We start from the raw sequence: 56,046 nt of genomic DNA on the forward strand, positions 1-56,046 counted from the left end.
GGGAGAGCGCTTCCCTGACACGGAAGAGGTCACTGGTTCAATCCCAGTATCGCGCACCAGCAAGAAGCCCCCGGCCGCAGCTCGCGGCCGGGGGCTTCTGCGCGTCCCGGTCAGGAGGAGAAGAGCATCCGCCCGAAGCCGCCCTTGCGGTAGTGGCCGCCGTGGTGACCACCGTGGTGGCCGCCGTGGTGCGGGGCACCCCAGGCGGGCGCGGCGGGGGCGGGCTGCGCCGGGTAGGCCGGCGGGGCGGGCGGGGCCTGCTGGACCCACTGGGACTCCAGGCGGGTCAGGGCCTCCAGCTCGCCGTAGTCCAGGAAAATGCCCCGACAACCGCTGCACTGCTCGATCTGGACGCCGTTGCGGTTGTACGTGTGCATGGCCGCATGGCACTTGGGACACTGCATGCTCGGCTCAACTCCCTGACATTGCCGTTCGAATGGTGGCTTCACCTTACGGGGACGCCGAAAGGGCCTACCCGGTTCGATGTCCGGCGATGCGGGCACAGGTGTCGATCATCACTTCCTCGACCTCGTCGAGCGGCCGGCGCCCGGTCGTGGACTTGGCCAGGGCCAGCGCGGCGGTCTGGACCGTCAGCGCCCGGGCGGGCACGTCGAGGCGGCCCCAGGGCTCCGCGTCCACGGCGGGGCCGCCCGCCTCCTGGTACGCGCCGAGGAAACGCGTCCAGACCTCGGGCGGCAGCAGGCCGGCGGCGAACCAGGCCGCGGGCCGGGCCAGGTCCCACGCCGGGTCGCCCAGGCCGAGGTCGTCGATGTCGATGAGCCGCCAGGGCGCGTCGCCGCCGGCGTCCCCCCGGGCCCCGGGGCGGGCGTCGCGGACCAGCTGACCGAGGTGGAAGTCGCCGTGGCACAGGAGCCGGTGCGCCGTCCGGGGACTCTCGGGAACAGTCCGCCAGGCGTCCAGGACCGTGGCCGCCGCCGGATGGTCCGGAGCCGTGCGCCGCATCCGCTCCACGGCGAGGGCCGCCTTCTCCGGGGCCCGCATGTCCGGGAGCCGGTCCGCCCAGCCGGGCGGGGGCGGGGTGCGGTGCAGCAGGGCGAGGAGTCGCGCCGCCTCCTCCCACGGTGCGGCGTCGGGCTCCTCCGGGTCGACGGGCGGACCGTACGGCCAGACCGTGACCGGACGGCCGCCCAGCGCCTCGGGGGCCGTCCGCGGCTGCGGGAGGGGCGGCAGGAGCACTCCGCCGACGTCCTGGTGCGCGGCCAGCGCGAGCCGTACGCGGTGGGCCTCGGGGTCGGTGCCGGGCGCGTGCGCCTTCGCGACGAGGCCCCCGTGCCGTACGACGGTCCCGTCGTCCCGGTCCGCCAGCACCCCGACGAGCCCTCCCTCGCAACGACAGGGCTCGCCGGACGGGTGGGCGGCGGCGTGCGCGAGGGCGGCCAGGCGGTGGAGCGGGCCTCGGCCGCCGGGCGCGGAGGACGGGGGCGACGCCGGGGGCGTCGGGGGTATCGGGGGTATCGGGGGTGCTGGGGCCACCCCCGGAGCGTACGGGGTGGCCGTTCGCTCCGGTGGCCGCTCGCGTCGGATGCCGCTCGGTGGACGGCCGGTCGTGTCGGGAACGCGCGAGGGTCCGGCCCCGCCGGGAACGCGCGAGGGCCGGTCAGCTCCCCAGCCGACCGGCCCCACGCTGCCGTCCGCCGCACCCCCGTCCCCACGGGGTTGATGGCCGGATGTCCCGACCCGGGCCGCTCTCCCGGGTCCGGGGCGCCGCTCAGCGCCCCAGCATCACGCCCACGGACGACGCCTGTGTGACCACCGCTTCCCAGCCGCCGAAGACGACCACGAGCAGGGCCGCGAGAGGGAGGACCATGGCCGTGGCCACCAGGGGGTGACGGCGGCCGGAGGGCCGGGTGGTCCGCGGTGCCGTGTACGCCATGGTTCCTCTCCTGTCGTGTCTGGTGCGGCGGGTACGTGACCTCGGGGGACGAGTGCTGCACCCGCCGCGTGACCTCCACACTAGGGAGCGGGAAACGCCGGGGCGTCATGCCCGCGTACCGACTTCCGGGCCTCCCGAAGGATGACGTCCGCCCGCGCGACGTACTCCCCTGGGTGGAGACGGCGGCCCGGAACCCGGGGTCCTCCCGGAGGGGACGGCCCGCGAGTGACATCGATCACTTCCCGGACGCCGGAGGTGCGGCCCGGTGCGGGGCCCCCGTCCGGCGGCCCCGGGAGGCGCTCGCCGGGGTGCCCGGCCGTGCTCGCGCCCGCACCTCAAGTGGGTTTTCGGGAAGGGGGGTTGGGGGCGGGCTCCGTTACCGCCGGTCCCCCGACCTCCCCCTCAGCACTGACAATCGATCCCGGTGCGAGGGCGCGGCCTATGAGCGCGTACGGGCACCACTACGTAAGCTGTGCCACGTCGAACGGACGAGGGGACGGACATGGCGATGATGCGGCTCCGGCGCGAGGATCCGCGGATCGTCGGGTCGTTCCGGCTCCACCGCAGGCTGGGGGCCGGCGGGATGGGCGTCGTGTACCTGGGGTCCGACCGGCGCGGCCAGCGGGTGGCGCTGAAGGTGATCCGGCCCGACCTCGCCGAGGACCAGGAGTTCCGCTCGCGGTTCGCCCGTGAGGTGTCGGCGGCCCGGCGGATCCGCGGCGGCTGCACCGCCCGGCTCGTCGCCGCCGACCTGGAGGCCGACCGCCCCTGGTTCGCCACCCAGTACGTGCCCGGCCCCTCCCTGCACGACCGGGTCGCCGAGGAGGGTCCGCTGCGGGCCGCCGACGTCGCCTCGATCGGGGCGGCGCTCTCGGAAGGGCTCGTCGCCGTCCACGAGGCCGGGGTCGTCCACCGCGACCTGAAGCCCTCGAACATCCTGCTCTCCCCCAAGGGCCCCCGCATCATCGACTTCGGCATCGCCTGGGCCACCGGGGCCAGCACCCTGACCCACGTGGGCACGGCCGTCGGCTCCCCCGGCTTCCTCGCCCCCGAGCAGGTGCGCGGCGCGGCCGTCACCCCCGCCACCGACGTCTTCTCGCTCGGCGCCACCCTGGCGTACGCGGCCATGGCCGACTCCCCGTTCGGGCACGGCAGTTCCGAGGTCATGCTCTACCGCGTCGTGCACGAGGAGCCCCAGCTGCACGGGGTGCCGGACGCGCTGGCGCCGCTCATCAGGGCCTGTCTCGCGAAGGACCCCGAGGACCGTCCCAGCACCCTGCAGCTGTCGATGCGGCTCAAGGAGATCGCGGCGCGCGAGGCCCAGGGACTGCCGGTCTCCCGGCCGCCGGTGCAGCGGGAGCGCTCCGAGGAGCGGAGCGCCGTCCGGCCCACCGAGCGGTACACCGACCGGGACGTGCCCGGTCGCGGGCCCGAGAGGGAGCGGGGCGGCGAGCGGGGACGGGGGACCGGCCCCTCGTCCCGGCCTTCGGCGGGGCCCCGGACCGGGGGTTCGCGCGGACCTCAGTCCCGGCCCGGGACCCGGCCCGGCGCCCGCTCCACCTCGACCGGGCGCCGGCCCGCCAACCCCCGGCTGCTGCGGCAGCGGCTCTTCGTCTTCGTGGTCGTGACCCTCGTCGTGGCCCTCGGGATCGCCGCCGCCCAGGCCCTGCAGGGGTGAGGGCGGGGCAGGACCAGGGGTCAGGACTCCGGGCGGCCCGTCGCCACCGCGTAGAACGCGACGGCCGCCGCCGCGCCCACGTTGAGCGAGTCCACGCCGTGGGCCATCGGGATGCGGACCCACTCGTCGGCGGCGCGCAGGGCCTGCGTGGACAGGCCGTCGCCCTCCGCCCCGAGCATCAGCGCCACCCGGTCCAGGCGGTGCGGGGCGGCCTCGTCGATCGAGGTCGCCTTCTCCGCCGGGGTGAGGGCGAGCAGCTTGAAGCCCGCCTCCCGCACCGCCTCCAGGCCCCGGGGCCACGCCTCCAGGCGGGCGTACGGGACCGAGAAGACCGCGCCCATCGAGACCTTCACCGAGCGCCGGTACAGGGGGTCCGCGCAGTCCGGGGACAGCAGGACCGCGTCCATGCCCAGGGCGGCGGCGCTGCGGAAGATGGCGCCGATGTTGGTGTGGTCGTTGACCGACTCCATGATCACCACCCTGCGGGCGCCCGCGAGCAGCTCGGCGGCCTCCGGGAGCGGCTTGCGCTGCATGGAGGCGAGGGCGCCGCGGTGCACGTGGTAGCCCGTGACGCGTTCCGCGAGGTCCGGCTGGATCGCGTACACCGGGGCGGGGACCTCGTCGATGACGTCGCGCATGACGTCGACCCACTTGGCCGAGAGCAGCATCGACCGCATCTCGTAGCCGGCCTGCCTGGCGCGGCGGATGACCTTCTCGCCCTCCGCGATGAAGAGGCCCTCCGCCGGCTCGCGCCTGCGGCGGAGTTCGACGTCCGTCAGGCCGGTGTAGTCGCGCAGGCGCGGGTCGTCGGGATCGTCGATCGTGATGAGTTCGGCCACGAGGTGATACTGCCTTGTCCGGGGTGTGGTGCCAATGCGTGGAGGCGGGGCCGCCCGTCGTCCGGGCGCCCCGCGAGCGCTCCCCCGCCGTCGCGTGCGGGGGGCGCCGGGTTACTTCGTCGGTTTGTCGGGGCCCTCGGCGACCACCTCGCCGACGACGATGACCGCCGGCGGGCGGACCTCCTCCGCCTTGACCGTCTCCGCCACCGTCGCCAGCGTCGCGTCCACCCGGCGCTGGGTCGCCGTCGTCCCCTCCTGGACCAGGGCCAGGGGGGTGTCCGGGGACTTGCCGTGGGCGATCAGCGCCTCGGCGATCTTGCCGATCTTGTCGACGCCCATGAGGATGACCAGCGTGCCCGTCAGCTTCGCCAGGGACGCCCAGTCCACCAGCGAACGCGGGTCGTCGGGGGCCACGTGGCCGCTGACCACCGTGAACTCGTGGGCCACCCCGCGGTGCGTCACCGGGATGCCGGCCGCTCCCGGGACCGAGATCGAGCTGGAGATGCCCGGGACCACCGTGCAGGCGATGCCCTCCGCGGCCAGCGCCTGGGCCTCTTCCATGCCCCGGCCGAAGACGAACGGGTCCCCGCCCTTGAGGCGGACCACCGACTTGCCCTGCTTGGCGTGCTCGATGAGCGCGTTGTTGATGGCTTCCTGGGCCATGAAGCGGCCGTACGGGATCTTCGCCGCGTCGATCACCTCGACGTGCGGCGGCAGCTCGTCCAGGAGGTCGCGGGGGCCGAGCCGGTCCGCGATGACCACGTCCGCCTCCGCGAGCAGCCTGCGGCCCCGGACGGTGATGAGGTCCGGGTCGCCGGGGCCGCCGCCCACCAGGGCGACGAAGGGGGTACGGGAGCGGTGCGCGGGTGCGGCGATCGAGCCGTCGCGGAGGCCCTCGACGATCGCGTCGCGCACGGCGGCGGAACGGCGGGGGTCGTGGCCGGTGAGCACCGCCACCGTGACGCCGGCGTCGCGGCCCGTGGCCGGGGTCCAGGCGGTGGCCGCCTCGGCGTCGTCCGCCCGTACGCACCAGGTCCTGGTCCGTTCGGCCTCGGCGGAGGCCGCGGCGTTCGCCGTCTCGTCCGTGGTGGCCACCAGGGCGTACCAGGCGTCGGCGAGGTCGCCTTCCTCGTACCGCCTCTTGATCCAGGTGATCTCGCCCGTTTCCGCCATCGCGTCGACGGAGGGGGTCGCGGAGGGCGAGATCAGGGTGATCTCGGCGCCCGCTGCGATCAGGGCCGGGAGTCGGCGCTGGGCCACCTGTCCGCCGCCGAGGACGACGACGCGGCGGCCGGCGAGGCGCAGGCCGACGGGGTAGGCGGGGTACTCGGCGTTCTCTGCCATGCGGGCGGCTCCTCGGAAGGAAGTGTGCGGGGCCGCTGCTGCGGTGAAGCGGCTGGTGGGGCGCGGTTTCCGCCCCACGATATCGGTGGCGGGGGCACGTCACGCTGTGACGGATCTCCCGGTGGGTCCGTGACGTGGGGGACGCTCCGGAACCGGGTCCGGGACCGCGTGAGGCACGGCGCCCGCGGGGGCGTCCGTGCTCGCGGCGCGCACGCGCCGCACCTCACGCTTCACGTCCGGACCCGGTTCCTGCGCGTCCCCCGCTTCCGCCGGTGGCTGGGGGACGCGCCGGCGGTGCTACTTCTCCGTGACTCCCGCCGAGTCGAACGTGGCCACCTCGTGCATCGCACGGGCCGCGCTCTGGACCAGGGGGAGGGCCAGAAGCGCGCCGGTGCCTTCGCCGAGGCGCAGGTCCAGGTCGACCAGGGGGCGCAGGCCCAGCTTGTTGAGGGCCGCCACGTGGCCCGGCTCGGCGCTGCGGTGGCCCGCGATGCACGCCGCGAGGGACTCGGGGGCGATGGCGCGGGCGACGAGGGCCGCCGCGCCCGTGGAGACGCCGTCCAGGATGACCGGGGTACGGAGCGAGGCCGCGCCCAGGATCAGGCCCACGAGGGCCGCGTGCTCCAGGCCGCCGACCGCCGACAGGACGCCGATCGGGTCCGCCGGGTCCGGCTTGTGCAGGTCGAGGGCGCGCCGGACCACGTCCACCTTGCGGGCGTGCGTCTCGTCGTTGATGCCGGTGCCCCGGCCCGTGACCTCGGCCGCGTCCACCCCGGTGTAGACCGAGATCAGTGCCGCGGACGCCGTGGTGTTCGCGATGCCCATCTCGCCCGTGAGCAGGGCCTTGTTGCCGGCCGCCACGAGGTCGCGGGCCGTTTCGATGCCCACCTCGATCGCCGCCAGGACCTCCTCGCGGGTCATGGCCGGGCCCGTGGTGAAGTCGCCCGTCCCGGGGCGGACCTTGCGCGGCAGGAGGCCCGGGGTGGCCGGGAGTTCCGCCGCCACGCCCACGTCGATGACGCAGACCTCGGCGCCCACCTGGTTCGCGAAGGCGTTGCAGACCGCTCCCCCGCCGAGGAAGTTGGCCACCATCTGGCCGGTGACCTCCTGCGGCCACGGGGTGACGCCCTGGGCGTGGACGCCGTGGTCGCCGGCGAAGATCGCCACGGCGGCCGGTTCCGGGATCGGGGGCGGGCAGACGCGGGAGAGGCCCGAGAGCTGTGCGGAGATGATCTCCAGCATGCCCAGCGCCCCGGCGGGCTTGGTCATGCGCTTCTGGCGCTCCCACGCCTCGCCGAGCGCCTTGGCGTCCAGCGGGCGGATGTTCGCGACGGTCTCCTGGAGCAGGTCGTGCGGCTCCTCGCCGGGCAGCGCGCGGCGGCCGTACGTCTCCTCGTGGACGACCCAGGCCAGCGGGCGGCGCTTGGACCAGCCCGCCTGCATCAGTTCGGGCTCCTCGGGGAACTCGTCGACGTAGCCCACGCAGAGGTACGCGACCACTTCGAGGTGCTCGGGAAGGCCGAGCGTACGGACCATCTCGCGCTCGTCGAAGAAGCTGACCCAGCCGACGCCGAGGCCTTCGGCGCGGGCCGCGAGCCAGAGGTTCTCCACGGCGAGCGCCGAGGAGTACGGGGCCATCTGCGGCTGTGTGTAGCGGCCCAGCGTGTGGCGGCCGCCCCGGGTGGGGTCGGCGGTCACGACGATGTTCACCGGGGTGTCGAGGATGGCCTCGATCTTCAGTTCCTTGAACTGCTTCGCCCGGGCCTTCGGCAGCGACTTGGCGTAGGCCTCGCGCTGACGCCGGGCCAGCTCGTGCATCGTCTGCCGGGTCTCGGCGGAGCGGATGACGACGAAGTCCCAGGGCTGCGAGTGGCCCACGCTGGGCGCCGTGTGGGCCGCTTCGAGGACCCGGAGGAGCACCTCGTGCGGGATCGGGTCGCTGCGGAAGCCGTTGCGGATGTCGCGGCGCTCGCGCATCACGCGGAGGACGGCCTCGCGCTCGGCGTCGTCGTAGGCCGGGGCCGGGGAGGCGGGGCGCGGTTCCGTCGCCTGCTCTTCGGCGGCGGGCGCGGAGTCGTCCTCCTCCGTCTGCGGCGCGGCCGGCGAGGACTCGGACGCGGTCCCGGCGTCGGATTCGGCCGGGGCCTGGGGGACGGCCTCCGCCTCGGGGACGACCTCCGCCTCGGGGGCCGGTTCGGCCTCCGGCGGGACCTGGGCCTCCACCGGCGCCTCGGAGGCGGGCTCGGCCACGACCGGGACCTCCTCCGCCGCCTCCACCGGCTCTTCGGCGGGGGCCGCGACCGGGGCGTCCGCCACCGGCTCGACGGTGGCGGGCTGCTCGGCGGCGGGCTCCACGAGGGCTTCCGCGACCGGCTCCGCCGCGGTCTCCACGACCTCGGGGGCGGCCTCGGCCCGGACCTCGGCGGGCACGGCCTCGGCGGGCGCGGCCTCGGCGGGCGCGGCCTCTGCGGGCGCGGCCTCTGCGGGCGCGGCCTCTGCGGCCTGGACGGGCTCCTCGGGGGCGGGCTGCGGGGCCTGCGCGGGCTCCTCCACGGGCTGCGGAGCCTCGGGGGCGGCCTCCGCCGGGGCCTCGGCCACCGGCACGGCGGCCTGGGGCACGGCGGCCTGGGGCTCGACGGCCTGCGCCACCTGTACGGGCGCTTCGGCCACCTGCGGCTCGGCGACCTGCACCGGTCCGGCGGGCTCGCCCTCGCGGGGCGCGGGCACCGTCGCCTGGACCTCCACGGCCTCCGCGACGGGCTCGGCGGCCTCCGCGACGGGCTCGACCACGTCGGCCGGGGCCTCCGCCACCGGCTCCACGGGCGTCTCCGCCACGGGCTCGGCCGGGAGCGACGGCTCCTCGGCCGGGGCCTGCTCCGCGATCGGCGCCGGCTCGGTGGCCTGGGGCGCCTCGGCGGGCATCGGGGCCAAGTGCGGGGTCGTCGGGACGGAGCCCTCGACCTGGACGAACCGGGCCGTCGGCGGGACGACCGTTTCTGCGGGCGCCTGCGGCGCGGCCGGCTCCTGCGGCTGTGCGACCCACGGCTCGGCGCCCTGCGGGGCGAGCTGCTGGTCCTGCGCGATCTCGAAGTACTCGGGGCCGGTGGTCGGCGGACCCGGGTTCCGCACCGGCATCGGGGCGGGGGCCGTGGCCACGGCCGGCTCGGGGGCCGGCGCGGGCTGCGGGGCCGGAGCGGGTGCGGTGGCCGGGCCCCGGTCGGCGAGGGAGAGCACCACGCCACCGCCGGCCTCGGGCACCGGCGGGCCCATGTGCAGCGGGCGGCGGGCCGGCGGCGGGGTCGGGGACGCGGTCGCGGGCGGGGGCATGCGGACGCCGCCGAGGTCGACGGAGCCGGAGTCGCGGCCGGCCGCCTCGTGGGCGCCGGTGTCGAGGATGCCGGGCTCGTAGCCGTGCTCGGTGGGCACGGGGACGCCGTGCGCCGGGGTGCCGAGCGGCACTCCCTGCGGCGGGGTCTGGCCCTGCGGGGCGGTCAGCACGTCGGCGAGCGCGACCCCGTCGGGGAGCGGGCCCGTGAGCGGGTCCGGCAGCGGGTCGGTGAGCGGGTCGCCCATCGGGATCTGCGCCTCCGGGACGGCGGCCGGCGGGGCCGGGACGGCGACCGGCGGCGCGGGCGCGACGCCCGGCGGGTGCTCGCTCCAGGCGCCCTGGGCGCCCGGCATCAGGAGGATGTCGTCGTCCTCGGCGGTGTGCCCGGAGGGGTCCAGGAAGGTGTACGCGTCCGGAGCGGGGATGCCCGGCTGCTCGACCATGCCTGCGTTCTCCGGCAGCCCCTCGCCCGGGACCTGGCCGGTGTCCGTCATGCGTACCCCTCGCCCATCGCTTGTGCTCCTTCAGACCTGCGCCCGTCGACAAGAACGAGCGCGCGCGCCGCGCGGCACGAAACACGCGCGGACACCCACACATTGTCGCGGCCTTCGGCCATCGTGACAGGGAGATCTGCCACGGTGCGCTGTGGACTGCGCCACGTCGCGCGGTCCCCCCGTTGTCAAGTACCACGTCAGTGGCACAAAGCGGCCACCCATTCGGGACATTGGCGAACAGAGTGCCGAACGTCCCGGTGCGGTACAACAATCGGCCAGCCTACCCTGCCCCGGTGGGGCGGCCTGGTCATGGGTGGGGGGTCCTCCGGCGGAGCTAGGAGGAGTTCGCCCTGCGTCCGGAGAGCAGGAAGACGACCGAGCGCTCGCGTTCCGACCAGTCGTCCGGGTCGAGTCCGACGGTCTGGAGGAGGACGCTCTCGACGGCGTAGCCGCCTTCGGCGAGGGCGGTGCCGATCGCCTCGGCCTCGTCGCGGGTGGAGGCGTGGGCCACGATGCGCTCCGGGCGCCGGTCGGTGCAGGCGGTGACGACGGGGACGCCACCGGCCGCGATCCGTACGACGTCGGGTTCGGGCAGGTTCTCCAGGACGTGCGGGGCGCGGCCCGGGACGGTCTGGAGGAGGACCCCGTGCCTGCGGGCGGCCCGTTCGGTGCGGGCGCAGGCGTCCGGGGCGACGTCCACGGCGATGACGGCGGCTCCGAAGCGGGCGGCTTCGACGGAGAAGGCGCCGCCCGCGCAGCCGATGTCCCAGACGAGGTCGCCGGTGCGGGGCCCGAGGCGGGCCAGTTGGGCGGCCCGGAGGGCGGGGGCCGTGCCGGCGCCGGTGTGGGCCGGTCCGGTTCCCGGGCCTTCGCCCTCGGAGTCGTACTCCTCGGTGGGAAGGCCCCAGCCGCGTACCGTGCGCGTGGCCGGGTCCCGGCCCATCAGCCAGGGGGCGGTGGGGGTGCCGCCGGGTGCGCCGCCGATGACGAGGACGACGTTCGGGTCGCGCCAGGTGTGGTCGGCGGCCCTGTCCGAGGTGAGGACCGAGACCTGTTCGCGGTCAGTGCCGAGCTCCTCGCAGACGACGAAGGTGCGGTGGACGCCGTCGAGGAGGAGGGCGAGCTCGGCCGGTCCCGCGCCGGGCGAGGTGAGGACGGCGACCTTGGGATGGGCGCGGCAGACGTTGACGGCGCGGCGGAGGGTGCGCTGGTGGGCGACGACGATCCGGGCGTCCTCCCAGGGCATGCCGGCGCGTGCGAAGGCGGCGGCGACGGACGAGACGGCAGGGACGACCTCGACCTCCAGGCCGTGCTGGGGGGCGCGCAGGGTGCGGACCACGCCGAAGAAGCCGGGGTCGCCGTCGGCGAGGACGACGGCGGTGCCGCGGTGGCCGGCGATGCGGCGGGCGGCGAGGTCGACGCTGCCGAGGCGGATGCGTTCGGCGCCCGGCGGCACCTCGGGCAGCGTCAGGTGGTGGCCGGCGCCGGCCACGAGGGTGGCGGCGGAGAGCGCGGACCGGGCCGCCGCGGTGAGGGGCGAGCCGTCCCAGCCGATCACCGTGACGCGGTCGGCCATCGTCGTCTGTCTCCCTGGTGTCGTCGCAGGTCGGGGGCGTGCCGAGCGTACCCCGGGATCGCCCCGGGGGCTCAGCTCCAGTCGGTGTACGAGGAGTAGCCGGCTTCGGCCATCTGGTCGGCGACGCCGTCGAGGTCCTCGGGGAGGAGGCCCCAGACGATGAAGTCGGTGCGCAGTTCGGTCCAGCCGCCGTCCTCGGTGCGGGTGCGGGCTATGCAGGCGTTGCGCAGGACGCCCTCGCTGATGCAGCCGATCTTCTGGGCGACCTGCTGGGAGGCGGTGTTGTCGGCGGCGGTGCGCAGTTCGAGGCGTTCGAACTTCTGGTCGCCGAAGAGCCACTGGGCGGTGGCGAGCGCGGCTTCGGAGGCGTAGCCCTCGCCCCGGGCCCAGGGGGCGACGATGTAGGACATCTCGGTGGAGCGGACCCGCCAGTCGGTGTGGGCCAGCTGGACGATGCCGACGAGACGCTGGGTCAGGAACTCGGTGACGGCGAGGTCGAGGCCCCGGCCGGCGGTGCGTTCGGCGGGGGCGTACTCGGTGATCCAGCGGCGTGCGGCGGTCTCGGTGAAGGGCTGGGGCACGGCCGTCCAGGCGGCGACCATCTCGTCGTTCATCATCTCGGTGAGGGCCGGGGCGTCCGTCTCCTCGAGCGCGCGCAGCACCAGCCGGTCCGTGTTGATGGAGATGTCCGGGAAGGTGGTAGTCATGCGCAGCTCCATGCCGTGGACCGTCCGAATCGACCGTGAACGCACAGCATGCAGCATGCGGCCGCCGGTGCGCATGGCCGGGTCGGGTGTGCCGGGGTGTGGGGGCGGGCGCGGCGAAGGCCCCGCGCACCGGACGGGGTGCGGGGGCCTTCTGCTCAAGGAATGTACGGGGGAGCCGGTCTGACGGTCCCTCGGACGTGGTTCCTGTCGGGCGTCCTCAGCCGGCGGCGCCGAAGGCCGGGACGACCGAGCCCTTGTAGGTGTCCTCGATGTACTTCTTCACCTCGGGCGAGTTGAGGAGCCCGGCGAGCTTCTGCACGCGGGCGTCCTTCTCGTTGCCCGCCTTGACGGCGAGGAAGTTGGCGTACGGGTTGCCCTCCGCCTTCTCCAGGGCGAGGGCGTCCTTCGCCGGGGAGAGCTCGGCCTCGATGGCGTAGTTGCCGTTGATGACGGCGGCGTCCACGTCGTTCAGGGCGCGGGGCACGGTGGCGGCCTCCAGCTCCTTGAACTCCAGGCCCTTCTTGTCGGTGATGTCGGAGAGCTTGGCGTCGGTGCCGACACCGGACTTGAGGGTGATGAGGCCGTTGTCGGCGAGGAGGTGGAGGGCGCGGCCCTCGTTGGTGGTGTCGTTGGGGACGGCGACGGTCTGGCCGGCCTTGATGTCCTTCACCGACTTGACCTTCTTGGAGTAGAGGCCGAGCGGCTCCAGGTGGACGTTCACCACCGGGACGATGTGGGTGCCGTTCTTCTTGTTGAAGTCGTCGAGGTACGGCTTGTGCTGGAAGAAGTTGGCGTCGACCTGGCCGGACTCGGTGGCGGTGTTCGGCAGGACGTAGTCCGTGAACTCCTTCACCTCCAGCTTCAGGCCGGCCTTCTCGGCCAGGTTGTCCTTGACGAAGTTCAGGATGTCGGCGTGCGGCGTCGGGGACGCGGCGACGACGAGGGGCTTGTCGGCGGCGCCGGCCGCGTCCTTGGCGGAGGACGGGTCCGAGGAGGTGCCGCAGGCGGTGAGGCCGAGGGCGAGGGCGGCGGTGGCGGCGATGCCGGCGGTGAGCTTGACGTTCTTGCGCACGAAGAGTGCCTCTTTCCGGTGGAGCGGGTTCTTTGCCTGGACAACAAGTCCGGGCTGTTCTTCGAGAATCGAAGTCTTGGGGGCCGGTGGCGTTACGCGGTGCGGCCCCGGCGGGCGAGGAGTCGGACGACCCCGTCGCCGATGAGCTGGACGACGGTCACGACGGCGACCAGGACCACGACGGTGACGAGCATGAACGTGGTGTCGAAGCGCTGGTACCCGTAGGTGACGGCCTTGGAGCCGAGGCCTTCGCCGCCGACCGCGCCGGCCATCGCGGAGTAGCCGATGAGCACGATCACGGTGGTGGTGACGGCGGAGACCAGCGAGGGCAGGGCCTGCGAGAGCAGCACCTTGCGGACGATGGTGGGGATGCCGCCGCCCATGGCCTGGACGGCCTCGACGAGCCCGTGGTCGACCTCGCGTATCGCCGTCTCGACGAGGCGCGCGAAGAAGGGGATGGCGCCGATGGCGAGCGGCACGATCATCGCGGTGGGGCCGATGAAGGTGCCGACGACGAAGGTCGTGAAGGGGATGAGGGCGATCAGCAGGATGATGAACGGCAGCGAACGCCCGATGTTCACGATCGCACCGACGACCTTGTTCACCGGCCGGTTCTGCAGCAGTCCGCCCTTGTCCGTGAGGACGAGGAGGATGCCGAGCGGGAGGCCGCCGACGATGGTGACGACGGTGGCCCACAGGACCATGTAGAGCGTGTCGACGGTGCCCTGCTCCAGGAGGGGCTGCATCTCCGACCAGGTCACTTGGCACCTTCCTTGACCAGTACGGGCGCGGTGCCCGGCTCCTGTGCGTCGTCTTCCACGAGTTCGACCTGGAGGCCCTGCTCCCGCAGGAAGCCGACCGGGACGACGTTCTCCTCGTACCGTCCGGGGAGTTCGATCCTCATCCGGCCGATCTGCTTCCCGCCGACGGTGTCCATCGCCGCCCCGAGGATCGAGATGTCGATGTTGTACGTGCGGGAGAGCTGCGAGATGACCGGCTGGGTCGCGGCCTCGCCGTGGAACGTGACGTCGACGACGGTGCGGTCGGGGCCCGTGGGGGCGCCGCTGACCGGGAACAGCTCGGCCGCCAGCTGGGAGCCGGGGGTGGCGAGCAGTTCGCCGACGGTGCCGGACTCGACGACGCGGCCCTTCTGCATGAGCGCGGCGGAGTCGCAGATCGTCTTGACGACGTCCATCTCGTGCGTGATGAGCAGGACGGTGAGGCCGAGCTGCCGGTTGAGGTCGCGCAGGAGCTGGAGGATGGAACGGGTGGTCTCCGGGTCGAGGGCGCTGGTGGCCTCGTCGGAGAGCAGGACCTTGGGGTTGCCGGCGAGGGCGCGGGCGATGCCGACGCGCTGCTTCTGGCCGCCGGAGAGCTGGCCGGGGTAGGACTTCGCCTTGTCGGCGAGGCCGACCAGGTCGAGGAGTTCCAGGGCCCGGCGGGAGCGCTCGGCGCCGGAGACGCCGAGGATCTCCAGGGGGAGCTCGACGTTGTCCTTGACCGTGCGGGAGGACAGCAGGTTGAAGTGCTGGAAGACCATGCCGATGCTGCTGCGCGCCCGGCGCAGGTCCTTGCCGGCGCGGCGGCTCTTTCCGGCCAGGGCGGTGAGGTCGACGCCGTCGACGGTCACGGTGCCGGCGGTGGGGCGCTCCAGGAGGTTGACGCAGCGGATGAGCGAGGACTTGCCGGCGCCGCTCTGGCCGATGACGCCGAAGACCTCGCCCTCGCGGACGTGGAGGTCGACGCCGTCCAGAGCGGTGACCTGTCGGCCGCGCGACTCGTAGACCTTGGTCAGGCCCGAAGTGGTGATCACAGGGGTTTCCGTCACTGTCGAGTGCGCGACGCGGGGTCCGCCGTGCACGGGATTCGTCTTCGGACAGTCAGGCGCACGGGAGGCTGCTCCGGCCGGCTGGTGGCCGGTGGACAGCGGTGCGCGGGGCGGGCACGGTCCGGCGCCGGGTGGCGGGCGGATCGGCTCGGCCGTCGGGGTCTCGCTTCGGGGCGCGAGACTCAGGCGGGGGCCCTCAGATGGCGCACATTCGACACGTACGACGAGCACCGGGCGTCGTGTTCGCCTCGGTCGCAAGGGTGCGGCTGCTCGTCGTGGTCATGGCTGCAAGTAAAACATGCGCAGCTGCGAAGGGAAGCGGGGTGTCCGAATACCGGACATCACTGAGACGGCATGCGGACGCGCTCGAACCGCGTCACGGCGCGCCTTTCCGTACGCGGCCTGGAGGGAACGGCCCCGGGGCCGTTCGCGGAGGGGAGGGCGGTCGGGCACGGGATGTGGCGGAGGCCACGCGCCCGGCGGGCCGGGGCCGGGGGCGGGGGGCAGGGGGGCGAGCGCATCGGACGCTTCGGGCCGTAATACCCTCGGGCGCATGCTTGACGTCCTGACGGTCGCGGTCTCCGCGGCCGCGCTCGCCCTCGCCGCCTGGTGCGGCTTCGCCGCCTTCCGGGACCAGTCGACCAAGGACTGGCACTTCATCGGCATGGCCGTGGTGACCTTCCTGGTCCTGGTCCAGCTGATCGTCGGCATCGTGCAGCTGGCGCGCGGCGAGGAGGCGGAGGAGGGCACGACGATCTTCGTCGCCTATCTGCTCGGCGCGCTGTGCGCGGTGCCCATCGCCGGTTTCATGTCGCTCGCGGAGCGCAGCCGGTGGGGTTCGGCGACGGTGGCGGCCGGCGCGGTCGTCCTGGCCGTGCTCGAAGTGCGTCTCCACGACATCTGGACGGTGGGCTGACCATGACCGCGACCGAGGGAACGACCCGCCTGGTCAAGGGCCCGGGCATGCTGCTCGTCTGGCTGTACGGCGTGATGTCGGTCGGCGCGGTCTCGCGCTCGATCTACCAGATCGCGAGCGAGTTCGACCGGGCCCCGCTGGCGTACTCCCTGTCCGCGGTGGCGGCGGTCGTCTACGTCTTCATCACGTACACGCTGGTGCGGGGCGGGGAGAAGGCCCGCAGGGCGGCGCTGGTGTGCTGCGCCGCCGAGCTCGCGGGCGTGCTGGTCGTGGGGACCTGGACGCTGGTCGAGCCGTCCGCCTTCCCGGACGCGACGGTCTGGTCGGACTTCGGCTACGGCTACGTCTTCATCCCGGTGCTGCTGCCGCTGACCGGCATCTGGTGGCTGCGGAAGTCCGCCGAGGCGGCCTGAGCGGCCCGGGTCCCGTCTTTCGGATCAGACCCCTAGGCGGCCTTCTCCAGGGTCACCAGGGTGACCTTCGGACCGAGTTCACGGGTGCCGACCTGCTCGTACCCCTTGCTGCGGTAGAGGCGCAGGTTGCCCTCGCTGCGGTGGCCGGTGAAGAGCTGGAAGCGCTTGGCGGGCGTCGTCGCCCCGGCGCCGGCGGCCGCGAAGTGGCGCTCGATGCCGTCGAGGAGGCGGCCGCCGAGGCCGTGCCGCCGCATGCGCGGGTGGACGATCAGCTTGGCGATCCGCACGGTGCCGTCCTCGTCGAGGCGGCCGCGCACGGAGGCGACGACCTCGTCGCCGAGCCGGGCCACGAGTCCGTGCCCCTCGGCCAGTTCGGCGCGCAGGGCGTCGAGCGACTGGGTGAGGGGCTCGATGGACCAGTCGCCGTACAGCTCCGCCTCGCTCTGGTAGCAGAGGTACTGCAGCTTCAGGATGTGCTCCGCGTCCCGCGCGTCCGCCGCTGAGATGGTCACACTCAGGCCCATGTGTGCACGCCTCCCGCTCATCTGTCGATCATCGGTTCACCGCACCTTTCCCCGTCGGCCGGGGGCGGGAACCTCCGCAGCCAGCATTCTGCGCAGGCATCCCAGGCAACGGGAACGCATCGGCCCCAGACTGCCCTGTGAGATACCCAACTCCCCTGCGATTTCGCGGTAGGTGAGGTCCTCCGGGTCGAGCATCGCGGTGAGCACCCTCGGACAGCGGCCGGGCGTCCTGGTGACGGCGGCGCGCAGGGTGCGGCGCCCCTCGGCGACCAGCAGGGAGTGCTCCGGGGAGCCGTGGGGCTCGGCGCCGCCCGGCTCGTGGAGGGGTTCGTCCCGGTAGGGGCGTTCCCGGTCGTGGGTCCTGCGGGCGCGGCGTGCCTCCGCGCGGACGGCGCGGCGCAGCCATTCGGCGGGCCGTTCGGGAGCGGCGCCGGTCTGCCGGAGCTGCTCCAGGAGGCGGAGCCAGACGGCCTGTTCGAGGTCGTCCGGATCGACGCCGGCGGCCGGCGCCTCGGCGTCGGACTCGGCGGAGAGGAGGGGGGCGAGGGCGGCCAGGAGGCCGGGGGCCTGAGCCTCCGGGGCCTGAACCTCCGGGGCCTGAGCCTCCGGGGCCGGGGGATCCGCGGCGGGGGCGGTTTCGGGCGTGGTTGCGCGGGCGGTTTCGGGGGTGGTCATGACCGGCACGATGCCGGGGTGCGCGGCGGCGGTTGCGGCACGGGGCGCAAACCACCCGGGAGGGGGGCGTGCGCCCGGCGGTCCGGCCGTACGCCCCCGTCGGGTCAGTCGCGGGCGGCGAGGTCCGCGGCGGCGAGCAGGGCGGTGTCCGGGTTGTCGGAGAAGATGCCGTCGATCCCCGTCTCCAGGTACCGCTTGAGCGCCCCGAAGGCGTCGCCGTACGCCGTCGGGTCCGTGCCCTTGCGGAAGTCCGCGGGCAGGAAGGCGTTCTCGTTGCGGTGCGTGTACGGGTGGAGGATCAGCCCCTCGGCGTGCGCGTCGCGGACCAGGGCGGTCGGGGTGCCGAGCCGGCCGTTCGCGTCCTTCGGGACGACCAGGTCGAGCGTGGGGCCGATGCCCCGCGCGTACGAGGCGATCCAGGCGAGGCCCTCGGGCGTGACCAGGTCGGCGACCGTGCGCGGGTCCCCTGCCTCGACGAAGTCCCAGGGGCGGCTGCTCGCGCCCGAGAGCAGGACGACGCCGGGGGCGTCCACCAGCCTCGCCAGGCGCTGGATGCTGCTGGGCTCGAAGGACTGGAGGAAGACGGGGGAGTCCGCGCGGTGGCGTCCGTACCGGCGCAGGAGCTTGGCGAGCGGCTCCTCCAGGCCGAGGCCGAGGGAGCGGAAGTAGCTGGGGTGCTTGGTCTCGACGTGGAGCCAGATCTCGCGGCCCCTGCGGCGGCCCTCCTCCTCGGCCCAGCGCAGCACCTCCTCGAAGGTGGGGACCGTCCAGCGGCCGTCGTAGAGGGTGTTCTCCTGGCGGGTGCCGGGGATGCGCTCCTTGGCCCGGAGGGTCTTGAGCTCGGCGAGCGTGAAGTCCTCGGTGAACCAGCCGGTGAGCGCGGTGCCGTCGACGGTCTTGGTGGTCTTCCGGGCGGCGAACTCGGGGTGGTCGGCGACGTCGGTGGTGCCGGTGATGTCGTTCTCGTGACGGCAGACGAGGTGTCCGTCCCGGGTGGGGACGAGGTCCTGCTCGACGACGTGGGCGCCCAGGTCGAGGGCGTGCCGGTAGGAGCCGAGGGTGTGCTCGGGGCGGTAGCCGGCGGCGCCGCGGTGGCCGATGACGGTGGGGACGGGGAGGGAGCGGTAGCCGTGGCCGCGGCCGGGCGTGCGGGGGGAACCGGCCGCCTGCCGCTCGTCGGCCCGCGCGGTGCCGGCCGCGAGGACCGTGGAGGCGCCGAGGACCGTGGCGCCCGCCGCTCCGAGAACCGTCCGCCGTGCCGGGGTCCGGCGTTCGCCCTGGGTCATGAGGGATCCTCCTGTGTGAGCCGCGGTGTGATGTCCCGCACCTGTCAACTGTTGTCCCCGACGCTAGGCAGCGGGGCCCTACGGGCGGCAGACCTCGGCGGAACATGGCGGAAACACGCGTCAACACTGCGTATCCGCTCGGTGAACCCGATGTGCGCGTGGGGGTGACCCGCGAGTATCGTCGCCAGCTGCGACTGTCGTCTCGACAGCTCGACCGACCCGCTTCCCACCCGGAGGAACCGTTGTCCCGTCTCGCGATCATCAAGGCAGTGCTCGGGCCGGTCATGCGCCTGATGTTCCGCCCCCGCGTGGAGGGCGTCGAGAACATCCCCGGGACGGGTCCCGTGATCCTCGCGGGCAACCACCTGACCTTCATCGACTCGATGATCATGCCGATCTGCCTGGACCGTCCGGTCCACTTCATCGGCAAGGACGAGTACGTGACGGGCAAGGGCCTCAAGGGCCGGGCGATGGCCTGGTTCTTCACCAGCGTGGGCATGATCCCGGTGGACCGGGACGGCGGCCGCGGTGGTGTGGCGGCGCTGATGACGGGCCGTCGGGTCCTCGAGGAGGGCAAGATCTTCTCGATCTACCCGGAGGGCACCCGCTCCCCCGACGGCCGGCTGTACCGGGGCCGTACGGGCATCGCGCGGCTGACGCTGATGACGGGGGCGCCGGTGGTGCCGTTCGCGATGATCGGCACCGACAAGATCCAGCCGGGCGGGTCGGGCTTCCCCCGCCCGGGCCGGGTGACGGTCCGCTTCGGCGAGGCGATGGAGTTCTCGCGGTACGACGGGATGGACCGCGACCGGTACGTCCTGCGGGCGGTGACGGACTCGGTGATGGCCGAGGTGATGCGGCTGTCCGGACAGGAGTACGTGGACATGTACGCCACGAAGGCGAAGGCCGCGTAGCCCGCGCGCACGCGGCGGTGCCCCGTACGGTCGAGCCGTACGGGGCACCGTGCGTTTCCGGCGTCAGTGCTCGACGCCGCCCTCCAGCTTCTGGCCCCGCAGGAGGAACCAGGCCGCGACCGCCGTCGCGAGGAGGACCGCCGCGCCGACGCCGGCCGCGATCCGCAGGCCGTCGACGAAGGCGTCCTGGGCGGAGCCGACCAGGGCGGCCGCCGTCCCGGGGGCGAGGCCGGCGGAGGCCTCGACCGCGCCGCCGAGCGACTCGTGGGCGGCCGACGCGATGTCCGAGGGGACGCCGGCCGGGGTGGCGAAGCCCCGGTAGACGCCGGTCACGATGGAGCCGAGGACGGCGATGCCGAGCGCGGCGCCGAGTTCGTACGCGGTCTCGGAGACGGCGGAGGCGGCTCCGGCCTGCTCCTTCGGAACGCTGGAGAGGATCACGTCGGCGGTCACGGTGAAGGAGAAGCCCGCGCCCACGCCCACGACGAGGAGGCTCGCGCCGAGCAGCGGGTAGCCGGTGCCCCGGTCGAGCGTCGTCAGGACGGCGAGGGCGAGGCCGACCGCCGCGAGACCGCCGGCCACCACGGACCGCACGGAGAAGCGGCGGGCCACGACGCCGGCGATCAGACCGGTCGTCACGGCGCCGATCGCGGCCGGCAGTTCGGCGAGACCGGCCTCCAGGGGCTGGCGGCCCTGGACCAGCTGGAAGAACTGGGACAGGAAGAACACCAGACCGGAGAGGCCGAGGACGGTCAGCAGGTCGGCGAGGACGGCGCCGGAGAAGCCGCGGTGGCGGAAGAGGCGCATGTCCAGGAGCGGCGCGGGCAGGGTCAGCTGCCTGCGGACGAACCAGGTGAGGGCGGCGGCGCCGGTGAGGGCGGCGGCACCGGCGTCGAGGGAGAGGCCGCGGGAGGCCAGCTCCTTGACGGCGTAGACGACTCCGATGACGCCGACGAGGGAGAGGGCGACGCTGGGGAGGTCCCAGGGGCCGTGGTTCGGGCTCTTCGACTCGGGGATCAGCCTGGCGCCGACGAGGACGAGGACGGCCATGACGGGCAGGTTGATGAGGAAGACCGAGCCCCACCAGAAGTGCTCCAGGAGGAACCCGCCGACGACCGGTCCGACGGCGGCGCCGGCCGAGGCCATGGCGCCCCAGACGCCGATGGCGAGGCTGCGCTCGCGCGGGTCGTGGAAGAGGTTGCGGATGAGCGCGAGGGTCGACGGCATGAGGGTCGCGCCGGCGACGCCGAGCAGGGCGCGGGCGACGATCATCATCTCGGGACTGGTCGCGTAGGCGTTCAGGACCGAGAGGGCGCCGAAGGCGGTGGCGCCGATCAGCAGCAGCTTCTTGCGGCCGATGCGGTCGCCCAGGCTGCCCATGGAGACCAGGAGTCCGGCGATGACGAAGGAGTAGACGTCGCCGATCCAGAGGAGCTGGGTGCCGGTGGGCTCGAGGTCCTCGGAGAGGAAGGGGGTGGCGAGGCCGAGCACCGTGGCGTCGACCGCCACGAGGAGGACGGCCAGGACGAGCACGGAGAGGGCGAGCCACCGGCCGGGGCGGCGCCCGCCCTCGATATGGCTCTCGGCCTTGATGCTGCTGGTGGTCACTTCTCCACGCTCCTGCGCGCTCCGCCGAGCAGCAGCTCGGCGATCATGTACTGGAAGTCCTTGGCGGCGACCCGGCCGTCCTGCACGGCCCAGGCGCCGGAACCGACGAGCCCGTAGAAGGCCTCGGTGAGCCAGGCGGGGGTCAGGTCGATGCGGAAGACGCCCTGCTCCTGTCCGCGCCGGAAGAGCGCGGAGACGCGGGCGTCGAGGCGTTCCCAGCCCTCGTTCTGCTGGTCGCCCTCGAAGAGCTGGTTCTCGGTGACGAGGAACGACAGCAGGGGTGCGACGGGCTCGACCTCGGCGACGAGCCGCCGTACGGCCTCGTCCGCGGGCCCTTCCTCGGTGCGGGCCCGGTCGTGGGCCGCCTCCAGCTCCTGGAGCCCGAGCTCCTCGAGCGCCCGCACCAGGGCGTCCCGCCCGGCGAAGTGCCGGTGCAGCGTGGCCCGCCCGATCCCGGCGGCCCGGGCGACCTCGTCCATGGTGGCGGTCGCCTTGCGGGTGAGCAGGGCGGCGGCGGCACGGAGTACCTGGATGCGATCGACTGACATGAGACAAGAGTACACCGAGTGAGACATTGATGTCTCACTCGGGACGTGACCATGCACAAAAGGGCGCCGCCGTCCTCCGGGAAGGAGGACGACGGCGCCGCGGGTCGCCCGCGAGGGCTACTTCTTGGCCTCGGCCCAGGCGTGCTGGATCACCAGGTCCGCCTTGACCTCGATCAGCTGGGTGGCGACCGCCGAGGGGGCGGTGCCGCCGCGGCCGTTGCGGGAGGCGAGGGCGCCGGGGACGTCGAGGACGGTGCGGACCTCGGGGGTGAGGTGCTCGGAGATCTTGGCGAACTGCTCGTCCGTGAGCTCGTCCAGCTCCTTGCCCTCGGACTCGGCGACCTTCACGCACTCGCCGGCCACCTCGTGCGCCACGCGGAACGGCACGCCCTGCTTGACCAGCCATTCGGCGATGTCGGTGGCGAGGGAGAAGCCGGCCGGGGCCAGTTCCTCCATCCGGTCGCGGTTGACCGTGAGCGTCGCCATCATGCCGGTGAAGGCCGGGAGCAGGACCTCCAGCTGGTCGCAGGAGTCGAAGACCGGCTCCTTGTCCTCCTGGAGGTCCCGGTTGTAGGCGAGCGGGAGGGCCTTGAGGGTGGCCATCAGGCCGGAGAGGTTGCCGATGAGGCGGCCGGACTTGCCGCGCGCCAGCTCGGCGATGTCCGGGTTCTTCTTCTGCGGCATGATCGACGAGCCGGTGGAGAAGGCGTCGTGCAGGGTCACGAAGGAGAACTCCTTCGTGTTCCAGATGATGATCTCCTCGGCGATCCGGGAGAGGTTGACGCCGATCATCGCCGTGATGAAGGCGAACTCGGCGACGAAGTCCCGGGAGGCCGTGCCGTCGATCGAGTTGCCGACCGAGCCCCGCTCGAAGCCGAGGTCCTTCGCCACCGCCTCCGGGTCGAGCCCGAGGGAGGAACCCGCGAGGGCGCCGGAGCCGTACGGGGAGACGGCCGTCCGGGTGTCCCACTGCCGCAGCCGCTCGGCGTCCCGGGAGAGGGACTGCGCGTGGGCGAGGACGTGATGGGCGAAGAGCACCGGCTGGGCGTGCTGGAGGTGCGTGCGGCCGGGCATCGCGACGTCCGGGTGGGCCTCGGCGAGGCCGACGAGGGCGTCCTGGAGGTCGGCGACGAGGCCGCCGATGATCCGGGCGTGGTCGCGCAGGTACATGCGGAAGAGGGTCGCGACCTGGTCGTTCCGGGACCGGCCGGCGCGCAGCTTGCCGCCGAGCTCGGCGCCGAGGCGCTCCAGGAGGCCCCGCTCCAGGGCGGTGTGGACGTCCTCGTCGGCGAGGGTGCCGACGAAGGAGCCGTCGGCGACGTCCGCCTCCAGCTGGTCGAGCCCGGCGAGCATCCGGGGCAGCTCGTCCTCGGTGAGCAGTCCGGCCTTGTGCAGCACGCGCGCGTGGGCGCGGGATCCGGCGATGTCGTACGGCGCGAGACGCCAGTCGAAGTGGACCGAAGCGGAGAGCTTCGCCAGGGCCTCGGCGGGGCCGTCGGCGAACCGTCCGCCCCAGAGCCGGACGTCACCGTTGTTGCTGCTCACTGCTGCTCCTCGATCGAACGTGGGCGGATGGCGCGGGGCCGACACTGATGAGCATAACTATGCGGAGTGTCGTATGTTTTGTCAATCGCGCTGTCCGGGCGGCGAAATCCGGAGGCACCTCCGCACACCCTCCCCCTACGCTCCGCCCATGCGGGACACCCACACCGAAGCAGCCACCCGACTGGCCCGGGGCACGCCGCTCACCTCGGCGATCGACACGTCGGACCCCTCCGCCTGGACCGGTCTCGACCTCGCGGCGCGGCAGCTCGCCCGCACCCGCCCGTCCGCGGTGCCGGACCACGCGTGGGCGACCGGCCGCCGCTTCCGGTGGCCGTGGGACGCGCCGCTGCCCACCCTGAACCTCTCGCGCCGCTCGCGCCGCGAACCCGACGAGTCCGGACTCGCCCTCGCGCTCTGCCACCCCGACGGCCGGATACGCGAGGCGGCCCTGCGACGCGCGGCCCTCCTTCCCGCGCCGGCCCTGCGGCCGCTGCTGCCCCTCGTGGCGATCCGCGGCGCGGACTGGGCGGAGGCGGTGCGGCACGCGGCCCGCGGCCTGCTGCGGTCCGCGCTCCCCGCCTCCGGACCCGAAACGGTCGCCGTCCTGGCGCCCGTCGTCCTGCGCGTGGCCGCGCGCCGGCACGGGGAGGCCGCCCGGACCCTCCTCGAAGCCACGCTCCGGGAGGGCCCGGCACCCGTCCTCGACACCGCCCTCGTCCACGACGACCGGGCGACCCGGCGTCTCGCGCACCGGATCGCCGTCGAGCGGCGGCACTTCTCCCCCGAGCAGTTCGCGACGGCCGCCGCCACCGACCCGGACGTGGCGATCCAGGACATCTGCGCGGACGGCGCGGTCGCCGGGGTGGACCCGGACACCGCGGAGGAGGTGCTCGCGCCGCTGCTGCGCTCCCCGCGCTCCCGGGTCCGCGCCGCGGGCGTCACGGCGTTGCGCCGGGCCGGGCGCCCCGAGCGGGCCGAGGCGTTCCTCGCGGACCGGTCGGGACTCGTGCGGGCGTGCGCGCGGTACGTGCTGCGGCAGTACGGCATCGAGGCCGCCCCGCTCTACCGGGCCCTGTGCGCGGGCGGGCCGGTGCCCCCGGCCGCGCCCCTCGGGCTCGCCGAGTGCGGCGCGCGGGACGACGCCGCCCTGCTGTGGGGTCTCACGGACCACCCGCACCCCGGCGTGCGCGCCCACGCCGTGGCCGGGCTGCGCAGCTTGGACGCGACGGACTGGGCGCGCCTGGTGCCGCTGCTCGACGACCCCGCGCCCGGGGTCGTACGGGAGACGGTGACCGCCCTCGTGCCGTGGACCGACCGGCTGCCGGGGGCGGAGGTGACGGCCCGGCTCGGGACGGAACACCCCCGGCACGTGCGCGTGGGCGCGTTCCGGCTGCTCGTGGCGCACGGCGGGCCGGAGTTGCGGGAGGTCGCCCGGACGCTGATCGACGACGCCGAGCCGAAGCTGCGCGCCGGCTCCCGGGCCCTGCTCCGGAATTGACGGCTGCTGGGTCCGGCGGCTTTTCGGGGGACGAGGCGCTCCTGCGCCCGGAGCCCGCGAGCGAGAGGATCGGGCCATGGGAAAAACGTATGAACATATCGACGGGCGGCTTCGGGCCTTCATCGAGGAACAGCCGGTGTTCTTCACCGCCACCGCTCCCCTCGCCGGCGACGGTCACGTCAACCTCTCCCCCAAGGGACGCAGGGGCACGCTCGTCGTGCTCGACGAACTCACCCTCGCCTACGTCGACTTCGGCGGCAGCGGGGCCGAGACGATCGCACACCTGCGGGAACCGGGGAACGGCCGGATCACGCTGATGTGGACCGCGTTCTCCGGGCCGCCGACCGTCGTGCGGGTGCACGGGACCGGGGAGGCCGTGCTCCGGGACGACCCGCGCTGGGGCGAGCTGTTCGCGCGGTTCCCCGCCGAGGCCGTCGAGGGGCAGGGCAGCGCGCGGGCGATCATCCTCGTGCGCGCGCGACGGGTCAGCGACGCGTGCGGATTCGCCGTCCCGGTGATGGAGTACCGGGAGGACCGGTCGCTGCACGCCGAGTACTTCAACCGGAAGACGGACGAGGAGTTCGGCGCGTACTGCGAACGGAAGGACCACATCGGCAGCAGCCTCGACGGGCTGCCGGGACTGCCGCTCCCGCTGCCACCGATGCCGGTGCCGGTGCCCGCCGAATAGCCCCGCACGACGGGCGGGGACCCGTGCGCGGCCCTAGCGTCGCGGCATGCGCACCCTTCTCGCCCTCGGCGCCGTCCTGTTGTCCTCCCTGGCCGCCCCGCCCCCGCCCGTACCGCTGCCCGGACGGATGGCCGACACCGGCGGGGGCTCCCAGCTGATCACCGCCGAGGCCCCGGACACGGGCGCCACGACGGGGACGCTGACCTGGTGGGACCGGCGCGGTGGACGGTGGGTGGCGGCGGGGTCCGCGCCCGCCCGGTTCGGGGCGAGGGGGCTCGTCGAGGGCGCCTCGCGCCGGCAGGGCACGAACACCACGCCCACCGGGCTCCACCGGCTGCCGTACGCCTTCGGGGTGCGGGCGAGGCCTGCCGGAACCCGCTTCCCCTACGCCCGGGTCACCGGGCGGTCCTGGTGGTGCCAGGACAACGCCTCCCGCGCGTACAACCGCTGGGTCGAGGGGCTGCCCCGCGACTGCCGGGCCACCGAGGCCGAGCATCTCGTCGCGTACGACACGCAGTACGCGTACGCGCTCGTCATCGGCTTCAACTACGACCGTCCGGTGCGCGGGCGCGGGGCCGGGATCTTCCTGCACGTCAACGGGCGCGGGGCGACGGCCGGTTGCGTCTCCGTGCCGGCCGGCGCGATGCGCGCGGTCCTCGCCTGGGCGGATCCCGCGCGCCGGCCGCACATCGCCGTCGGAACGCGGGGCGGTCCGACGGCGATCACGCGCTACTGAGGCGGAGGACTACTTCTGGGCCAGCTTCAGGAGGTGGTCCGCGAGGGCCTGGCCGCCCACCGGGTCACGGCTGATCAGCAGCAGGGTGTCGTCACCCGCGATCGTGCCGAGGATGGCGTGGAGTTCGGCCTGGTCGATGGCCGACGCGAGGAACTGGGCGGCGCCCGGCGGGGTCCGCAGCACCACCAGGTTGGCGGAGGCCTCGGCGGAGATCAGCAGTTCGCCGGAGAGGCGGCGCATGCGCTCCTCCTTGGCGGACTCGCCGAGCGGCGCCTGCGGGGTGCGGAAGCCGCCCTCGCTGGGCACCGCGTAGATCAGCTCGCCGCCCGTGTTGCGGATCTTCACCGCGCCGAGCTCGTCGAGGTCACGGCTGAGCGTCGCCTGGGTGACGCTCAGTCCGTCGTCCGCGAGGAGCTTGGCGAGCTGGCTCTGCGAGCGCACCGGCTGCCGGTTGAGGATGTCGACGATCCTGCGGTGGCGTGCGGTGCGGGTCTGCGGAACGGACGGCCCGCCGTGCTCGTTCTCCTGCGCGTCGGTCATCGTCGTCTCATTCTCCGGTTCGTCCTTGCCCGTTCGCCTCGTCCAGGACGCCGGGCAGCGCCTGGAGGAAGGCGTCCGCCTCGGCGTCGGTGAGGACCAGCGGAGGCATGATCCGTACGACGTCGGGGGCGGGCGCGTTGACCAGGAGGCCGGCGTCCTGGGCCGCCTGCTGCACCTGGGGTGCGAGGGGCCCGGTGAGCACGATACCCAGCAGGAGGCCCGCACCACGGACGTGGGAGACCAGCGGATGCCCCAGACCCTCGATTCCCTGGCGCAGCCGCTCCCCCACCGACTTCACGTGGTCGAGGGCCGCGTCGGCGCCGAGGGTGTCCAGGACGGCGAGTCCGGCGGCGCAGGCGACCGGGTTGCCGCCGAAGGTGGTGCCGTGGTGGCCGGGCGCGAAGAGCTCCGCGGCCTCGCCGAAGGCGACCGTCGCGCCGAGGGGCAGGCCGCCGCCGAGGCCCTTGGCGAGGGTCACGACGTCGGGCTCCACGCCCTCGTGGGCCTGGTGCTCGAACCAGTGGCCGCACCGGCCGATGCCGGTCTGGACCTCGTCGAGGACGAGCAGGGTGCCGGTGGCGCGGGTGATCTCCCGAGCCGCCCGGAGGTAGCCGGCGGGCGGGACGACGACGCCGTTCTCGCCCTGGACGGGCTCGATGATGACGAAGGCCGTGTCCTCGGTGACCGCGGCCCGCAGCGCCTCCACGTCCCCGTACGGGACGTGGGTGACGTCGCCGGGGAGCGGCAGGAACGGGGTCTGCTTGCCGGGCTGGCCGGTGAGCGCGAGGGAGCCCATGGTCCGGCCGTGGAAGCCGCCGTCGGTGGCGACCATGTGGGAGCGGCCGGTGAGCCGCCCGATCTTGAACGCGGCCTCGTTGGCCTCGGCGCCCGAGTTGCAGAAGAAGACCTTGCCGGGCCGGCCGAAGAGGCTCAGGAGCCGCTCGGCGAGGGCGACGGGCGGTTCGGCGACGAAGAGGTTGGAGACGTGGCCGAGGGAGGCGATCTGCCGCGACACGGCCTCGACGACCGCAGGATGGGCGTGGCCGAGGGCGTTGACGGCGATGCCGCCGACGAAGTCCAGGTACTCCTTGCCGTCGGCGTCCCAGACCTTGGCGCCCTCGCCTCGGACGAGCGGCAGCCGGGGGGTGCCGTAGTTGTTCATGAGCGAGCCCTGCCACCGCTGGGTCAGCTCAGTGTTGCCGGTCATCGGTCCCCCTGTCCGTCCGGCACGACCATCGTGCCGATGCCCTCGTCGGTGAAGATCTCCAGCAGGATCGAGTGCTGGACCCGGCCGTCGATGACGCGGGCCGTGGTGACCCCGTTCCGTACGGCGTGCAGGCAGCCCTCCATCTTGGGGACCATGCCGCTGGAGAGGTCGGGCAGGAGCTTCTCCAGCTGGGTCGCGGTCAGCCTGCTGATGACCTCGTCGCTGTTCGGCCAGTCCTCGTAGAGGCCCTCGACGTCGGTCAGGACCATCAGGGTCTCGGCACCCAGCGCCGCAGCGAGTGCCGCAGCCGCCGTATCAGCATTGACGTTGTAGACATGTCCGTCGTCCTGGGAGCGGGCGATGGAGGAGATGACCGGGATCCGGCCGTCCTCCAGGAGCGCTTCGATGGCTCCGGTCTCGATGGCGGTGATCTCCCCGACGCGGCCGATGTCGACGCGCTCGCCCTCGATGACCGGCTCGTGCTTGGTGGCGGTGATGGTGTGGGCGTCCTCGCCGGTCATGCCGACGGCGAAGGGGCCGTGCTGGTTGAGCAGCCCGACGAGCTCGCGCTGGACCTGGCCGGCGAGGACCATCCGTACGACGTCCATGGCCTCGGGCGTGGTGACCCGGAGGCCGGCCTTGAACTCGCTGACCAGGCCCGCCTGGTCGAGGGCGCGGTTGATCTGGGGGCCGCCGCCGTGCACGACGACCGGCTTGAGGCCGGCGTGCCGCAGGAAGACGACGTCCTGGGCGAAGGCGGCCTTGAGGTCGTCGTCGATCATGGCGTTGCCGCCGAACTTGATGACGACGGTCTTGCCGTGGTGGCGGGTGAGCCAGGGCAGGGCCTCGATCAAGATCTGGGCCTTCGGGAGGGCGGTGTGTTTCCGCGCGGTGTTGGTCATGACGAGTACGCGCTGTTCTCGTGGACGTAGTCGGCGGTGAGGTCGTTCGCCCAGATGACGGCGGACTCCGTGCCGGCGGCGAGGTCGGCGGTGATGGTGACCTCCCGGTAGCGCATGTCGACCAGGTCGCGGTCCTCGCCGACGGAGCCGTTCCTGCAGACCCAGACGCCGTTGATGGCGACGTTCAGCTCGTCGGGCTCGAAGGCGGCGGAGGTGGTGCCGATGGCGGAGAGCACCCGGCCCCAGTTGGGGTCCTCGCCGTGGATGGCGCACTTGAGGAGGTTGTTGCGGGCGATGGAGCGGCCCACCTCGACGGCGTCGTCCTCGGTCGCGGCGTTGATCACCTCGATGCGGATGTCCTTGCTGGCGCCCTCGGCGTCGCCGATGAGCTGGCGGGCGAGGTCGTCGCAGACGGTCCGCACGGCCTCGGCGAACTCGTCCTGCGCGGGGGTGATTCCGGCGGCGCCGGAGGCGAGGAGGAGGACGGTGTCGTTGGTGGACATGCAGCCGTCGGAGTCGACCCGGTCGAAGGTGAGCCGGGTGGCGGTCCGCAGGGCGGAGTCGAGGCCCTCGGCGTCGACGTCGGCGTCGGTGGTGAGGACGACGAGCATGGTGGCGAGGCCCGGGGCGAGCATGCCCGCGCCCTTGGCCATGCCGCCGACCGTCCAGCCGCCGTCCGCCCCGTTCTTCGTCACCACGGAGGTCTTGTGGACGGTGTCGGTGGTCTTGATGGCGATGGCGGCCTTCTCGCCGCCGTGCTCGGAGAGTTCGGCGGCGGCCGTCTCGACGCCGGGGAGCAGCTTGTCCATGGGGAGCAGGATGCCGATGAGGCCGGTGGAGGCGACGGCGACCTCGCCGGCACCGACCTCCGTGCCCTGCTTGCTCAGGACCTCGGCGACCTTCTCGGCGGTGGCGTGGGTGTCCTGGAAGCCCTGGGGACCGGTGCAGGCGTTGGCGCCGCCGGAGTTGAGGACGACGGCGGTCAGCTCGCCGTCGGCGAGGGCCTGCTGGGACCAGAGGACCGGGGCGGCCTTGACGCGGTTGGAGGTGAAGACTCCCGCGGCGGCGCGGCGGGGCCCGGTGTTGACCACGAGGGCCAGGTCCGGGTTGCCGTTCTGCTTGATTCCGGCGGCGATGCCCGCCGCCGTGAATCCCTTCGCTGCGGTGACGCTCACGGAGCGACTCCAATCGTGGAAAGTCCGGTGTCCTCGGGGAGACCGAGGGCGATGTTCATGCTCTGCACCGCGCCGCCGGCGGTGCCCTTGGTGAGGTTGTCGATGGCGCTGATCGCGATGATCCGGTTCGCGTTCGTGTCGTACGCGACCTGGACCTGAACGGCGTTGGAACCGTGGACGGACGACGTCGCCGGCCACTGTCCCTCGGGGAGCAGGTGGACGAAGGACTCGTCCGCGTAGGCCTTCTCGTACGCGGCCCGCACGGCCTCGGCGGTGACGCCGGGCTTCGCGGCGGCCGTGCAGGTGGCGAGGATGCCGCGGGGCATCGGCGCCAGGGTGGGCGTGAAGGAGACGGTGACCCGCTCCCCCGCCGGCCCGCTGAGGTTCTGGATCATCTCGGGCGTGTGGCGGTGACCGCCTCCGACGCCGTACGGGGACATGCTGCCCATGACCTCGCTGCCGAGCAGGTGCGGCTTGAGGGCCTTGCCGGCGCCGGAGGTGCCGGAGGCGGCGACGATCACGGCCTCGGGCTCGGCGAGACCGGCCGCGTACGCCGGGAAGAGCGCGAGCGAGACGGCGGTCGGGTAGCAGCCGGGGACCGCGACGCGCTTGGTCCCTTCGAGGGCGGCGCGGGCGCCGGGCAGTTCGGGGAGGCCGTAGGGCCAGGTCCCGGCGTGCGGGGAGCCGTAGTACGTCTCCCAGTCGGCCGGGTCCTCGAGGCGGAAGTCGGCACCCATGTCGACGACGAGCACGTCGGGCCCGAGCTGCTCGGCGACGGCGGCGGACTGGCCGTGCGGCAGCGCGAGGAAGACCACGTCGTGTCCGGCGAGCTCCTCGGCGGTGGTGGGCGCGAGGACGCGGTCGGCGAGCGGGAGCAGGTGGGGCTGGAGGGCCCCGAGTCGCTGGCCGGCGTTGGAGTGGCCGGTCAGTGTCCCGATCTCCACGTGGGGGTGGGCGACGAGGAGACGCAGGAGCTCTCCGCCCGCGTATCCGCTCGCACCCGCCACTGCTACTCGTACCGTCATCGAAACCCTCCTCATGGATGGCATGACTATACGTGCAGCCGAACTTTTATGCAACGATCATCGACGGGGCGGCCCCGGCGGCGCGCCCACCGCTCCCGTCCGGCAGCCCGGCGCGGCGGCCCCCGTCCGATGGTCCGGCGCGGCACGGCCTGCCAGGGTGGACCCATGAGCCCCGAGCCCGCGCCACCCGGACCGGCCCGCCACCACGACCGCGGCACCCGGCTCGCCCACTTCACCGCGCGGGTGCTCGTCGTCCGCCCGAGGTGCGGCGGTCGCCCGCTCGTCACGCGCCGGCCCGACCTCCCGGCGCCACGGCACCTGCCCTTCGAGCCCCGCCGCCTCACCTGCGGAGGCTGCGGGGCGGCCGCCGGGTGGACGGCCGAGCAGCGGGGCGGCGCCCTGGTGGGCGTGGCGCCCGGCGGCACGGAGGACCCCTTCTTCCGGCGGCCGCTCCGGCTGCAGACCCGCTGCGCGGGGCGCGTCCTCCGGGCCTACGACGAGGAGCACGTCGACGCGCCCGCCGCCTGCGCGGGCGCGCGGCTGCGCCACCGCCACGCCTCCCCGACGTCGGCGGTGTTCGCGCGACTCCCGGTCCGGATGAAGTGCGCGGCCCGCCGCGACGAGGCCCTGGCGGGGCTGGAGGCCCTCCGGGCCCTCACCGAAGGGAACGCGGGGCCTCCGCGAGGAGGCGCGCGAACCCCCTGTGGACCACCCCTTTGCATGACCATGCGCGATGATGCATACTCTTCCTATGTCCAAGGTCCTCACCTCCCTGCCCGCCGGCGAGCGCGTCGGCATCGCCTTCTCCGGCGGCCTCGACACGTCCGTCGCCGTCGCATGGATGCGCGACAAGGGCGCCATCCCGTGCACCTACACCGCCGACATCGGCCAGTACGACGAGCCCGACATCGCCTCGGTGCCCGGCCGCGCGAAGACCTACGGTGCCGAGATCGCGCGCCTGGTCGACTGCCGCGCCGCGCTGGTCGAGGAAGGCCTTGCGGCGCTCGCCTGCGGCGCGTTCCACATCCGCTCGGGCGGCCGCGCCTACTTCAACACCACCCCGCTCGGCCGCGCCGTCACCGGCACCCTGCTGGTCCGGGCGATGCTCGAGGACGACGTCCAGATCTGGGGCGACGGCTCGACCTTCAAGGGCAACGACATCGAGCGGTTCTACCGCTACGGCCTGCTCGCCAACCCGCACCTGCGGATCTACAAGCCCTGGCTGGACGCGGACTTCGTGACCGAGCTCGGCGGCCGCAAGGAGATGTCGGAGTGGCTGCTCGCCCATGACCTGCCCTACCGGGACAGCACCGAGAAGGCGTACTCCACCGACGCCAACATCTGGGGCGCCACCCACGAGGCCAAGACCCTGGAGCACCTGGACACGGGCGTCGAGACCGTCGACCCGATCATGGGCGTGAAGTTCTGGGACCCCTCGGTCGAGATCGCCACCGAGGACGTCACCATCGGCTTCGAGCAGGGCCGCCCGGTGTCGGTCAACGGCAAGGAGTTCCCCTCCGCCGTCGACCTGGTGATGGAGGCGAACGCCATCGGCGGCCGCCACGGCATGGGCATGTCCGACCAGATCGAGAACCGGATCATCGAGGCCAAGAGCCGCGGCATCTACGAGGCCCCCGGCATGGCCCTGCTGCACGCCGCGTACGAGCGCCTGGTCAACGCGATCCACAACGAGGACACCCTCGCCCAGTACCACAACGAGGGCCGTCGCCTCGGCCGGCTCATGTACGAGGGCCGGTGGCTGGACCCGCAGGCCCTCATGGTCCGCGAGTCCCTCCAGCGCTGGGTCGGCGCGGCCGTCACCGGCGAGGTGACGCTGCGGCTGCGGCGCGGCGAGGACTACTCGATCCTCGACACCACGGGCCCGGCCTTCAGCTACCACCCGGACAAGCTGTCCATGGAGCGCACCGAGGACTCCGCCTTCGGCCCGGTGGACCGGATCGGCCAGCTCACCATGCGCAACCTCGACATCGCCGACTCCCGCGCCAAGCTGGAGCAGTACGCCGGTCTCGGCCTGATCGGCACCGGCAGCCCCGCCATCGGTGCCGACCAGGCGGCCGCGACCGGGCTGATCGGCACCATGCCGCAGATGCCCGAGGGCGGCGCCGAGGCCATCGCCTCCCGCGGCGAGGTCTCCGAGGACGAGGAGATGCTGGACCGGGCCGCGATGGAGTTCGGCACGGACTGACGCACGCCCCCCGGAAGGCCGGTCCGACACCTCGGTGTCGGACCGGCCTTTCCGCTGCCCGGGCGCCGGTCCCGTGAGCTTCCGGCACGGTCGCTGTCACACCCCGGCGGGCCCTCGCGTCAACGCGGTGACGGAACCGACGAGGAGTGAGGCGCTATGCACGACGACACGTTTCTGACCGCCCTGGCCGGGCGGTTCGACGCGCACGAGGAGCAGCTGCGGGCCGTCGCCCTGCGGATCACCGGCTCCCCGGCGGAGACCGAGGCGGCGCTCGCGGCGGCGCGGGCGGATCTCGGGCGGGACGACGGCGCGGCGGTACGCGCGTGGCTGACGGCGGCCGTGGGCCGGGCGTGCGTGCGGGGACTCCAGGAGCGGGGAGCCGAGGGACGGCCGGAGAGGTCCGACGGGGGCGGGCGGGGGCGGTGGGCCGAGACCGCGGGCGCGGGTGCCGGGAGCGGTGGGGACTCGCGTCGCGACGTCGACTCCCTGTGGCTGGCGCTGCTCGTGATGCTGGAGAGGCTCGGGGGTGACGAGCGGCTCGCCTATGTCCTGCACGATGTGTTCGGGCTGCCCCCGTACGAGACCGCCCGGATCATCGGCTGCTCCCCGGACGCGGCGGCGCGACTGGCCCGGCGGGCGCGGGAGCGGCTCCGGGGCGGCGGGGCGTCCCGTACCCGGGGCGAACGGGGGTGGCGGCGCGCCGAGGGCGAACACGGGTGGCGGCGCGCGGTGGTGGACCGGTTCCTGGCGGCCGCGCGCGCGTGACGCCCGCGCGCTGGCGGCCGTCCTCGACCCCGACGTCGTGGCGTACTCCGAGGGCGGCCCGGTGCACGGGGCCGCCGCGGTCGCCGAGACGGCCGCCGCCTTCGCCGGACGCGCGGACGTGTCCCGGCCCGCGTTGGTCGACGGGGCCGTCGGCGCGGTCGGGTTCGCCGCCGGCCGGCCGGTCTCCGCGGTCGGCGCCACCCTCCGGCGGGGCCGCATCGTCACCCTCTCGCTGACCAGCGGGGAGGACCGGGTGCGCGCCCTCGACCTGGCCTTTCCCGACAGCTGAGGCACGGACCGGAAGAAATTCCGGTGCGCTCGAAGGGGCGGTTCCGTTAACCTCGCGGCATGTCGACGCCCCGAATCTCCTAGCCGAGGACCCGCACCCACGCCACCCGTGTGTCCTCGACCCCCTTCGGAGTGTCACCCCATGATCACCGTTCGTGGTGCCGACCTGCGCGTCGGCGCCCGGCTCCTGCTGTCCGGCGTCTCCTTCCACGTCGCCCCCGGCGACCGGATCGGCCTCGTCGGCCGCAACGGCGCCGGCAAGTCCACCCTCCTCGACACCCTGGCCGGGCTGCGCGGCCCGGCCGCCGGCACGGTCACCCGTACCGGCTCCGTCGGCCACCTCGCGCAGGATTCGCGGGCCGCCGACCCCTCGGTGACCGTCACCCACCGGATCCTCTCCGCACGCGGCCTCGACCGGGCGGCCCGGCGGCTCGCGGAGGCCGCCCGCCGGCTCGGCGAGGCGCCCGACGCGCGGGCGCTCGCCGCCTACGACGCCGCCGAGACCGCCTTCGAGGCGGGCGGCGGGTACGCGGCGGAGGCGGAGGCCGCCCGGGTCGCCGCCGGCCTCGGCCTGCCCCGTGCGCTCATGGACCGGCCCGTCGGCCGGCTGTCCGGCGGCCAGAAGCGCCGGGTCGAGCTGGCCAGGATCCTCTTCGCCGGTCACGGCCGGGACGGCACGCTGCTGCTCGACGAGCCGACCAACCACCTGGACGCCGACTCGATCCGCTGGTTGCGCGGTCACCTCGCCGCCCACCGGGGCGGACTCGTCCTCGTCAGCCACGACGTGCGGCTCCTCGCCGACACCGTCAACCGGGTCTTCCACCTCGACCCGCAGCGCGCCTCGCTGGACGTCCACAACACCGGCTGGGAGGCCCACCTCGCCCAGCGGGAGGCCGACGGGCGACGCCGGGTGCGCGAGCGCGCCAACGCCGAGCGGAAGGCGGCCGCCCTGCACGCGCAGGCGGACCGCATGAAGTCCCGGGTGGCGACGGCGACGACCGCCCGCAGCATGGCGCGCCGGGCCGACCGGATGCTCGCCGGACTCGCCCCGGCACGACGGACCGAGCGGGTCGCCCGCATCCGGCTGCCCGAGCCCGCCCCCTGCGGCCGGACGCCGCTGGGCGCCGTGTCGCTCACCAAGGCGTACGGGGAACGGCCGGTGCTCGACGGGGTGGACCTGGCCGTGGACCGGGGCGGCCGTCTGGTCGTCCTCGGGCTCAACGGGGCCGGCAAGACGACCCTGCTGAGGCTCCTCGCCGGGCAGGAGGCTCCCGACGCGGGGCGGGTGGTGCGCGGGCACGGGCTGCGACTCGGCTACTTCGCCCAGGAGCACGAGACGCTGGACCCGGAGCGCACGGTCCGGGAGAACCTGGCGGCGGCGGCTCCCCATCTGACGGACGGTGAGGTACGGGCGGTGCTCGGCGCGTTCCTGTTCCGGGGCGACGACGCCGACAAGCCGGCCGGGGTCCTCTCCGGCGGCGAGAAGACCCGGCTCGCGCTGGCCGCCCTGGTGCACTCCGGCGCGAACGTGCTGCTCCTCGACGAGCCCACCAACCACCTGGACCCGGCGTCGCGCGACGAGGTCCTGGCGGCGGTGGGCACCTATCCGGGTGCGATCGTGATGGTCACGCACGACGAGGGCGCGCTCGACGCCCTGCGCCCGGAGCGGGTCCTGCTGCTCCCGGACGCGGACGAGGACCTGTGGAGCGCGGAGTACCGGGAGCTGGTCGCCCTGGCGTAGGGGGGCGGGGCGGGGGCGCGGTGCGTCCGGCAGCGGTGCGCGTGGAGGCGGGGTGGGGCGGAACCGTAAACCCTGACCCGCGCGTCAGGGTCGGGTCCGTGGCGGGAGAGGGGGATCCCCGAGGGCCGCCGCCGCTCCGGCGCCCTGGCCTGGAGGCACGATCATCGATGCGCAGACACAGGTACGGATCGCCCGCCCGTCGCGGGACCTCGCCGCCGCCGAGCGGTTCTACGTCGACGGGCTCGGCCTCGAGGTGCAGTGACGGAGCGAGGAGCGGGTGCCCGGGAAGCACGATCTGCTCATGGTCGGACCCCCCGGCGGGAGCCGGCACTTCGAGCTGACCTTCGATCCCGAGCACCCGCTGGAACCCACCCCGACCGTCGAGGACCTGTTCGTCGTCCATCTCGGCGCGCCCGTCGAGGAGGAGCAGGTGGAGCGGTTGCTCGCCGCCGGCGGGACGCGGGTGTCCGCGCACAACCCGTACGGGGACGAGCACGGCGTCACCGTCGCCGACCCCGACGGATACCGGCTCGTCCTGTGCTCGCGGAGCTGGACCAGATGAACTAGGCGGTGCGCACCGCGCGCAGGACCACGAACTTCCGGTCGCTGGCGACGAGTTCGCTGTTGCCGAAGATCCGGCGGAGCGTGACGTGGTAGCCGAGGTGCCGGTTGCCGATGACCCACAGTTCGCCGCCGGGCCGCAGCGCGCGCCGCGCGTCCGTGAACATCCGGCGGGCGGTGCGGTCGGTGGTGGCCTGGTGGCTGTGGAAGGGCGGGTTGTTGAGGACGAGGTCCACCGACCCGGCGGGCAGGGCGGTGAGCCCGTCGCCGACGAGGAACTCGGCCTTGCGGCCGGTGCCCACGTGGGTGCGGAAGTTCTCCTCCGCCGAGGCGACGGCCGGGTACGACTCGTCGGTGAAGACCAGTTCCGCCTCGGGTTCGTGGAGGGCGATGGCGAGGCCGACGACGCCGTTGCCGCAGCCGAGGTCGGCGACCCGGGCCCGGCCGAGGCCGCCCGGCAGGTTCGCGAGGAAGAAGCGGGTGCCGATGTCGAGGCGGTCGGCGCAGAAGACCCCGGCGTGGTTGGTGACGGTCAGTCCGGGGAGGCCGGGCGCGGGGGTGTCGGCGGGGAGGTCGTAGCGGTACGGCCAGGGGTTCGGCCCGGGCGCGGCGGCCGGGTCGGGGGTGGTGTGGATCAGCCGGGCCTTCTTCACCGCGAGCGAGGTGCGGGTGGGGCCGAGGATCCGCTCGAAGAGCTTGAGCGTGGAGGTGTGGATGTCCTTGACCATGCCCGTGCCGACGATCACGGTGTCCTCGTGCACGGCGGGTGCGAGCCGGTGCAGCTGGTCCTCCAGGAGCGCGAGGCTCTTGGGGACCCGGACGAGGAGCACGTCGATCCGCTCGGGCGGCGGGTCCTGGGTGGTGAGCAGCCGGACGGCGTCCGGGGCGGCTCCGGCGCGCGCGAGGTTGGCCCGGGTCGCCTGCCCGCCGAGGTACGAGTCGGAGATCTGGACGAGTTCCCGGGGCCCCGCGGCCTGCAGTGCGGTGACGAGGGCTCCCCAGCGGTCGCCGAGGACGGCGACGGTGCCGGAGAGGTCGGTGCCGGTCTCGGCGAGGTGTCCGAGGAGGTATTCGTCGGACGCGTCCCAGGCGCGCAGCGGGTCGCGCGGGTCCTCGGGGAAACGGGTCAGCGTGAAGGCGCCCCATGACGTGCTCAAACGGTTCATCGTGCTCTCAGGCTAGCCGGTCGGGGCCGCCGGTTCTCGCGGTCGGGGCCTGTCGTTCGGATCAGGCCGGATCAGGGGGGCGGGGTCCGGTGCACCGCACTCGCTCCGTCCGCTCCGTCCCGGCTCCCCGATCCGTCCTTCGGATGCCGAGCGCGATCGCGGGGCGGAGGAGGGAGTCGGTGGGGTCTCCCCGTGTTCGAGCGAGGCCGAGAGCGTGGGGAAGGAGCGTTGTCGACCGGCGACAGCACGGCACGGGGGCCTCCCGTGCCCGAAGGGCTGCGGGGAGCGCGTGCCGGGTCCCGCGAGCCCGGCCTGCTCCGAACGGCAGGCCCTAGCAGGGGGCGGTGGCGAGGTGGAGGTGCCAGAGGCCCGGGCGGCCGGTGAGGGTGAGGGTGGAGAGGGGGCGGACGTCCACGTTCCAGTAGGTGGCGGGCGGGGCCTTGAGGGCGTACACGAGGGCGGCCCGTACGACGGAGGGCTCGGCGACGGCGACGATGGAGCCGTCCTCGGCGGGGCGGGTGTCGAGCCAGTTCCCTATGCGGGTGATGAAGGCGAGGAGCGGTTCGCCGCCGTGCGGGGCCGTGCGGGCGTCGGTGAGCCAGGCGTCGACGGCGGCCGGTTCGAGGGCGGCGACCTCGGCGAGGGTCAGGCCGCGCCAGCGGCCCATGTCGCAGTCCCGGAGCGCGGGCTGGGCGAGGGGCGCGTAGCCGAGGGCGGTGCCGGTGGCGCGGCTGCGGGGGGTCGGGGAGCAGTAGCGGAGTTCGGCCGCGCCGAGCGGGATGAGGGCGGGCGCGGCCTGCTGCACCTCGTACCAGCCGGCCTCGTCGAGCGGCCGGTCGTCGTCGAAGCGTTCGGCGAGCAGGGAGGAGCTGCGTGCCGCCGTGACGAGCGTCACCCGAAGACTCATGGCCGCGATGGTGAGGCCGGTGGCTCCGCTGGTCAAGGGGTTGTCTGCGGGGGCCGGAGGGGGGTGGGCTCACTGCTGTCCGAGAGCCATCCACTTGTCCGGATTCTGCAGTGGCGTGAAACCCACCTTCTCGTACACGCCGTGCGCGTCGGCGGTGGCGAGCATGATGCGGCGCAGGCCGTAGGGGGCGAGGTGGTCGCGGACGGCGGTGACGAGCGCGGTGCCGAGGCCGGTGCCGCGGGCCGGGCGGTCGACGTAGACGTCGCAGAGCCAGGCGAAGGTGGCGTAGTCGGTGACGACGCGCGCGTAGGCGCTCATCTCGCCGGTCTCCCGGTGGTAGGCGCCGAGGTTCAGGGAGCCCGCGATGGCGTCGTCCTGCTTCTCCCGAGGTCGGCCGAGCGCCCAGTAGGCGTCGGTGGAGAGCCAGTGGTGGACGCGGGCCGCGTCGATCCGGGTGGGGTCGGCTGAGATCTCGTACGCCCCGTGCATGACGGGGCCGTCGGTGGTGGTGCCGTCGCTCATGGGTGAAGGCTTCCAGGGGGCGCTGGGGTTTGTCAGGCGAATTCGCCCCGGGCCGAGGACCGGGGGCGGGCCGCGCCGGGCCCGGCGCGGCCCGCCCCCGGGGTCAGCCGGTGAGCTCGTCGACCGCCGTCCGCAGGCGGCGCACGCCCTCGACGATCTCCGTGGGGCCCGCGACACCCGCGAAACTCAGCCGGATGTGGCCGGCGGGGGGTTCGGCGCAGAAGTACGGGCGGCCGGGGGCGACGGTGACGCCGGCGCGCAGTCCGGCGGCGAGGAGGGAGGACTCGGGGAGGGCGTCGGGGAGGCGCAGCCAGAGCTGGTAGCCGCCGGAGGGGATGTACGGGAGGGCGAGTTCGGGGAGGTGGAGGGCGAGGGCGCCGGTCATGACCTCCCGGCGGTTCCTGAGCTCCTGGGCGACGGCGCGGAGGTGGCGGGGCCAGGCCGGGGAGCCGACGAGTTCGAGCGCGGCCTCCTGGAGGGGCCGGGGGACGAAGAAGCTGTCGACGACCTGGATGGCGCGCAGGCGTTCGAGGACGGGCCCGCGGGCGGCGAGGGCACCGACGCGGAGGCTCGCCGAGGTGATCTTGGTGAGGGAGCGGACGTGGACGACGACGCCGTCGGGGTCCTCGGCGGCGAGGGGCGCGGGGAGCGGCGCGGCGTCCTCGTGGACGAGGCGGCGGGCGAAGTCGTCCTCGACGACGAAGGCCCCGGCGGCGCGGGCGATGCGGACGACCTCGCGGCGGCGTTCGGGGCGGAGCGTGGTCCCGGTCGGGTTCTGGAAGAGCGGCTGGCAGACGAAGACGCGGGCACCGGTGGCGCGGAAGGCGGCTTCGAGGAGTTCGGGGCGCACCCCGTCGGCGTCGGTGGGGACGGGGACGGGGCGGAGTCCGGCCGCGCGGGCGACGGCGAGCATGCCGGGGTAGGTGGGCGACTCGACGAGGACGGGGGTGCCGGGCGGGGCGAGGGCGCGCAGGGCGGTGCTGATCGCGGACTGGCCGCCGGCGGTGACGAGGACCTCGGCGGCGGTGACGCTGCCGCCGATCTCCCGGGCGAACCACGCGCGCAGTTCGGGCAGGCCGTCGGTGGGCGGTCTGCCCCAGGCGCCGGGGCGGCGGCCGGCTCGGGCGAGGGCGGCGGCGAGGGCGCTCTCGGGCTGGAGGGAGGGATGGAGGTAGCCGCCGTTGAACTCGATCACGCCGGGCGGGGGCGCGGAGAGGGTGACGAGGACGCCGGAGGCGTCGACGGCCCGGGGGACGAGTTCGGTGGCGCTGTCGGCGCTGAGGGCGACCTCCTGCCAGGAGGTGTCGCCGACGACGGGAGCGGGGGTGCGCGGTTCCGCGCGGAAGGCTCCGGCGCCGGGGCGGGTGACGACGAGCCCCTCGGCGGCGAGCTGGGCGAGGGCCCGGGTGACGGTGACCGGGGAGACGCGGTAGCGCTCGACGAGCGCCCGACTCGATGGCAGTTTCCCACCGGGTGAGTAGTGGTCGAGTTCCGCTCTCAGGGATTTCGCCAGTTCCGCGACACTGCTACGCTCATGCATGAGGACACAGAATAGCGCTACTGGACCGACCACGATAGCGGTCACCGCCACGGGATCCCCCCGGCCCGAGATCGTCGGCACCGCGTCCCCGACCGGGTCCGTCGGCGCCTCCGAGGCCCGCGCCGGATCCGCCACCGAGGTCCGCGCCGCCGACCCCCGCACCCGTGGCACGCTGCTCGCCGGGCTCGGCGTGGTCTCCTTCTCCCTCACCTTCCCGTCGACCGCGTGGGGCCTGGAGAGCTTCGGCCCCTGGTCGCTGGTGGCCGTGCGCTCCACCCTCGCCGCGCTCATCGCCGGCGCCTTCCTCCTCGCGGGCCGGGTGCCGCTGCCCGCGCGGCGCCACTGGGCGGGCCTCGCGGTGGTGGCCTGCGGCGTCGTCATCGGCTTCCCCCTCCTGACGACGCTGGCCCTGCAGACCTCCACCACCTCGCACGCCGCCGTGGTCGTGGGCCTCCTGCCGCTCACCACCGCCACCGTCGCCGCCGTGCGGACCGGGCGCCGGCCGTCCCGCGCCTTCTGGATCGCGGCCGTCTCGGGCGCCGCGGTGGTACTGGGCTTCACGCTCCAGCAGAGCGGCGGCTCGTTCTCCACGGGCGACCTGTACCTCTTCGGCGCGCTGCTCGTGTGCGCGGCCGGTTACACCGAGGGCGGCCGGCTCGCCGCGCTCATGCCGGGCTGGCAGGTCATCGGCTGGGCCCTGGTCCTCTGCCTGCCGCTGATGGCGGTCGCCTCGGCCGTCACGCTGTCGATCGAGCCGGTCCACCTGAACGCGCACGGCGTCATCGGCCTCGTCTGGGTCGCCGCCGGTTCCACCTTCTTCGGCCTGTACGTCTGGTACCGCGGCATGGCCGCGATCGGCATCCCCAAGGCCAGCCAGCTCCAGCTGGCGCAGCCGCTCCTCACCCTGTTCTGGTCGGTCTTCCTGCTCGGCGAGAGCCTGCCGCTGGCCGCCCCGGTCGCCGCCGTGGCGGTCCTGGTCTGCATCGCGGTCACCCAGCGGGCGAAGAGCTGACGCGACGGATCGGGGCGAACCGGGTCACAATGACAGTCAGAGGCCCTGTGCAGTCCGGGGCAGGACCGGCCCGGTCGCGAGGAGGTCAGCCCGATGCAGGCGAGCGTGGGCGACAAGCTGCTGGTACACGGTCGGACCGTCGGTCATCACGACCGCACGGCCGAGGTCCTTCAGGTACTGGGGGAGAACGGCACTCCCCCGTACCGCGTGAAGTTCGACGACGACGGCCACGAGGCCCTGATGTCGCCGGGCCCCGACACCGTCGTACGCCCTCACCCGGAGATGGGGACCGGTTGAGCCCCTACCTCGGCGGACGGACCCTGGTCGGGTAGTGGTCGGCCACCACGGTGGTCATCGCCCCGATCGGGTCCGCCGCGACCTCCTTGGCGGAGAAGTAGCAGTGTCCGCCGACCGAGGGGTAGCGGTCGGCCAGGTCCAGATGGCGTGAGAGCTCCCCCGGGTCCTGCCAGGCCGCGGGCTGGGCGGGGTCGCCCGCCTTGTAGAGCGCCTCGCCGATGTAGAGCCCGACGCCGGTGCCGCGGACCACCGCGTCCCACCAGGGCAGCAGCTTGGCGTAGTCGGCGGCGGGCAGCCCGATGTTCCAGTAGAGCTGCGGCAGCACGTAGTCGATCCAGCCCTCGCGGATCCACTTGCGGGTGTCGGCGTACAGGTCGTCGTACGTCTGGACCCCGGCGCGGGTGTCCGAGCCCTCCGGGTCGGTGGCGACGTTCCGCCAGACCCCGAAGGGGCTGATGCCGAAGGCCGTGCGCCTGTCGATCTCCTTGATCCGGGCGGACGTCTCCGAGACCAGCAGGTCGGTGTTGTTCCGCCGCCAGGACGCCTTGTCGGGGAAGTCCCCGCCGTACCGCGCGTACGCCTCGTCGTCGGCGAAGGCCTGCCCGGCCACCGGGTACGGATAGAAGTAGTCGTCCCAGTGGACGGCGTCGACGTCGTAGCGGCGCAGCGCGTCCAGCATCGCGTCCTGGACGAAGCTCCGGACCTCGGGCAGTCCCGGGTTGTAGTAGAGCTTGCCGCCGTACGGCAGTACCCATTCCGGGTGGAGCCGAGCGGGGTGGCTCGCGACGAGCCGGGTCGGGTCCGCGTGGTTCGCCACGCGGTACGGGTTGAACCAGGCGTGCAGTTCGAGCCCCCGGGCGTGGGCCTCCTCGACGGCCGTGCCGAGCGGGTCCCAGCCCGGATCCCGGCCCTGCGTGCCGGTCAGGTACTGCGCCCACGGCTCGTACGGCGAGGGCCACAGCGCGTCGGCGGTCGGCCGGACCTGGAGGACCACCGTGTTGAGGCGGCGCTCGACCGCCGTGTCCAGGTGACGGAGGAGTTCGGCACGCTGCTGCCCGGCGGTCAGCCCGGCGCGGGAGGGCCAGTCGCGATTGGCGACCGTCGCCAGCCACATGCCGCGGAACTCCCGTCCGCGGTGCGGCCTGCCGCGCGCCTCGGACGCGGCGGCGGCCGTCGCCGCCGCGTCCGCCGCGGGAAGCACCGAACCCCCCGTGCCCGTCGCGGGGAGGGCCGCCCCTGTCGTTCCGGTCACGGCGAGCGCCGCTCCGGTGGCTCCGGTCACGAACCCTCTTCTGCCGAAAGGCCGCACTTGTCCCCCTCCGCTGTCGGATACGTCACATCCTCCGGGACAGCATGCCCACTCCGGACGATCGATCATCGGTTAATGAGCGGTAACGTCGTGGGGGTAGAGGCGGACGCACCCGGAATCACACGGGCCTCCCGCCGCCGGAGAAGAGCGAAAGGCACGAGGTGACGGACTCCATGGCCGACATTGAGCGCGTCGGAGTGGTGGGCTGCGGCCAGATGGGCGCGGGCATCGCGGAGGTGTGTGCCCGGAGCGGGCTCGAGGTGAAGGTCGCCGAGACCACCGGCGAAGCGCTGGAGATCGGCCGCACGCGGCTCTACAACTCGCTGAACAAGGCCGCCGAACGCGGCAAGATCAGCGAGGAGGAGCGGGACGCGACGCTCGCCCGCCTCAGCTTCACCACCGACCTGGGCGAGTTCGCCGACCGCGACCTCGTCATCGAGGCGGTCGTGGAGAACGAGCAGGTCAAGACCGAGATCTTCCAGGTCCTCGACCAGGTGATCACCCGGCCGGACGCCATCCTGGCCTCGAACACCTCCTCCATCCCGCTGGTGAAGCTGGCCGTGGCGACCTCCCGCCCCGACCAGGTCATCGGCATCCACTTCTTCAACCCGGCCCCGGTGCAGAAGCTCGTCGAGCTGATCCCGGCCCTCACCACCTCCGAGGGCACGATCAGCCGGGCCCAGGCCTTCGCGGAGAAGGTGCTCGGCAAGCACGCGATCCGCGCCCAGGACCGCTCCGGCTTCGTGGTGAACGCGCTGCTCGTGCCGTACCTGCTCTCGGCGATCCGGATGTTCGAGTCGGGCATCGCGAGCCGCGAGGACATCGACAACGGCATGGAGTTCGGCTGCGCCCACCCGATGGGTCCGCTGAAGCTCTCCGACCTGATCGGCCTGGACACGATCGCGTCGATCGCCGACTCGATGTACTCCGAGTTCAAGGAGCCGCTGTACGCCGCTCCCCCGCTGCTCCAGCGCATGGTGGACGCCGGCCGGCTGGGCCGGAAGACGGGCTCGGGCTTCTACCCGTACTCCTGAGGCCCACGTCTCCTGAGGCCTACGTCTCCTGAGGCCCACGTCTCCTGAGGCCCGCGTCTCCTGAGATCCGTGCTCCTGAAAGAGGAGCGCCCCAGACCCGGAGTCCGGCGTCCGACCCCTGACGCCGGCGCTCCGGCCGGACGGCCCGTACCCCCGCACAGGTACGGGCCGTCCGGCACATCGTGCTCCGCCTCCGCGTCTCAGCCGAGGCGCAGATGGTGGAGCATCAGCAGTCCGGCGGCCGTGTTGGCGGCCGGGACCTCGCCCCGGCCGATCAGCTCGGGGATCTCCTTCAGCGGTATCCAGGCCCTTCGTGAGGACTCGAAGGCGTCCTCGGGCGGTCCGGTGTAGGTGGCCCGCTCCGCCCAGTAGAGGTGGTGGCGGGCGTCGGTGAGGCCGTTCGAGGGTTCGACGGTGAGGAGATGGCGCAGCGGCCCCGGCCGCCAGCCGGTCTCCTCCTCCATCTCGCGGGCGGCGGCGGTCTCGAGGTCCTCGCCGTCCTCGACGACGCCCGCGGCCAGTTCCCAGCCCCAGCTGTCGGTGATGAAGCGGTGGCGCCAGAGCATCAGGACTTCGTCGGCCTCGTTGACGGCCGTCGCGACGGCGACCGGGCGGAGCCGGATCAGATAGTGGTCGAGGTGGCGGCCGTCGGGGAGTTCGACGTCCGCGAGGTTCACTCGGAACCAACGGTTCTCGTAGACCGGGCGTTCGCTGAGTTTCGTCCACTGCACGTTCTTGCCACCTTCCGATCGGTCGGTGCTTGTTTGGTGGCAATATCGCAGCAGTTGACGGCTCAGAGGGGAACGCGCAGCGCCCCCTCGATGAGGGCGGCGGCCTCCCGGGCGTCCCCGCAGCCGCTCGCGAGGAGCTGCTCCCGCACCTGCGTCAGCCGGTCCCGCAGCCGCCTCGACTCCATCCCCCGCGCCCGCTCCGTCATCTCCACCGCCGTGCGCGCCGCCGCCTCGGCCTCCCCCTGCCGCAGCTCGATCCGGCACAGCATGGCGAGCCGGTGCACCCGGCCCCGGTCGTGCGAGGGCATGCCGACCGCCGCAGAGGCGTGCTCATGGGCGGCGCCGAGGTCGCCCAGGCCGAACAGCGCCTCCGACACCTGGACGTTGACGAATCCCGGCTGGACGTAGCCCGTCTCGACCGGCTCCTCCCCCGGGCTGATCCGCTCCGCCGCCGCCTCGGCCCGCCGGATGCAGGCCAGTGCCGCGCTCTCGTCGCCCAGACGCGCGTACGCCTTCGCCTGCATCGCCGTCAGATCGGCGGCGAGCGCCGGGGTGATCTGCCGCCCCGCCGCCCGCAGCGCCGCCTCCGCGAACGCCACGGCCTGCCGGTACTCCCCCGTGAACAGCGACTGGTTGACCAGGAGCGCGATCACGTACGCGCCGAGCCCCCGGTCCCCGCTCGCCTTCGCGAGCCGCAGCGCCTGGTGGAAGTAGCGCTGGGCGAGGCCGTGCGCGTCCGCGTCGTAGGCGCAGATTCCGGCCACCGCGACGAGCCCGCCGGCGGCCCGGTGCAGCCGCCGCCCCAGCGCGTCGCCGTACGCGCCCCGGAGCAGCGGCGCGGTCCCGGTGTTGAGGAAGCCGACGATCCGCGCGCGGGTCGCGATGCCGCCGGCCCTGCGGTACATCTGCTCGTAGTGCGACCGGGCGGCGCCCAGGACGGCGATGTCGGCGGCCGAGACCGTCGTCCGGCCCGTACGCGAGACGTCCACGTCCTCCGGCGGGTTCTCCCACTCCCACACCGGCATCACCGCCTGGGTGCCGGTCACCGCCGGAGCGGTCACGATGTGCGGCCGCTGCTGCTCGTCGGAGCGCCACAGCGCGGCCGCCCGCTCCACGAAGCCGGACAGCGGCGACCCGGTGGCCGACGGCTCGCCGCCCGGCACGCCGAGGCCGATGTCGTCCAGGGTCACCTGCCGGCGCAGCCGGGCGGCGAGCACCTCGCAGATCAGGTCCGGCACCTGGCCGCGCGGCCGCTGCCCCTTCAACCAGCGCGCCACGGCGGTGTGTTCGTACCGCAGGGCGAGGCCGCGGGCCCGGCCCGCCCGGTTCACATGGGCGGCCAGGCCGGCGTGGGAGACGCCCGCTTCGTCGAGCAGGGCGTCGAGCAAGGTGTTGGGCTGCATGGCCGCTCCGGTCACTCGCATGGCCGCTCCGCTCGGTGAACTCAGCCTAGCGGTGGCCGAATTCATACGGGCCGAACCGAACAGAAGCCCCCCGTACCGGTGATTTCGCACGGGGTGTGAACGAAGTACCCGTTCTTCCCGGCCGCGTGCTCTGCCACGCCCGCCCCGGTCCCGGTTGACTGTGCTTCTCGCCGCAAGGCGACGACCGGGCCGCCGGCTCCCCCCTCATACAGTGCGGCCGCCCGGTCCGCGTCGCCCGCCCCGCTGATCTGCCCGACACTCCGTGGCGGGGCGGGCGGCGCCGGCACCGCCCCCTCCACTCAGCGGTGGGAGGAGGGGGCGGGCCGGGGTCGGCGCAGCCCGGGTTCGGCGGGCTGCGCCGGCATCCGGACACGGTCGTTGCGCACGACGAGCAGCGCGATGTCGTCGGCGAGCCGGCCGCCCGTGGGGCGCAGCAGCTCCTCGTGGACCCGGCGGACCAGGGAGGCGGGCGCCCCGCCCGTCACCCCGGCCGGCGCGGCGTCGAGCGCGAAGAACCGGCCCCGCCGGTCACGGGGCTCCTCCGCGCCGTCCGTGTGCAGGACCAGCGTCTCGCCGGGCGGCAGCCGGGCCGCACTTCGCCAGGGCTTCGCCACGCGCACGAACGGCCGGGACCGGGCAGGCGTGCGGTTCCCGGGACCCGCGAACGGCGGAGGGCCGCCCCGGGGATTCCCGGGGCGGCCCTCCTGGTGGTGTCGCGGTGCGGTCAGGCGCCGCGCAGGACGGCGCCCGTGCGCTCGGCGGCCAGGGCCACCGCGGCGTCGCGGGCCGCGCTGGCCTCGTCGACCGTCAGGGTGCGGTCCGGGGCGCGGAACTTCAGCGCGTACGCCAGGGACTTGCTGCCCTCGCCGAGCTGGTCGCCGGTGTAGACGTCGAACAGCCGGATGGACTCCAGGAGTTCACCCGCGCCCTCGGTGAGGGCGGCCTCGACCTCGGCGGCCGGGACGTCCGCGGCGACGACCAGGGCGACGTCCTGGGTGGCGACCGGGAAGGAGGAGATCCGGGGGGCCTTCACGGGGCCCTCGTTCGCCTTCTCCAGGAGGTCCAGGTCGATCTCCATCGCGCAGGTGCGGGCCGGGAGGCCGAACGCCTTCACCACGCGCGGGTGGAGCTCGCCGGCGTGGCCGACGAGGACCTTCTCGCCGTCCACCTCGACGTGGAACGCGGCGCAGCGGCCCGGGTGCCAGGGCGCGTGCCGGTCGGCGCTGATGATCAGCTCGACGCCCGCCTCGGCGGCCACGGTCCGGCCGGCCTCGATCGCGTCCGCCCAGTCGGACGGACGGCCCTTGCCCCACCAGCCGGCCTGCTCGCGCGCACCGGCGAGGACGACGGCGGCGCGGCGCGGCTGCGCGGGCAGCGCGGCGTCGACCGAGGCGATCTCCTCGTCGGTGGGGCGGCGGTCGACGCCCAGGCGGACGGCGACGCCCGGCTCGCCCCCGGTCGGCCGGAAGACCAGACCGGTCTCGAAGAGCGCCAGGTCGTGGCTGCCGCGGCTGTCGTTGCGGCGCAGCGCGCCGAGCAGACCCGGGAGGAGCGTCGTGCGGAGCGCGGGCTCCTCGTCCGACAGCGGGTTGACCAGCTTCACGAGGCGGCGACGCTCGTCGTCCGCGTCGAGGCCGAGGTGGTCGAGGGCCTGCTCGCCGATGAACGGGTAGTTCAGCGCCTCGACGTAGCCGGCGCCGGCCAGGGCGCGGCCCACCCGGCGGTGGACGCGCTGGCGGTCGGTGAGCCCGCGGCCGGCCGGGGGCTTCGGCAGCGTGGAGGGCAGGTTCTCGTAGCCCTCCAGGCGGATGACCTCTTCGGCGAGGTCGTTCGGCTCGCCCAGGTCGGGGCGCCACGACGGCACGGTGACGACGAGCTCGTCCTGGCCGTAGACGTCGCAGCCGACCTCCTGGAGGCGGCGGACGACGGTCTCGCGGCCGTAGTCGACGCCCGCGACCTTGTCCGGGTGGTTCGCCGGCATGGCGATGGTCCGGGGCGCGGACGGGGCCGCGACCTCGGTGACCCCGGCCTCGGCCGTGCCGCCCGCGAGCAGCACGAGCAGGTCGACGCAGCGCTGCGCGGCAGCGGCGGCGGCCTGCGGGTCGACGCCGCGCTCGAAGCGCTTGGACGCCTCGGAGGCCAGCTTGTGGCGGCGGGCCGTGCGGGCGATCGAGATCGCGTCGAAGTGCGCGGCCTCGATGACGACCTCGGAGCTGCCGGTGACGATGCCGGTCTCCGGGTCGGTCACCGGGTCGGCGATCTCCGTGTTGGCGCCGCCCATGACGCCCGCGATGCCGATCGGGCCGCGGTTGTCGGTGATGACGAGGTCCGCGGCGTCCAGGACGCGCGCGGTGCCGTCGAGGGTGGTGATCTTCTCGCCGGCCTCGGCGCGGCGGACCCCGATGGGGCCGTCGAGCCGGGTGCGGTCGTAGGCGTGGATCGGCTGTCCGAGCTCCAGCATCACGTAGTTGGTGATGTCGACGGCCAGCGAGATCGAACGCATGCCGGCCTTCTGGAGGCGGCGCTGCAGCCAGATCGGGGAGCGGGCCTCGGGGTCGAGGCCGACGACCGTGCGGGCCGTGAAGCGGTCGCAGCCGATCGGGTCGGTGATCCGGACCGGGTAGCCGTACGAGTTCGGCGCGGGCACGTCGAGGAGCGCCGGGTCGCGCAGCGGCAGGCCGTAGGCGGTGGCCGTCTCGCGGGCGACGCCGCGCATCGAGAGGCAGTAGCCGCGGTCCGGGGTGACGGCGATGTCGAGGACCTCGTCGAACAGCTCCAGGAGGACCGTGGCGTCGGTGCCGACCTCGTGCTCCGGCGGCAGCACGATGATGCCGTGCGAGCCGTCGTCGCCCATGCCGAGCTCGTCGCCGGAGCAGATCATGCCCCGGGAGACGCGGCCGTACGTCTTGCGCTCGGCGATCCGGAAGTCACCGGGGAGGACGGCGCCGGGCAGCGCCACGACGACCTTGTCGCCCTCGGCGAAGTTCCGGGCGCCGCAGATGATCTCCTGGGGCTCGCCGGTGCCGTTGGCCGGGCCGACGTCGACGGTGCAGAAGCGGATGGGCTTCTTGAACTCCGTCAGCTCCTCGATGGTGAGGACCTTGCCGACCACCAGCGGACCGGTCAGGCCGGCGCCGAGCTGCTCGACGGTCTCGACCTCGAGGCCTGCCGAGATGAGCTTGGCCTGGACGTCGCGGCCGGTCTCCGTCGCCGGCAGGTCGACGTACTCCCGCAGCCAAGAAAGCGGGACCCGCATCAGATCTCCATCCCGAACGGCCGGGTGAACCGGACGTCACCCTCGACCATGTCTCGCATGTCTTCCACGTTGTGGCGGAACATCAGCATCCGCTCGATGCCGAACCCGAAGGCGAATCCGCTGTACTTCTCGGGGTCCACACCACAGGCGATCAGCACCTTCGGGTTGACCATGCCGCAGCCGCCGAGCTCGATCCAGCCCTCGCTGCCGCAGGTGCGGCAGGGACGCTCCGGGTTGCCGACGGACTCGCCGCGGCAGACGTAGCAGAGCATGTCCATCTCGGCGGACGGCTCGGTGAACGGGAAGAAGTTCGGCCGCAGCCGGGTCTTCATGTCCGGGCCGAAGAGCGCCTGGACCATGTGGTCGAGGGTGCCCTTGAGGTCGGCCATGGTCAGGCCCTCGTCGACGGCGAGCAGCTCGATCTGGTGGAAGACCGGGGTGTGCGTGGCGTCGAGCTCGTCGGTGCGGTAGACGCGGCCGGGGCACACCACGTAGACCGGGGGCTCCCGGTCGATGAGGGTGCGGGCCTGCACCGGCGAGGTGTGCGTGCGGAGCACGACGCCGGACTCGTCGCCCGTGGTGCCTTCGGGGCCCTGGACGAAGAAGGTGTCCTGCATCTGCCGGGCCGGGTGGTCCGGGACGAAGTTGAGGGCGTCGAAGTTGAACCACTCCGCCTCGACCTCGGGGCCCTCGGCGACCTCGTACCCCATGGAGACGAAGACGTCGGAGACGCGCTCCATGAGCGTGGTCAGCGGGTGCCGGGCGCCGGCCGGGACGCGGTCGTACGGCAGGGTGACGTCGACGGCCTCCTCGACGAGGACGCGGGCGTCGCGCTCGGCCTCCAGCTCGGCCTGGCGGGCGGCGAGCGCCTTGGAGACGACGCCGCGGGCCTGGCCCACGAGCTTTCCGGCGGCGGCCTTGGCCTGCGGCGGCAGGGCGCCGATCTCCCGGTTGGCGAGCGCCAGCGGCGAGGTGCCACCGGTGTGCGCGGTCTTCGCGTGCGCGAGCGCGTCGAGGTCGCCCGCGGCGGCGAAGGCGGCGAGCGCCTCGTCCCGCATGCGCTCGATCTCTTCCGGTTTCAGTGCCTCGACCTCAACCGGGTCGTACGACTTATTGGGTGCGGACATCTCTTCCCGTGCTTCCGTTGGCTGGCTGGGCGGCCCCGCTCGACGTCAAGGGCGCAAACGTGCCAAAGGACGAGTCTAACGGGGCGGGGGGACGCGAATGAGCCCGTGGGCAGGCCGGACGGCTCCTGATCTCGTGGGGTCTCGTCTGCTGAGACGTCAGAGGAGGTGGGCCGGGGTGCCGACGGGCAGGATAAATCGGAACTCGGCCCCGCCACGGGGGCCCCGTCCGACGGTGATGGTGCCGCCGTGGGCCTCGACGACGCCCTTGACGATGTAGAGGCCGAGGCCGGTGCCGCCGCGTTTGCTGCCCCGCCAGAAGCGGGTGAAGACGCGGCTCATCGACGCTTCGGGGATGCCGGGTCCCTCGTCGCTCACGGTGACCTCCGTCCCCTCTTCTCCGTCGTCGCCCAGCGTGGTGGGTGCCACCTCGATGGTGACGGTTCCTTCGCCGTGGCGCACCGCGTTTTCCAGGAGGTTCCCGAGGATCTGGTCGATCTTGTCGGGGTCGGCCCAGAGCGGGGGCAGCTGGGGTCTGATCCGTACGAAGAAGCGGTCGGGGGACTGGCCGGCGGTGGTGTGCACCTGGATGTGCCGGCCGACGGCGGCGGCGATGTCGACGGGCTGGCGGCGGACTTCGAGGCGGCCGGAGTCGATCCGGGAGATGTCGAGGAGTTCGGCGATGAGCCGCTTGATGCGGCCCGCGTCGGCGTCGACCGTCTCCAGCATGAGCCGCTTCTGCTCGTCGTTGAACCGCTCCCACTTGTCGAGGAGGGTGGCGGTGAAGCCCTTCACGGAGGTCAGCGGCGAGCGCAGTTCGTGGGCGACGGTGGCGATGAGCTCGGCGTGGCTGCGCTCGGTGCGGCGGCGCGCCTCGGTGCCGCGCAGGGAGACCACGACGCGGCGGACGGGGCCGGTGGGGTGCTCGCGGACGTACCGGGCGGAGACGAGGACCTCGCGGCCGCCGGGGAGGAGCAGGTTGCGCTCGGGCTGGCCGCGGCGGGTGGAGAGTCCGCCGTACGGATCGGTCAGCGCCCACCAGCGGCATCCCTTGAGGTCCTCCAGGGGCAGCACCTCGTCGAGGGGGAGGCCGAGGGCCCGGTCGGCGGGGACGGCGGTGATGCGGACGGCGGCGGCGTTGAAGCAGACGACGCGACCGGTCTCGTCGGCGACGACGAGACCGTCGGGCAGGTCGTCGGGCTCGATCCCGGCGAAGCCCGCCGCCTCCGCGGAGGCCGGCGCGGCACCGGGCGCGGGCGGCTCCGGGACGTGCGGGGCGCCGTCGGCTCCGACCGGTTCCGGGGCGTGCGGCGTGGTCCTCCGTGCCTGTGCGGGACTGTCCGTGCCGACCGTCATCCCCGTATCCCACCCCTCCGTGTAGCGCAGTGGGCCCCCGAGTGCGTCACTCTACTGGGCCGGGAGAGCGGAATGGACCCCTCAGGCGGAGGTTCGGGGGCGCTGGGCGCGGGCGGAGGCGTACAGGCAGACCGCGGCGGCGGTGGCGAGGTTGAGGCTCTCGGCCTTGCCGTGGATCGGGACGCGGACGACGGCGTCGGCGAGCGCCCGGGTCTCCTCGGGCAGCCCCCAGGCCTCGTTGCCGAAGATCCAGGCGGTGGGCCCGCCCATGGTGCCGGCGTCGAGTTCGTCGTCGAGGTCGTCCTGGCCGGCCCCGTCGGCGGCGAGGATCCGCACGCCCGCGCTCTTGAGTCCGGCGACGGCCTGCTCGACGGGGACGCCGACGGCCACCGGGAGGTGGAAGAGGGAGCCGACGGAGGCGCGGACGGACTTGGGGTTGTAGAGGTCGACGGAGGCGTCGGTGAGGACGACGGCGTCGGCGCCGGCCGCGTCGGCGCAGCGCAGCACGGTGCCGGCGTTCCCGGGGTCGCGGACGTGCGCGAGGACGGCGACCAGTCGGGGCCGGGCCGCGACGATCTCCTCGAACGGCGAGTCGAGGAACCGGCAGACGCCGACCAGGCCCTGCGGGGTGACGGTCTGGGAGACCTCGGCGAGGACGGCGTCGGAGGCGAAGTGGACGCGGGCGCCGGCGGCGCGGGCGGCGTCGACGATCGCGTCGTAGCGCTCGGCGGCCTCGACGGTGGTGAACAGCTCGACGAGGGTGGGCTCTCCGCCGGGGCCGCGGTGTCCGACGGCCTCGCGGACGGCCTGCGGGCCCTCGGCGATGAAGAGGCGGTCCTTGCCCCGGAAGTTGCGCTTGGCGAGCCGCCGGGCGGCGACGACGCGCGGGGAACGCGGGGAGATCAGCTCGGGGGTGACCATGGGGTGCGGCGGTTCTCTCTTCGGGGCCGGGGCGCTGCGGGACCGATGGCCCTGGGGCCGGGACTACGGGTGTTCGGGGGCCGACGCACCCGGACCCGCAGGCGCGAGCGCGCCTGCGGGTCCGGGCGGAAGCACTGCGGCCTGGAAGATCAGGCGGCGGCCTTCGGGGCGTTGACGTCGGCCGGGAGGGCCTTCTGCGCGACCTCGACCAGCGCGGCGAACGCGTTGATGTCGTTGACGGCCAGCTCGGCGAGGATCTTGCGGTCCACCTCGATGTTGGCGGCCTTCAGACCCTGGATGAGGCGGTTGTACGTCATGCCGTTCTGGCGGGCAGCGGCGTTGATGCGCTGGATCCACAGCTGACGGAAGTCGCCCTTGCGCTTCTTCCGGTCGTTGTAGTTGTAGACCAGCGAGTGGGTGACCTGCTCCTTGGCCTTGCGGTACAGGCGCGAACGCTGACCGCGGTAGCCGGAGGCCGCCTCGAGAATCGCCCGGCGCTTCTTGTGGGCGTTGACTGCCCGCTTGACGCGTGCCACTTGTTAACTCCTTGTAGCGGGGTCGTGGTGGTCCTCACACGACCCGAAAAACGGATGGATCCCGGTCTGTGCCGGATGCCCTCGTCGCCGAGGGCGGGAGATCAGATCAGATGCCCAGCATCTTCTTGATCTTGGCGGAGTCACCCGGGGCCATCTCGGCGTTGCCGGTGAGGCGACGCGTCAGCTTGGACGACTTGTGCTCGAGCAGGTGGCGCTTGCCGGCGCGCTCGCGCAGGATCTTGCCGGAGCCGGTGACCTTGAAGCGCTTCTTGGCACCGGAGTGCGTCTTGTTCTTCGGCATCGCGCCGTATCTCCTCGTCAGTGGCGCTCCCACCCGGTGCGGGCACCGGACATCCGGGAGCGTCAGTTCTTCGTTCGGTGGTTCCGGGCGGGGCCCGGGGCTGCCTGGATGACAGCCCCTCGGGTCACGCCTCGGGGGTCTCGGCCGGAGCCTCGGACTCGGCGGCCGGAGCCTCGGGCGCCTCTTCGGAGGCGATGCCCTGGCGCTCGGCCTTGCGTGCGGCCTGGGCCTCACGCGCCTCGGCCATGGCCTCGGTCTTCTTCTTGTGCGGGCCGAGAACCATGATCATGTTCCGGCCGTCCTGCTTCGGGTTGGACTCGATGAAGCCGAGCTCCTCGACGTCCGACGCCAGCCGCTGCAGCAGCCGGAAACCAAGCTCGGGACGGGACTGCTCACGACCACGGAACATGATCGTGATCTTGACCTTGTCACCCTGCTTGAGGAACCGGACGACGTGACCCTTCTTGGTGTCGTAGTCGTGCGGGTCGATCTTCGGCCGGAGCTTCATCTCCTTGATGACCGTGTGCGCCTGGTTCTTGCGCGCCTCACGGGCCTTCATGGCCGACTCGTACTTGAACTTCCCGTAGTCCATGAGCTTGCACACGGGCGGACGGGCGTTCGCCGCGACCTCGACCAAGTCGAGGTCGTACTCCTGTGCGAGCTCCAGGGCCTTGGCAAGCGGAACAATCCCGACCTGCTCGCCGCTGGGTCCGACAAGTCGCACCTCGGGAACGCGAATCCTGTCGTTGATGCGGGGCTCGGCGCTGATGGATCCTCCTCGGTAGCACCACACGACCGCCTGGCAGACGGACGCGCAACGTCTGTTTCTGAGACCAACCGAGCCGGCACATGAAAAATGCCCCGGACGGTACACAGGCGGGGCTCCACGGAAAACCGGAGCACCACCACGGTGAACCGCGGGGCGCACATCGGGCGGCTCCATCGTCCGTACGGAACGATGGGCGCCACCTGACCGGTGACCCGCCACCCGCGAGGGTGGTCAGGTGGGAGTACGGAGCCTCCACTTGTGGGCCGGACACAGAGATGTCCAGCCGGTCGTTACACAAGGTTAGCAGGACCCGGCGGTCGGCGCGAACCGTACGTCCGCTTATCGTGTGGGCATGAGCGAGACGCCCCAGAACGAGTCCACGGACACCCCCGACTTCGAGAGCATGACCCGCGACATCGCGGAGGTCCCGGCGGTCGAGGTGATCGTGACCGTCGCCGTCAACCTGATGAGCGCCGCCGCCGTGAAGCTCGGGCTCACCGAGGAGGGCGAGGAGCACAAGGACCTCGACGAGGCGCGGAAGCTGATCCACGCGCTCGCGGGCCTCATGGACGCCGGCGCGACGGAGGTCTCCTCCTTCCACGCGGCCCCCCTGCGGGACGGTCTGAAGTCCCTCCAGCTCGCCTTCCGCGAGGCCTCCCTGATCCCGGACGAGCCGGGCCAGGGACCGGGCGAGAAGTACACCGGGCCGGTGTACGGCTAGGAGCCGATCGGGCCCGCCGGGGCCGCGGGGGTACGGGGTCGCCCCCCGGGGGACAGCAGTCACCGGGCCGGTGTGCGGCCAGGGGTTCCCCGCGCTAGACGTTCTTCACGTGGAAGGGCTCGCCGGGAGGCGCGGCCGAGGCCGGCAGGAGTGCCAGGTCGAGGCCCCGCACCAGGCGGGCCCTCAGTGTTTCGTCGGCGGCCAGGGCGCGGGCCACGCGCTGGGCCGCCTCCGCCGGGGAGGCGTCCGCGGCGAGGACCAGGGCGACGGTTCCGTCGGCGGCGCCGGGGCCCAGGTGGGCGCGGAGCACCGCGGGTTCGGCGGCCACGACGGCGCGCACGGCCTCCCGTACGGCCGGGTCGTCGAGCGGGTCGGTGCTGGAGCGGCCCTCGGCGAGGGCGAGCAGCGCCGAGCCGGTCACCTGGTACGGCACGGGACCGGCCAGGTCCAGGACCAGGGTGTCGGCCTTCTCGTGGACGAGGGCCGCGATCGCCTGGTGGACGGGGACGGCGACGGGCCGGGCCTGCGGGTCCCAGAGGGCGAGCGAGGCGATCGAGGTGAAGGCGGGCAGGGCCCGCCGGTCGCCGGCCGTCAGGGTG

Annotated in this window: 53 protein-coding genes and 1 pseudogene (1 of these 54 only partly in view); 16 read left to right on the top strand and 38 right to left on the bottom strand. The window is 73.6% G+C overall.

Translation table 11 applies throughout. The features are described 5' to 3' along the window. Positions 1-110 precede the first annotated feature (110 nt). The 3 genes from IE180_RS31655 to IE180_RS31665 form a co-directional block, all read right to left on the bottom strand. On the bottom strand, positions 111-404 hold the full coding sequence (locus IE180_RS31655) for a TFIIB-type zinc ribbon-containing protein (RefSeq protein WP_116161966.1): 294 nt from the start codon (positions 402-404) through the stop codon (positions 111-113). 67 nt (positions 405-471) lie between these two features. Then, the gene (locus IE180_RS31660) at positions 472-1,401 is read right to left on the bottom strand and encodes a phosphotransferase family protein (protein WP_190160479.1); all 930 of its coding nucleotides are present in this window, start codon (positions 1,399-1,401) and stop codon (positions 472-474) included. Between the two features lie 328 nt (positions 1,402-1,729). Continuing rightward, positions 1,730-1,894 (bottom strand): hypothetical protein, encoded by a 165-nt coding sequence (locus IE180_RS31665; RefSeq protein WP_030691991.1) that lies wholly within the window; start codon positions 1,892-1,894, stop codon positions 1,730-1,732. Positions 1,895-2,396: 502 nt separating this feature from the next. Here IE180_RS31665 and IE180_RS31670 point away from each other — a divergent pair. Beyond that, positions 2,397-3,572 carry a serine/threonine-protein kinase gene (locus IE180_RS31670; RefSeq protein WP_190160394.1) on the top strand — a complete coding sequence of 392 codons (1,176 nt, stop codon included), beginning with the start codon at positions 2,397-2,399 and terminating at the stop codon, positions 3,570-3,572. A gap of 20 nt (positions 3,573-3,592) precedes the next feature. Here IE180_RS31670 and IE180_RS31675 read toward each other — a convergent pair whose 3' ends face one another. From IE180_RS31675 to IE180_RS31710, 8 genes are all read right to left on the bottom strand, one after another. Next, positions 3,593-4,411, bottom strand: coding sequence for a TrmH family RNA methyltransferase (locus tag IE180_RS31675; RefSeq protein ID WP_190160395.1), 819 nt, complete (start codon positions 4,409-4,411; stop codon positions 3,593-3,595). Between the two features lie 111 nt (positions 4,412-4,522). After that, positions 4,523-5,755: a uroporphyrinogen-III C-methyltransferase gene (gene cobA, locus IE180_RS31680; RefSeq protein ID WP_190160396.1), complete on the bottom strand. Its 1,233-nt coding sequence runs from the start codon at positions 5,753-5,755 to the stop codon at positions 4,523-4,525. Between the two features lie 297 nt (positions 5,756-6,052). After that, positions 6,053-9,577, bottom strand: coding sequence for a nicotinate-nucleotide--dimethylbenzimidazole phosphoribosyltransferase (gene cobT, locus IE180_RS31685; RefSeq protein WP_190160397.1), 3,525 nt, complete (start codon positions 9,575-9,577; stop codon positions 6,053-6,055). Between the two features lie 334 nt (positions 9,578-9,911). Then, entirely contained in the window at positions 9,912-11,153 is a 1,242-nt protein-coding gene (gene cbiE, locus IE180_RS31690; RefSeq protein WP_190160398.1) for a precorrin-6y C5,15-methyltransferase (decarboxylating) subunit CbiE, read from the bottom strand. Between the two features lie 71 nt (positions 11,154-11,224). Continuing rightward, the gene (locus IE180_RS31695; RefSeq protein ID WP_190160399.1) at positions 11,225-11,860 is read right to left on the bottom strand and encodes a GNAT family N-acetyltransferase; all 636 of its coding nucleotides are present in this window, start codon (positions 11,858-11,860) and stop codon (positions 11,225-11,227) included. Positions 11,861-12,077: 217 nt separating this feature from the next. Next, positions 12,078-12,932: a MetQ/NlpA family ABC transporter substrate-binding protein gene (locus IE180_RS31700; RefSeq protein ID WP_190160400.1), complete on the bottom strand. Its 855-nt coding sequence runs from the start codon at positions 12,930-12,932 to the stop codon at positions 12,078-12,080. A gap of 92 nt (positions 12,933-13,024) precedes the next feature. Beyond that, positions 13,025-13,693, bottom strand: coding sequence for a methionine ABC transporter permease (locus IE180_RS31705; protein WP_190160401.1), 669 nt, complete (start codon positions 13,691-13,693; stop codon positions 13,025-13,027). Next, the gene (locus IE180_RS31710; RefSeq protein WP_190160402.1) at positions 13,690-14,745 is read right to left on the bottom strand and encodes a methionine ABC transporter ATP-binding protein; all 1,056 of its coding nucleotides are present in this window, start codon (positions 14,743-14,745) and stop codon (positions 13,690-13,692) included. Before IE180_RS31710 ends, IE180_RS31705 begins: the two co-directional genes overlap by 4 nt. 568 nt (positions 14,746-15,313) lie before the next feature. Between IE180_RS31710 and IE180_RS31715 the strand changes: the two genes are divergently transcribed. Next, a complete protein-coding gene (locus IE180_RS31715) occupies positions 15,314-15,676 on the top strand; it encodes a hypothetical protein (RefSeq protein WP_190160403.1) in 363 nt (120 codons plus the stop codon). A 2-nt stretch (positions 15,677-15,678) separates the two neighbouring features. Beyond that, positions 15,679-16,089: a hypothetical protein gene (locus tag IE180_RS31720; RefSeq protein ID WP_190160404.1), complete on the top strand. Its 411-nt coding sequence runs from the start codon at positions 15,679-15,681 to the stop codon at positions 16,087-16,089. Positions 16,090-16,121: 32 nt separating this feature from the next. Here the strand turns inward: IE180_RS31720 and IE180_RS31725 are convergent, their stop codons facing one another. The 3 genes from IE180_RS31725 to IE180_RS31735 all read right to left on the bottom strand — a co-directional run bounded on the left by IE180_RS31725 (position 16,122) and on the right by IE180_RS31735 (position 18,574). After that, a complete protein-coding gene (locus IE180_RS31725) occupies positions 16,122-16,613 on the bottom strand; it encodes a GNAT family N-acetyltransferase (RefSeq protein WP_190160405.1) in 492 nt (163 codons plus the stop codon). A 36-nt stretch (positions 16,614-16,649) separates the two neighbouring features. Then, positions 16,650-17,288 (bottom strand): sigma-70 family RNA polymerase sigma factor, encoded by a 639-nt coding sequence (locus tag IE180_RS31730; protein WP_229861103.1) that lies wholly within the window; start codon positions 17,286-17,288, stop codon positions 16,650-16,652. Positions 17,289-17,392: 104 nt separating this feature from the next. Beyond that, the gene (locus tag IE180_RS31735; RefSeq protein ID WP_190160406.1) at positions 17,393-18,574 is read right to left on the bottom strand and encodes a glycerophosphodiester phosphodiesterase; all 1,182 of its coding nucleotides are present in this window, start codon (positions 18,572-18,574) and stop codon (positions 17,393-17,395) included. A 242-nt stretch (positions 18,575-18,816) separates the two neighbouring features. On the opposite strand from IE180_RS31735, the gene IE180_RS31740 reads away from it, so the two are divergent. Next, positions 18,817-19,488 carry a lysophospholipid acyltransferase family protein gene (locus tag IE180_RS31740; protein ID WP_190160407.1) on the top strand — a complete coding sequence of 224 codons (672 nt, stop codon included), beginning with the start codon at positions 18,817-18,819 and terminating at the stop codon, positions 19,486-19,488. 63 nt (positions 19,489-19,551) lie between these two features. On the opposite strand, the gene IE180_RS31745 is transcribed toward IE180_RS31740, so the two are convergent. The 3 genes from IE180_RS31745 to argH all read right to left on the bottom strand — a co-directional run bounded on the left by IE180_RS31745 (position 19,552) and on the right by argH (position 23,189). Further along, positions 19,552-21,096 carry an MFS transporter gene (locus IE180_RS31745; RefSeq protein ID WP_190160408.1) on the bottom strand — a complete coding sequence of 515 codons (1,545 nt, stop codon included), beginning with the start codon at positions 21,094-21,096 and terminating at the stop codon, positions 19,552-19,554. Next, positions 21,093-21,644 carry a TetR/AcrR family transcriptional regulator gene (locus IE180_RS31750; RefSeq protein ID WP_190160409.1) on the bottom strand — a complete coding sequence of 184 codons (552 nt, stop codon included), beginning with the start codon at positions 21,642-21,644 and terminating at the stop codon, positions 21,093-21,095. The genes IE180_RS31745 and IE180_RS31750 overlap by 4 nt, the downstream gene beginning before the upstream one ends. Before the next feature lie 117 nt (positions 21,645-21,761). Further along, the gene (argH, locus tag IE180_RS31755; RefSeq protein ID WP_190160410.1) at positions 21,762-23,189 is read right to left on the bottom strand and encodes an argininosuccinate lyase; all 1,428 of its coding nucleotides are present in this window, start codon (positions 23,187-23,189) and stop codon (positions 21,762-21,764) included. A gap of 148 nt (positions 23,190-23,337) precedes the next feature. Between argH and IE180_RS31760 the strand changes: the two genes are divergently transcribed. The 3 genes from IE180_RS31760 to IE180_RS31770 all read left to right on the top strand — a co-directional run bounded on the left by IE180_RS31760 (position 23,338) and on the right by IE180_RS31770 (position 26,111). Then, positions 23,338-24,687 carry a hypothetical protein gene (locus tag IE180_RS31760; protein WP_190160411.1) on the top strand — a complete coding sequence of 450 codons (1,350 nt, stop codon included), beginning with the start codon at positions 23,338-23,340 and terminating at the stop codon, positions 24,685-24,687. Between the two features lie 76 nt (positions 24,688-24,763). Continuing rightward, positions 24,764-25,375 (top strand): pyridoxamine 5'-phosphate oxidase family protein, encoded by a 612-nt coding sequence (locus tag IE180_RS31765; protein WP_190160412.1) that lies wholly within the window; start codon positions 24,764-24,766, stop codon positions 25,373-25,375. 46 nt (positions 25,376-25,421) lie between these two features. After that, positions 25,422-26,111 (top strand): L,D-transpeptidase family protein, encoded by a 690-nt coding sequence (locus tag IE180_RS31770; RefSeq protein ID WP_190160413.1) that lies wholly within the window; start codon positions 25,422-25,424, stop codon positions 26,109-26,111. Between the two features lie 9 nt (positions 26,112-26,120). Here the strand turns inward: IE180_RS31770 and IE180_RS31775 are convergent, their stop codons facing one another. From IE180_RS31775 to argC, 5 genes are read right to left on the bottom strand one after another with little or no spacing between them, the layout of a single operon-like run. Beyond that, entirely contained in the window at positions 26,121-26,651 is a 531-nt protein-coding gene (locus tag IE180_RS31775; RefSeq protein WP_030214728.1) for an arginine repressor, read from the bottom strand. A gap of 7 nt (positions 26,652-26,658) precedes the next feature. Beyond that, on the bottom strand, positions 26,659-27,858 hold the full coding sequence (locus IE180_RS31780; RefSeq protein ID WP_190160414.1) for an acetylornithine transaminase: 1,200 nt from the start codon (positions 27,856-27,858) through the stop codon (positions 26,659-26,661). Further along, positions 27,855-28,760 carry an acetylglutamate kinase gene (argB, locus tag IE180_RS31785; protein ID WP_190160415.1) on the bottom strand — a complete coding sequence of 302 codons (906 nt, stop codon included), beginning with the start codon at positions 28,758-28,760 and terminating at the stop codon, positions 27,855-27,857. The genes IE180_RS31780 and argB overlap by 4 nt, the downstream gene beginning before the upstream one ends. Further along, positions 28,757-29,935: a bifunctional glutamate N-acetyltransferase/amino-acid acetyltransferase ArgJ gene (gene argJ / locus IE180_RS31790; RefSeq protein ID WP_190160416.1), complete on the bottom strand. Its 1,179-nt coding sequence runs from the start codon at positions 29,933-29,935 to the stop codon at positions 28,757-28,759. The genes argB and argJ overlap by 4 nt, the downstream gene beginning before the upstream one ends. Beyond that, entirely contained in the window at positions 29,932-30,960 is a 1,029-nt protein-coding gene (argC, locus tag IE180_RS31795; protein WP_190160417.1) for an N-acetyl-gamma-glutamyl-phosphate reductase, read from the bottom strand. Before argC ends, argJ begins: the two co-directional genes overlap by 4 nt. A gap of 751 nt (positions 30,961-31,711) precedes the next feature. Here argC and argG point away from each other — a divergent pair. From argG to IE180_RS31815, 5 genes and pseudogenes are all read left to right on the top strand, one after another. Further along, a complete protein-coding gene (gene argG, locus IE180_RS31800; RefSeq protein WP_190160418.1) occupies positions 31,712-33,166 on the top strand; it encodes an argininosuccinate synthase in 1,455 nt (484 codons plus the stop codon). A gap of 156 nt (positions 33,167-33,322) precedes the next feature. Further along, positions 33,323-33,931 (top strand): sigma factor-like helix-turn-helix DNA-binding protein, encoded by a 609-nt coding sequence (locus IE180_RS31805; RefSeq protein WP_229861105.1) that lies wholly within the window; start codon positions 33,323-33,325, stop codon positions 33,929-33,931. A 37-nt stretch (positions 33,932-33,968) separates the two neighbouring features. Beyond that, complete coding sequence (locus IE180_RS36870) at positions 33,969-34,220, top strand: hypothetical protein (protein ID WP_229861107.1); 252 nt, start codon at positions 33,969-33,971, stop codon at positions 34,218-34,220. A gap of 141 nt (positions 34,221-34,361) precedes the next feature. Continuing rightward, the gene (locus IE180_RS31810) at positions 34,362-35,960 is read left to right on the top strand and encodes an ABC-F family ATP-binding cassette domain-containing protein (protein ID WP_190160419.1); all 1,599 of its coding nucleotides are present in this window, start codon (positions 34,362-34,364) and stop codon (positions 35,958-35,960) included. A 163-nt stretch (positions 35,961-36,123) separates the two neighbouring features. Next, positions 36,124-36,522: pseudogene (locus tag IE180_RS31815) on the top strand (VOC family protein). 1 nt (position 36,523) lies between these two features. Here the strand turns inward: IE180_RS31815 and IE180_RS31820 are convergent. The 4 genes from IE180_RS31820 to IE180_RS31835 all read right to left on the bottom strand — a co-directional run bounded on the left by IE180_RS31820 (position 36,524) and on the right by IE180_RS31835 (position 40,656). After that, positions 36,524-37,687: a methyltransferase gene (locus IE180_RS31820; protein ID WP_190160420.1), complete on the bottom strand. Its 1,164-nt coding sequence runs from the start codon at positions 37,685-37,687 to the stop codon at positions 36,524-36,526. A 331-nt stretch (positions 37,688-38,018) separates the two neighbouring features. Beyond that, positions 38,019-38,594, bottom strand: a complete 576-nt coding sequence (locus IE180_RS31825; RefSeq protein WP_190160421.1) for a histidine phosphatase family protein — start codon at positions 38,592-38,594, stop codon at positions 38,019-38,021. Positions 38,595-38,663: 69 nt separating this feature from the next. After that, on the bottom strand, positions 38,664-39,116 hold the full coding sequence (locus tag IE180_RS31830; protein ID WP_190160422.1) for a GNAT family N-acetyltransferase: 453 nt from the start codon (positions 39,114-39,116) through the stop codon (positions 38,664-38,666). A 103-nt stretch (positions 39,117-39,219) separates the two neighbouring features. Next, entirely contained in the window at positions 39,220-40,656 is a 1,437-nt protein-coding gene (locus tag IE180_RS31835; protein ID WP_190160423.1) for an aminotransferase-like domain-containing protein, read from the bottom strand. Here IE180_RS31835 and IE180_RS31840 point away from each other — a divergent pair. Together IE180_RS31840 and IE180_RS31845 are read left to right on the top strand one after the other, a co-directional pair. After that, a complete protein-coding gene (locus IE180_RS31840; protein ID WP_190160424.1) occupies positions 40,655-41,668 on the top strand; it encodes a DMT family transporter in 1,014 nt (337 codons plus the stop codon). The two genes, IE180_RS31835 and IE180_RS31840, sit on opposite strands and share 2 nt — an antisense overlap. Before the next feature lie 93 nt (positions 41,669-41,761). After that, on the top strand, positions 41,762-41,965 hold the full coding sequence (locus IE180_RS31845) for a DUF1918 domain-containing protein (RefSeq protein WP_190160425.1): 204 nt from the start codon (positions 41,762-41,764) through the stop codon (positions 41,963-41,965). A 4-nt stretch (positions 41,966-41,969) separates the two neighbouring features. Here IE180_RS31845 and IE180_RS31850 read toward each other — a convergent pair whose 3' ends face one another. Next, positions 41,970-43,274 carry a glycoside hydrolase family 10-like protein gene (locus IE180_RS31850; protein ID WP_444545788.1) on the bottom strand — a complete coding sequence of 435 codons (1,305 nt, stop codon included), beginning with the start codon at positions 43,272-43,274 and terminating at the stop codon, positions 41,970-41,972. Positions 43,275-43,447: 173 nt separating this feature from the next. Here IE180_RS31850 and IE180_RS31855 point away from each other — a divergent pair, with 173 nt between their 5' ends. Beyond that, the gene (locus tag IE180_RS31855; protein WP_190160426.1) at positions 43,448-44,308 is read left to right on the top strand and encodes a 3-hydroxybutyryl-CoA dehydrogenase; all 861 of its coding nucleotides are present in this window, start codon (positions 43,448-43,450) and stop codon (positions 44,306-44,308) included. 200 nt (positions 44,309-44,508) lie between these two features. On the opposite strand, the gene IE180_RS31860 is transcribed toward IE180_RS31855, so the two are convergent. The 10 genes from IE180_RS31860 to infC all read right to left on the bottom strand — a co-directional run bounded on the left by IE180_RS31860 (position 44,509) and on the right by infC (position 54,750). Continuing rightward, positions 44,509-45,039, bottom strand: coding sequence for an NUDIX hydrolase (locus tag IE180_RS31860; protein ID WP_190160427.1), 531 nt, complete (start codon positions 45,037-45,039; stop codon positions 44,509-44,511). Between the two features lie 62 nt (positions 45,040-45,101). After that, positions 45,102-46,442, bottom strand: a complete 1,341-nt coding sequence (locus IE180_RS31865; protein WP_190160482.1) for an NsdA family TPR-like regulatory protein — start codon at positions 46,440-46,442, stop codon at positions 45,102-45,104. Positions 46,443-46,762: 320 nt separating this feature from the next. Next, on the bottom strand, positions 46,763-47,077 hold the full coding sequence (locus IE180_RS31870; RefSeq protein ID WP_229861110.1) for a SpoIIE family protein phosphatase: 315 nt from the start codon (positions 47,075-47,077) through the stop codon (positions 46,763-46,765). 110 nt (positions 47,078-47,187) lie between these two features. Then, positions 47,188-49,719, bottom strand: coding sequence for a phenylalanine--tRNA ligase subunit beta (gene pheT / locus IE180_RS31875; protein ID WP_190160428.1), 2,532 nt, complete (start codon positions 49,717-49,719; stop codon positions 47,188-47,190). Then, positions 49,719-50,846: a phenylalanine--tRNA ligase subunit alpha gene (gene pheS / locus IE180_RS31880; protein WP_190160429.1), complete on the bottom strand. Its 1,128-nt coding sequence runs from the start codon at positions 50,844-50,846 to the stop codon at positions 49,719-49,721. The genes pheT and pheS overlap by 1 nt, the downstream gene beginning before the upstream one ends. A gap of 156 nt (positions 50,847-51,002) precedes the next feature. Beyond that, positions 51,003-52,199 carry a sensor histidine kinase gene (locus IE180_RS31885; protein ID WP_190160430.1) on the bottom strand — a complete coding sequence of 399 codons (1,197 nt, stop codon included), beginning with the start codon at positions 52,197-52,199 and terminating at the stop codon, positions 51,003-51,005. 81 nt (positions 52,200-52,280) lie between these two features. Continuing rightward, on the bottom strand, positions 52,281-53,120 hold the full coding sequence (locus IE180_RS31890; protein ID WP_190160431.1) for a TrmH family RNA methyltransferase: 840 nt from the start codon (positions 53,118-53,120) through the stop codon (positions 52,281-52,283). Between the two features lie 149 nt (positions 53,121-53,269). Continuing rightward, on the bottom strand, positions 53,270-53,656 hold the full coding sequence (gene rplT, locus IE180_RS31895; protein ID WP_017241732.1) for a 50S ribosomal protein L20: 387 nt from the start codon (positions 53,654-53,656) through the stop codon (positions 53,270-53,272). A 106-nt stretch (positions 53,657-53,762) separates the two neighbouring features. Further along, a complete protein-coding gene (gene rpmI / locus IE180_RS31900) occupies positions 53,763-53,957 on the bottom strand; it encodes a 50S ribosomal protein L35 (RefSeq protein WP_041128339.1) in 195 nt (64 codons plus the stop codon). A gap of 124 nt (positions 53,958-54,081) precedes the next feature. After that, entirely contained in the window at positions 54,082-54,750 is a 669-nt protein-coding gene (gene infC, locus IE180_RS31905) for a translation initiation factor IF-3 (protein ID WP_190160432.1), read from the bottom strand. Positions 54,751-55,078: 328 nt separating this feature from the next. Here infC and IE180_RS31910 point away from each other — a divergent pair, with 328 nt between their 5' ends. Further along, positions 55,079-55,447 carry a DUF1844 domain-containing protein gene (locus tag IE180_RS31910; RefSeq protein WP_190160433.1) on the top strand — a complete coding sequence of 123 codons (369 nt, stop codon included), beginning with the start codon at positions 55,079-55,081 and terminating at the stop codon, positions 55,445-55,447. 94 nt (positions 55,448-55,541) lie between these two features. Here IE180_RS31910 and IE180_RS31915 read toward each other — a convergent pair whose 3' ends face one another. Then, positions 55,542-56,046: the 3' portion of an SseB family protein gene (locus IE180_RS31915; protein ID WP_190160434.1), read on the bottom strand. 233 nt of this gene lie beyond the right edge of the window; the window shows 505 of its 738 coding nt (coding positions 234-738); the start codon falls outside the window, past its right edge; its stop codon occupies positions 55,542-55,544.

Origin of the sequence: Streptomyces litmocidini, from assembly GCF_014649755.1 — a bacterium.
Lineage (GTDB): Bacteria > Actinomycetota > Actinomycetes > Streptomycetales > Streptomycetaceae > Streptomyces > Streptomyces litmocidini.

Coding starts and splice junctions, on each gene's coding strand:
- IE180_RS31695 (WP_190160399.1), bottom strand. CDS start 11,860: ATGACTACCACCTTCCCGGACATCTCCATCAACACGGACCGGCTGGTG.
- pheS (WP_190160429.1), bottom strand. CDS start 50,846: ATGTCCGCACCCAATAAGTCGTACGACCCGGTTGAGGTCGAGGCACTG.
- IE180_RS31865 (WP_190160482.1), bottom strand. CDS start 46,442: ATGCAGCCCAACACCTTGCTCGACGCCCTGCTCGACGAAGCGGGCGTC.
- IE180_RS31670 (WP_190160394.1), top strand. CDS start 2,397: ATGGCGATGATGCGGCTCCGGCGCGAGGATCCGCGGATCGTCGGGTCG.
- IE180_RS31655 (WP_116161966.1), bottom strand. CDS start 404: ATGCAGTGTCCCAAGTGCCATGCGGCCATGCACACGTACAACCGCAAC.
- IE180_RS31830 (WP_190160422.1), bottom strand. CDS start 39,116: ATGAGCGACGGCACCACCACCGACGGCCCCGTCATGCACGGGGCGTAC.
- IE180_RS31735 (WP_190160406.1), bottom strand. CDS start 18,574: ATGACCCAGGGCGAACGCCGGACCCCGGCACGGCGGACGGTTCTCGGA.
- IE180_RS31725 (WP_190160405.1), bottom strand. CDS start 16,613: ATGGGCCTGAGTGTGACCATCTCAGCGGCGGACGCGCGGGACGCGGAG.
- pheT (WP_190160428.1), bottom strand. CDS start 49,719: ATGCGGGTCCCGCTTTCTTGGCTGCGGGAGTACGTCGACCTGCCGGCG.
- IE180_RS31885 (WP_190160430.1), bottom strand. CDS start 52,199: ATGACGGTCGGCACGGACAGTCCCGCACAGGCACGGAGGACCACGCCG.
- IE180_RS31665 (WP_030691991.1), bottom strand. CDS start 1,894: ATGGCGTACACGGCACCGCGGACCACCCGGCCCTCCGGCCGCCGTCAC.
- IE180_RS31770 (WP_190160413.1), top strand. CDS start 25,422: ATGCGCACCCTTCTCGCCCTCGGCGCCGTCCTGTTGTCCTCCCTGGCC.
- IE180_RS31910 (WP_190160433.1), top strand. CDS start 55,079: ATGAGCGAGACGCCCCAGAACGAGTCCACGGACACCCCCGACTTCGAG.
- IE180_RS31760 (WP_190160411.1), top strand. CDS start 23,338: ATGCGGGACACCCACACCGAAGCAGCCACCCGACTGGCCCGGGGCACG.
- IE180_RS31775 (WP_030214728.1), bottom strand. CDS start 26,651: ATGACCGACGCGCAGGAGAACGAGCACGGCGGGCCGTCCGTTCCGCAG.
- cbiE (WP_190160398.1), bottom strand. CDS start 11,153: ATGGCCGACCGCGTCACGGTGATCGGCTGGGACGGCTCGCCCCTCACC.
- IE180_RS31780 (WP_190160414.1), bottom strand. CDS start 27,858: ATGACCGGCAACACTGAGCTGACCCAGCGGTGGCAGGGCTCGCTCATG.
- IE180_RS31730 (WP_229861103.1), bottom strand. CDS start 17,288: ATGACCACCCCCGAAACCGCCCGCGCAACCACGCCCGAAACCGCCCCC.
- argG (WP_190160418.1), top strand. CDS start 31,712: ATGTCCAAGGTCCTCACCTCCCTGCCCGCCGGCGAGCGCGTCGGCATC.
- cobA (WP_190160396.1), bottom strand. CDS start 5,755: ATGGCAGAGAACGCCGAGTACCCCGCCTACCCCGTCGGCCTGCGCCTC.
- IE180_RS31720 (WP_190160404.1), top strand. CDS start 15,679: ATGACCGCGACCGAGGGAACGACCCGCCTGGTCAAGGGCCCGGGCATG.
- IE180_RS31845 (WP_190160425.1), top strand. CDS start 41,762: ATGCAGGCGAGCGTGGGCGACAAGCTGCTGGTACACGGTCGGACCGTC.
- IE180_RS31765 (WP_190160412.1), top strand. CDS start 24,764: ATGGGAAAAACGTATGAACATATCGACGGGCGGCTTCGGGCCTTCATC.
- IE180_RS31715 (WP_190160403.1), top strand. CDS start 15,314: ATGCTTGACGTCCTGACGGTCGCGGTCTCCGCGGCCGCGCTCGCCCTC.
- IE180_RS31805 (WP_229861105.1), top strand. CDS start 33,323: ATGCACGACGACACGTTTCTGACCGCCCTGGCCGGGCGGTTCGACGCG.
- argC (WP_190160417.1), bottom strand. CDS start 30,960: ATGACGGTACGAGTAGCAGTGGCGGGTGCGAGCGGATACGCGGGCGGA.
- IE180_RS31890 (WP_190160431.1), bottom strand. CDS start 53,120: ATGGTCACCCCCGAGCTGATCTCCCCGCGTTCCCCGCGCGTCGTCGCC.
- argB (WP_190160415.1), bottom strand. CDS start 28,760: ATGACCAACACCGCGCGGAAACACACCGCCCTCCCGAAGGCCCAGATC.
- IE180_RS31855 (WP_190160426.1), top strand. CDS start 43,448: ATGGCCGACATTGAGCGCGTCGGAGTGGTGGGCTGCGGCCAGATGGGC.
- IE180_RS31820 (WP_190160420.1), bottom strand. CDS start 37,687: ATGAACCGTTTGAGCACGTCATGGGGCGCCTTCACGCTGACCCGTTTC.
- IE180_RS31825 (WP_190160421.1), bottom strand. CDS start 38,594: ATGAGTCTTCGGGTGACGCTCGTCACGGCGGCACGCAGCTCCTCCCTG.
- IE180_RS31835 (WP_190160423.1), bottom strand. CDS start 40,656: ATGCATGAGCGTAGCAGTGTCGCGGAACTGGCGAAATCCCTGAGAGCG.
- rpmI (WP_041128339.1), bottom strand. CDS start 53,957: ATGCCGAAGAACAAGACGCACTCCGGTGCCAAGAAGCGCTTCAAGGTC.
- cobT (WP_190160397.1), bottom strand. CDS start 9,577: ATGACGGACACCGGCCAGGTCCCGGGCGAGGGGCTGCCGGAGAACGCA.
- IE180_RS31810 (WP_190160419.1), top strand. CDS start 34,362: ATGATCACCGTTCGTGGTGCCGACCTGCGCGTCGGCGCCCGGCTCCTG.
- IE180_RS31840 (WP_190160424.1), top strand. CDS start 40,655: ATGAGGACACAGAATAGCGCTACTGGACCGACCACGATAGCGGTCACC.
- IE180_RS31750 (WP_190160409.1), bottom strand. CDS start 21,644: ATGTCAGTCGATCGCATCCAGGTACTCCGTGCCGCCGCCGCCCTGCTC.